Below are 56,761 nucleotides of genomic sequence, written 5' to 3'. Positions count from 1 at the left end.
AGCGAAATGATCGGCCCAGTGGTAATGACTGAACGTCAGCGCAACGGAGTTGAGGGTATCAATGGTGCCTCCAAATCCCGCAATGATGATCGGCTCATTTTCTTCTCGGTTTTCAATGTTTAAGAATTGGATGTTTGAGTATTCGATTGGTTGAGCTACGGTCACAATGCCAATATCTTCACCAGAGAAGCTGCCATCTTCGACAAAGTTTGGGTGGCCAATTCGGTTGGACGCGGGATAGTTATCGCCGGTTGAAATAGTGAAACTATCAAGCTCTGATTCTTCAAGACAGTGCGCTGCGGTTAGCACGTAGCGTCCCGCAATGATGGTGCCGCTACATAAACCTTGACGCCCAGTTTGTTGGCTGTCGAATCGAACCGTATTATTGTGTTGTGACCAGTCTATGGGAGTTCCGTTTTCAACCGCAAACGCTTGACTGGATAAAAGAGCAAAAGAGATGAATGTAAAAGTTTTGTTGAGCATAATTTATCCTAAATCGGGTTCCTTGCTTAGCCGAATTGTATCAAATTTAACCATATGAAACGATATTAACATCTTGTTTTATCTATGATCATTTGTTCTATAAAACGCATTTTTATGATCGATCGGCATACTTGATTCTTGAAAAGAAGCGCCGTTAAATTACGGCGCTTTTGAAGGCTTATTAACGGCTACTCGCACTCGTAGTATTTGGTGCGGATATCACAATCAAAGTCGCCATTTCCAACGTGTGTGCAATCTTCATAATCTTGGCTGCCATAAGAGCCTTTAGGGGTGCACTGCTGTCCTGTCGGGTCTCCCTTGAACATCATTGAAGAGTCTATGTAGTAAGGGTTTCCTGTGAATGCTGCCCAGGTTCCAAAATCCCCATTCTCTGATGCATCAGGGTCGAATTCAGCGTCGGTTAAACCTTTTGTATCTGGAGGGTTATGTACCGCTGCGTTCGCGGATTCATAAGGTTTGCTTGATTCCAGTGCGTCGTCGTAGGTGACTTTTGCGTGCACGGTGGTGCTTAAGCACAGCGCGGGGATGAGTAAATACTGCGTTTTCATATATGCTCCTTGGTTACTTACATTGGGTAAAGGCGGTAACTTCGCCAGTGTTAGCCACTTTTAAATCTCCGGTGTTTAAGTCTTTCACTCGAACTTCTAATCCGACTTGCCAATAGCTATCGGTGGTAGTCATTAGGTAGGGCTTTTGACTTCCGGTCAGTTCTAAATCGGATTCAATGTATATGTTGGCAATGCTGAGCATGATGTCGGGAGCCATACCGTCAGGGCACGACGGTTTGTCTACTCGGTCTCCGTGCTTTACCGTGATTACATTGACTAGCCCTTTACTGATGATTTTTTGAGTACCATCTGAATTTGCAATCGTGACGTCTTGGATGTTGGTGATGGAATATCTCCCGCCTACATCCCAGTCGTCAGTGAGCTGAACGCTGCCATCACGTTGTAAGAACTCATCGTAAAGCTGTGAAAGGAGCGGGTCATAAACCATGACGGTAATATCGCCGTTACTGAGTGCCTTGGCATAAGGCACCTTGAGCAGTTCGGTGGCCCATTTTGCTCGATAGATAGGTTGTATGGCGGTACTAGACAGTGGGAACGTTAACTGGGCATAAGCGATGTCTCTTAAATCCGAGCCGATGGTGACGGTTTTTCTGCCCGCCTCATACCCAATACGTAGCGAAGACCAAGGCAAGTAGTCCGGTCTGACGCAGCGTCTTGCGGCTTCATCGGCCGCGGTGCAGTTGATCCAAAACTGTTCGTCTGGGGTCACCAGATCGTTAAGGTTGGTTGGAAACTGGTCAATCACGGCGACGGGGGGCTTAATGGTCTTTTGTTGGTATTGGTACTTCTGCAAAGCTTCGACGACATGCTCAATCCGGTTACGGTAGTCTTGAGCCGCGTTTTTTTCTTTGTTGATGAGGGCCCACTTTGCGACGCCGGCATACACAAGGCCAAGCAACGCGATAGCAAATAACACATCAAGAAGACCAAGACCTCGTTGGTGTTTCATCATAAAAAGTCCTGTTGCATACAGCCGTTTTCACCATCGAAATACTGAAGTTGCAGCTGGGATTGAATGGTGGCCATCGACCGATAAAGTGTCAGGCGACGGCCTGTGATAAATACGTCTTGAGCGACCCGCATAGCGGGCGTCTTCAGTGAGTAGCCCGTCATCCCTTGTGGGAGGCTGACAGTGACTTTGATGCCGACACTGAATGTTGACCCTGGGGAGGTTTGAAGGTCGATAGCGATAGCGTAAGGGGTGGTTAATAAGTAACGGGGCGCATCGTAGTCATTGACTAATTGCGACACCGTTGGCGAGATAAGCTGGGCGCGGCAGCCAGACGCTTCCCATTGCGCACTGATGGCGTGCTCCGTATAAGTAAACACATCCGTCATGGCCGAGGAAAAATCTTCTCGTAATGCGCCTTGTCGCAATAGGCTACTGCTTAAGGCAACGGTGATAGCCAGCGCACCGCCGGCTATCGCAAACGCAAATAAAAACGAGATCACAGAGGCGCCAGTTTGGCGCTGCATTACATGGTCACAGTGATGTCAGAGCCAGAGGTTTTAATGCTCGTGCAGCTTGAGTCCGCTTTTGGACAGCGTTCTGAGCTCACCGGCGCCAGCTTGTTGGCCAGTGCCAGGATGTTTTCGGCATCGACGTTGCTGATGGTGATGTCAATGAACGATTTGTTGGCACTGGTGGTGACCGTGTACGTGCCACCAAATTGGTTCGCACTGCACCACGTCGCTTTACTGTAGCCGTAGCCTTCTTTACAGATTTCGGGCAGGCTCACGCCGGTCGTATCGGTGCCCGCGCCGACCCAAGCATCGGCGCCCTGGCGAATTTCACTCACTTCAGTGAGGGTGGTGTTGACTTTCAGTTGTCCTTTCCCAGATGACGCCATCGCAACGATACCGGCGAGCACCAAGGCCGCGAGACCCATCCAAAAAATGAAGTCCATGAGTGAGGCGCCCAATTGTTTTTTAAATGAAGGTGGCGCAGACGACGGGGTATGCGTCTGCTTTACTGTCACGGGTTCATCCGTGTTGTCCTGTGGCGTTTTTTTTCGAGAGGTTGGATTTGTGTATGTCATGCTGTTTTTTCCTTATTGAAAACTGAGGTAGAGTTGATAGGCGGCGCTGATAACGAGTGAGCCCAGCACCAAAATGGTGATGACCAATCCGGCTTTGGGAAGCCAGAGTTTCATCTTGGTGATTTGCTTATCGACATGTTGGCTATGGTTCGCGCCACTTTGACTGAGCAGTTCGGTGTAATTGACGCGCTCACCCAGTACCTTCATGGCACTGAGCTCGTCTGGAAGCAGTAACTGCGTATCGAGAATATGCCCCAAATTACTTTGTCCGATACTCTGCTCTTTCATGGCTTGAATGTGCATCTTGGCAAACGCACTGTTGCGAATTTCAGCTTGGGTGAGGGCATCGCTGAGTTTCATGCCACATTGAGTGAGGTTGGCTAAGGTTTTCAGTAACGTCGCGGCCACTGCCGCGCGATAAAGTGAAAACAGTGGCCATCGGTTTGTGATATGTCGGCTCGGGCCAGCCCAGTTTGGCAACGCAATGGCTAAGGCCACGAGTAAACACGCGGACAATATCGCGACGAATGGGCCATACCCCGCCACGAGATTGCGAACCGTTAACCCAATCCCATCGGCATGCTCTACGGCACTTAACATCTTATCGGCGATGTACACGCCGTAGAGCCCCGCGCCCACCGTTAAGCCATAAGGGAAAGCCAGCATTTGAACCAGTTTGGTGACAATGTTTTCCCCGCCTTGCAACTGCTCGATGGCGGTCTGAATGCCAACGCCTCGTTGACCGGCGCTTTCTGCCGCGCGGATGGAGCTTAACACCACGCTCGGAAACCAGCCTTCCAGCACATCGACAAAGCGTTTTCCTTGCTTTGGCGCCGCTTTTCCCGCAAGACCAATGATCTGGAAGGTTGGCGTACCATTATCGACAAGAGATTGGCAAAACTCTTTGGTGGTGAGGTTGTACTTATCGGCCTTTTGCCACTGCTGTAAAAAGGCGAGCCTTTCTTTGTCGCTAAACAGCCACTGCTCAAGGGTTCGACCAAGTAGCGTCATAGTGCCTCCTTGAGTGCGCGATAGGTGTCACTGACCGGCGTTGGAACGAGATCGTCCACTTGCTCAGAGGCAGATAAAATGTCCACTTGCCCCCGGACAATGCGAGATTTACAGTGCTGTTTGATGTCGGGCCATCCTTGACTCTGCAGATGCGCTTTCCACCCTAAATCGTCTTCTTTGACGATAAACGCTCGGTCTTTGTCATCGAGAATGATCATCTCCATGACCACTAAGCGGCCTGTTTCCCCCGTCACCGCCCCCTCTCCTGTGCAGGCATCACAGCCTTTCGGATTTAAGAGCTTGACGCTTTTTAGCTCTTCCTCACTGCAAAGCTGTTTAAGTTGGCGCACTTTCAGCGCAAGCTTGTCGCTTGCATTCGCATCGCGATAAGCACTGATCACCTCGTCGCTGTCGTGCTGGCTAAATTCAAACGCGCAGTCACACAGTTTTCTGATCAGTTTCACGTGAACAAACAGCGCCATCAGGTCGGGCGCACCAATGATGGCAGCGGGCATTTTGAGTTGTTGTATGAAGGTCTGAGGGACGCCGAGCGCACTGTTGGTGTGCAGCGTGGCCAGCGCCAAGCCGCCGGTTTCGGCTTTACGACAAAATTCGGCGGCCGTCGGGTTATTACGAATTTCACCGATGTTAGAGATGTCAACGTCATGACGCAGCGTTTCTTTACAGTAAAAGGCGTAGTCGAGCTTAACGCCGGAGCCTTCCACCGTTTCGACATCAGGTTGTACTTGGGTTTTGCTGACGAACGGCTGTGAAAACTCAACGGGGTCTTCTAAGGAATGCACGTTACGTGCAATGCGATCCACTTTTTCAAGTAGCGCATAGACCAGCGAGCTTTTCCCGGACCCCATGGGGCCAGTGATGATTATTCCGCCTTGGCGTTTGTGGATCATCGCTATCAGTGTGCTTAAATAAGGCGCGGGTAAATCCATGTCCTCCAAAGACAGCGCTTTGTCGCGTGGTGTCAGGCAGCGCAGAGTGAGCTTTGGCCCTTCTGCGGTTGGAATAAGCGCCGCTCGCCACTCAAACACGCGCAGCTCGTTATTGACCGTCAGCGTGACCTCAAAACGGTCTTGTGCGGGCATGGTGTATTTGATGTCTTGTCCGCCAAGCTCGGAGAACACATAGTCCATCAAGGAAAGCCCGACTTGGCGAGGTTGATTTTGCGCGCTTTGCTGGTTATGAAAGCGGCTGATCACGCGCCTGACGCCCACACTGCGGATCAAGAACAAGGTACTTTCTGCGGTGGTGAGCACATGGACATCGGAGCTATTTTCATTGACGGCGGTTTGGCACAGGGCCAGCAGTAACCGCTCCACCGTATTGGTCGCCTCTTGTGTCATCCCTTCCTTTCTTTGTTCGTCAGTGAAGGTAGAAAGCGTGTTATCGATGACGCTTTGAGGCACTTCTTCAATGATGACTGACTTGCCTAACATCGCTTCGCTGCCTTGCAGCAAATCAACGATGCGGCCAAGATTGGGCGCTTGCGGGTTCGCGGTTTGTATGGTGAGGTCGTCTGCGACGATGGTGTAACCATCATCGCGACACAGCGTTAATAACGTCTCTGCCTCAGCTTTGGTGAGCTTTGGTAAGTGATTCATAGTCCACCTTCTAACACTTTGGCTTGGATGCCTTGCATAAGTCGAACCCCATTGGCATTGATGTGGGTAATACGCACACCTTGAATGCTTTGCCCTTCACGGACTCGCACTGGCGCGCCGCCATCAAAGCTCAGATAGGCGCTCGCTTCTTGCTCGTCAACAAAAAGGCCACTGAGCGTGAAGCGGTCAATGGCCTTTAAGGAACGGGGTTTCGATGGCGTCCTCGGTGGGGCGTAGTCATCAATCACCGAAATGGCTGGCACGTAGCCAGCGCGCTCTTGTGACGGCTCACTGCGCGTTGCTTTGCGCGCCCTGGCTTGCTGCTCGGCGATGTTGGCATCAAGCTTGGCCAGGGCTAAGGTTTCTGAGCGGTTAATGAGTTGCTGCGCCTTCGCATCGATGACAAGCGCGGGGCTTACGCTTTTGGGTTTGGGCTTTCTTATGACGTTGTCTGGTTGTGGCGGCGGGGACGCAGGGCTTGCATTGACCCAACTTGGTTTTGTCGTTTCAATCGAACGTGGCGCCGTTGAGACGGGCGCATTTTTGGCCAGCCAAAGACTGGCAACAACGAGCCCGCCAATCACCAGAATGCCAATCTGGATATGGGATTTCGTGATTTTCATATTACTCTCCAATGTATTGAAGGCGCATGGCTGCGCGGTAAGTACCATCGGTGTTTGGGGTGAGCGTCAGCGCTTGAAGGCTCAGCGGCAACGGACGGAACAAGGTGGTTAAAGAGGGGAGCTCACTGAGCGCGACACTGTTTTTGTTCAACGTGACATCCAAGGTGCTCGCGGTAGCGGATTTGCTCTCTTTGCTGTTGCTGGTATGCCAGCCGAGTCCGGTGAGCACATCGACCAATTGAAAACCAAGTGAATAGGGCGCCAGTGCGTCTTGCCACTGGTCAAGATGCCCCTCTACCGGTTTGGTGAGCGTTAGCGCGTCAAGGGTCAAGATGGACGTCGCCGGTGAGTCGAGGCTTGCCAAGTAGTGTTTCGCGCTTGACATGAGCCCGTCGTCATCGCGCTCGATGACGGCGACCATGGTGCGGCCTTGAAGGGTTACCTTGCTTAAGTTCCAACCAGAGGGGGCGAGGGCACTCATGCTGGTGAGCAAAAGCGCGTCATTGACTCCCTCTGATGCGCTCACGGCCTGGGTCATGGTGTGGCGATAAGCTTGATACACATCCACCATTTGCGGCTGGGGTGTGCCGGGTTTAGGCGGCGCACTGGCCAGCCATATGCTCAGCGCCAGGCAAACCATCAAAAAAGCGCCACCGATAATAAAGGCCGCGCTTTTGTTGGGTTTGAGTGGGTAAGGTCGCCAATCGCGCTCTTCCAGTGGTGGCACGCTTTCGCATGGCCACGACTGCCAACGCTCCTCCTCTGCTAAGGCTGGCGTGAGATATAGCGTTTCACTGAGCGAGAGCTTGACGGGGTTGATGTCGTCTATTTTTAGCGTGGTGGCTTCTCGGACCACACCACTGCGCACTTGCATGAAGAAAACATGGTCATGGTCGTGTTTATCCATCAAACACCAATGGTCAGGCGCATGGCTGTCGAGCTTGTGCAGCCAAGCCTCCGCTATCGCAAAGCCCGCTTCTTGGCTCACATACCGGGTTAACCAATGGCCTCGTTGTACGGTCAGGCTAAACTTGCCCGGCAGCTTACGAGAAAGCTGCCATTTTGAGAGCGTGTCGGCCTTTATCACTGCGTGAGTGGGGGTGAATGTGGTCATTATTTCACTCTCCTAGGGGTCAGTAGCACTAAGGTTTCAACGGTTTCTTGGCCGCTCGCTTGGCTCCCTAATCCATCAATGCCAAAGCTTGAGGATTTATTGGCGGTTTGGGTTTGTTGCTTCACTGAGCCAATCACCACCGTTTGTCCATAGCGCAGTTTGTTGGTGAATGATAAGTCAGCGCTGCGCGTGGAAATAAAGCGCAAGGTGGCCTCGTTCACCACTTCCGTGCTGTCGCCCGCGATTTTAGTGAGCTTGCCTGCAGTGCGTATCCAGACAAAGTCACCTTTAACGTTGGTATTGACCATCATATCGATGCCTTCCACCACATTACCGCGCGTCGTACTTGTTGAGGTGGTGGTGTCGGTGATGTCGGTGGAGATATCGGAAAGGTAGGGCGTATCAACCGTTTGCGAGATACGAGCGGGTTGGGCGCTGAGCGTGAGTACGCTGATGGGGGTATCTGTTGATACCGTACCTTGTTGCTCTAGTGCTTTAATAAAAGCCGTGGTGCCATCCCACTTTCCAGAGCCTTGGAACGCTAAGCCGCTGCCTGAGCTGATAAGGCCAGAGGTGGTCGATGTCCCTGGAATGATGAAGTTTAACGTACCATCGCCGACATCTTTCACGAGATCCCAATCGATGCCTTGGTCTTTACCAAGGTTTGAGCGAAATTCCAGAACGCGAACATCGAGCAGCACTTGTTTTTCGAGCTCTTTTTGGTAAGCCGCCACCACTCGATGCACCTGCGCCATTCGACTGGGGGTGGTGCGCACGGTGATGGCGGTCAGGCCTGGCACCACCTTGACAGAGCCGACTAATTGCTCGCCGTCATCTTCGCTTTCGTCATTCAGGACCGCTTTGAGGGCATCGGCGACCTCAGACACCACATCGACCTCATTGTATCCGGTCGTGATGTACTGGCCGTCCACCTTTGTGCTTTCACCTTCTTGTGCGCTGCCACTGCTTTCGCTTTGACTGCCTTGCTGCCCCGAATAGACACCAGAAGGCAGGGTGAGCACGAAGGTTTCCGTTTGATAAAAGCCGACCGTGAGTTTCTTTTCTTCTGGCGTGAGGCCATATTGCGTCACGCTACTGAGCAGATTTAATATCGACTTTCTGGATGCCTCGCTGTTGATGGTGACGGGGCGATTCGGATCGACGTCAGGATCGAAGGAAATATCGACCTCGGTGCCGCTAAGCAGTCTCGATAACACCAGTGATAGCGGTAATCTGTCGGCCTTAACTCTGACTTTTTGCTGCAACCATGGCGGCGACGTGTCTTTTTTTATCGGCGTCGGCAGGGCGGGTGGTTTACTGAGGTATTGCACGTTACCCAGTGGCGTTGACGCCTTGTTACGTGCGGTGTCCATAGTGTTTTGAATGTGCTTCGCATTTTCCTTTCGGTCGAGATAATCTTGGCTGACGCAGCCAGTCATGACAACGGAAAACATGAGCAGGATAAAGTAAGCGGGTTTCATCATTGCCTCTCTCTGATAAAGATTTGGCGAGAGCCGGGAATAAGCTCTGCGCGAACGGGGTAGCCTTCAAGTACGGTGTCCAGCGCTAGGTCAAACGCGCCGCGCGGCGTCACAATGCCGTACTCGGCCATTAACGGGTAATCATCCTCACTCATCCAAGAGCGTCGCTCTCCTTCTTCTCGCCAATGCCACTGATAGGCGCGGGTGAGGTTGGCAATGGCTTCTTTGAGCGAACGACCATGAACCCATCGGACATCAATCATTCCAGGCTGGGTATGGATGGCCGCAATGCCACGCTGCACATCAAAGCGCAAAGGCATGTCAAGCTGCTGACCTAACGCTTCAATGGACTGCGGGAGGGTGCCAGTAAAATGAAGGTTGCTGCTGACCGGACGAAGCAGCGCGGCTTGCTCTTCTTCGCTCAGTGAAAACGCCACTTTCGTGAGCTTTTTCTTTTGCAACCAACGAGACAGGGCGCGATACGGGGCTTCATTGGCACTGATGAAGAAGGTGGTTGGCTTGGTGTGCGCCGGAGTGATGGGGGGTAAAACGGGTGGCGTTGAAGCAAGCGAACCAGTGGGTTTGCGCTTTTCGACGTTCACTCTTTGTACGGGTTTTTCTCCCACATTGACGATTTGAGGCGTAGGCGTTTGAATATCGTCTCTCACGTCGACCGCCCCCCGCCTGAGCGTGGCCGAATGGTCTTTTGCGGGAAGCGGCGCTGGTATGCCGGAGATGACCAGCTGGTTATCGTTTAAATGGCCGGAGGGCGCCGCCCAACACGCAGATGTGATGAGCCCTCCTAATATCGCGATAGGCATGGTTTTCATAAAGGTTCTCGAAGTGTCTAACGAATGGAAGAGTAAGGCGGCAAGACGATGTCTTGGCTTACCATGATGTAAAATGGCTCGGCGTTGTCGATTTCAATGGTCGGTTGGATGTTCATGTTTTTGCGAATGAGCAGGTTGCCCGTTTCGGCGTACTGCTGGGTGACCCCATCCGCCACCGATTCGGCGGTGGAGCGTGAATCGTCATCCCCATCACTAACCCCCGCTTGCGTGAGCCCTGAAATGCCGCCCAATAAGGTGGATTGTCCAAACAGGCGCCAGTAATGATTGTTCACCTCTCCGGTTAACCCGCTCATGCCGGTGACATCTAAGCTGGCCATGTTGCCGATATCAAGTTTTGTCCCGTCAGGGAAATTGACGCGTGACCACGTCACCGGAAGGCGACGTTGCCCATACGCCACTCGACTGTCGTACGTGCCGTAGAGCCGAGTGCCTTGTGGAATAAGGATGGCCGAGCCGGTGGCGCTGTCGTAGACGTGTTGACTGACTTGAGCCACCAAGTGCCCGGGGGTGTCCGAGTTGACGGCGCTGATAAGCGAGGCTGGTATCAGTGTGCCAACGGTGAGCTCGTATTCGCTGGCGGGCCGTTCACGCCGCGCATTGAGATACCCGGCTTGATGGGTGCTTGCCAAAAACGCGTCTTTGCTGGCCTGACTGGCGAGCGTGGTGTCTAAGGCGCCGCCCTGGCTAAGCGCTTGTCCGCTTGGCGTTGACATGGTTTGTCTTTTGGCGTGGTCGAGCCTTTGCTGCGCCATCGTCAGCTCGCGGTTTGGCGCCGCCGCCGTCAAAGACGTTTGCTTTAGCGCCGCATCATCAATCTGAATGTTCATCCCAGAATAGACCGCTTCGGTTAACATCGCTTGTCTGGCCTCAAACGCGGCCAGTTGACGTTTTTTCATCGCGGCGAACTCGGGGGAAACCGATGGGGTGGCGGGCGCCGTTTCAACAGGGGTTATCGGTGTGGGTTTGACCACCGATGAGGTGGGCTTTTTGGCCAAGACGGAGTCCAAAGAAGACGCCGTGGTGGCGGTGTTGACCGTGCTTGGCGCGTCGGATGGCGCCGAGGCGCTGGCACGCTGCCCTTTTTGAGCAATGACCAACACCACAAGCACCACCATGATACCCGCCAGCACCAGTCCGGCGATTTTCACGCTTTTTTTGATGTGCACCGAGCCCACACCAGAAAGCGGATTTTGCTTGAGGCTGAATTTAGTCATACGTCACCCCATAAGCCCGCGTTTTGAGCGGAATGAGGTGGTGGTTACTGACCACCCAGATGCGCGAGAGTATTCGGCCATCACTGAGCACGGCGGTGACCGCAAACTGAGTCGGATTGAGCTGCTTCACCCGATAATTGAGGCTTAAATAGTCTCTGGCATTGTCTTGTGCGACGCCAAGCCCCTGACGCCTAAGCGTCTCGATTAAGGTATTGGCAAAATCGCTGCCATCATGGTTGAGGTTCACGATTCGGCTTGCGCCTTCGGATTGACGAAGAAAGAGGGCAATGTCTTGGCTGATGGCGCGCATTTCCGTTGGGGTTAACACCACATCATTGTAATTGCCGTATTGATCCGGTTCGTAACTGGCGCAGCCGCCCAGCAGCAACATGACGATGAGACAAATCTGTTTCATGCTCCCCCCTTACGCTTGATGAGCACGGTTTGTTGATGTTTGCCTGCGCCGAGTAAGAGGGCGATTTGGTCAGGTAGGCCATCGACGACAAACTTACCATCACGGTATCGATAGTTAATGAGCTCGCGCTGGCCTGCATTGATCACCAAAAGTGAGGGCAACTTGCCGGTGGCGACACTGCGAGGCATTTCCAATATCGTTTTGACGCTGTTGTTGTACACGCGAACGGGCGCAAACTTTGCGTTGCCTTCGATGTCGTAGTCAAAATCGAGATCGTCAATATTGAGTCCATTGCCGATGGATTTGGATTGCTTCTCGCTTTGCTGGCGGTCATACAGAGAGTCCATGGCCACTTGCAATGTTTCTGGGTAGTCGAATTTCACGATGGGCATCCAGTCGTTGTGCTTGGCGGTGAGCTTGAGCAGATAGGCGCGGCGATTGGTGGCAATTTGCAAGGTGGTTTCAATATTGACATCGGTGGGCTTGACTAAAATGTGTGTCACCGCTTGGGCGCCTTGACCTGACACTGTTGGGGTGAAGTTCCATCTGACCGTATCACCGGCGTTTAAGCCGTTTTTGCTGATTTGCTCGCCAGGCTCTAACTGAATGTCACAGGTTTTGAGCGGCGCGCAGACGACGCTCGGCAAAGCGCGGCCATAAAAGTAGGTGACGGCACCATCGGGGGCGCGTATGGGCTTGTCTGTTCCGTTTATCCATCGCTTGGCTATCTCAACCCCCGCTTGCTCGGTTGGACTGAGCGGCGCGGCAAGCTCTATCAGCGAGCTGGTTGAGATGGCCGGGACGCGGCTCGCTAGGGCGCCGCTGCTCCAGAGCGCCACCCCTAACAAGGTGAGGCGCAGAAAGGGCGTATTCATATCATCCATTCCTTACTTAATTTGTATAGATTGTGTATTAACACCTGAATCATTTATGTATGGCAAAGCAAGAGCTTTCATCACTAGTGACAGCCAGCTCAGTGTCACTTCTTCCGGCTAAAGTGGGGGTTACTGAGGGCTCTTTTCTGTTAACAGAAGAAGAATGTCTCCGGCTTGTTATGCAACAATATTTGTCTCATTCTCGAACTGTAATGATGTAGAACTTAGGACAGGGATTTCAGTCACATCTTCAATGTCGAATGAGCGAGTTATTCTGAGGGCTAATATTGCCTCAATGGCGATTGGGTTAGGGAGAGCGTCCCTATTTGGGTATTGAGTTTTACTTAATGCATTCATATTCGGCTCCTTCAGGTATAAGGGGAGTGATGCCCATTATCAGTTTACTTGTACATCGTTGAACGCGTTGATCCACAGACCCAGCGGATTTTGCTTCATCTGCGTTTTGTTCTGGGGCTGTATCGTTTGGGTGTTGATGGTGGCTTTAAATCGTGGCGTATCGAGCAGTGTCCCTTGTCGGTCGGTGACGGTTTCTATCCATTCGATTTGCCACGTGCTGTCGGATAGGGGCAGTGTGCTTTGAATTTCAACCTTGACCAGCTCTCGCGCCGCTCGCTCAAATGGGTTTTCTTTTTGAAACGCTTCGGCGATTTGAGTTTGAGCGGGGGAGTTGGGGATAAGCTTGGCGTACGCGCGTCGAACGGCTTTTTCTGCCGCTTCGGTATCAGAAAGCACGCTGCGTATGTCTTCAACAAACTGCTCTAGCTCTCTGACTTTGAGGGCATCGAGCTGCGAGGTGGGCAGCTTCTCGACGCTGGCCACGCCAATGATTTCCTCATCATTTTTCACCCCAATCACGTAGGGCTTAATTTTAGACTGCGCACCGATATATCCGACGCCGCCAACGGCGAGGGCGCTCACGAGCAGGGCTAAAAACGCAAACATCTTCCAAGCGTGCGCTTCTTTCACTGCGCTGCCGATGCGCTCATCCCACTCTTCGCGGGCGCGCTGATATAAAATGGAGTAGTCATTTTTTTCTGACATCGTGGGGTTCCCTTATGTTTTTCTAGAGGGTCTGTGCTGCGAGCGCTGCTGCTGCAACCGCGCTTTCAGAGCCTGATGATTTGAGGTGGTGGTGACGGGCTGCGCCGCTTGCATCGCCGCTTGGTCTGGAGATAGTCCAGCCGAGGAGGGCGAAGTGTGCATCGCCGCGTGCATTTTTTTATGGCCGTTGGGGGGCAGCGCGCTTTTTTTGGCAAGCTCGCTGAACGCGCGTCCAACCGGGCTTTGCTGCGCCATGGCGCCTAATGCGGCTTGGCCGAGTTTGTCCGCGCCTTTGACTAAAGCGCCAGCGCCTGTGGCGGCGCCTTTTAACATCGGTGCGGTTTTGGATAGCTGCGCTACTCCTCCTTGGGCTTTTTGGCCGAGTCCCGTCTTAGCCAGTTGTTTCGCCATCATTGTGCCGCTACCTTTGAGTAACGCGGACGCGGCTAAGCCAAGGCCAGCGGTCGCCCCGGCGGCGCCTGCCGCGCTGTTGACGGCGCGTCCGGTATCAAAGACAAATCGGCCCGTCGTCAAACTCGATGCCATATTAGGCACGGTCGTGACTAAGGCCAGATAGATGATGGACATGACCACCATCATCAAGTAGTCCGCGGCGCCTTCTGACGGCGTATCAATAAAGCCGATGAACACGTCATTACCGATGATCACCAACAGTTGCATGATGAAGATTTGCACCGACATGCCGAGCACCGTGGTGAAGTAGTTGATGGCATGCTCACGGGTCCATTCACTGCCTAAAAAGCCCATCATGACGACCCCACCATTTAATATGACGTAGGCGCCGACGATAAGAATGGTCATTTGAGCGGCTATCAGTGCCAGGACCACTAAAACGATAAGGCCGCACAAGCCAATAATGATGTACTCTCCGACATCGAACCCTGAGCTCGACTCCCATATTCGCTGGGCTAACATCATGCCGACTTCAACGATGTTGGAAGGCGTCAGCGCTTGTGTGCCCCCGGATAGGCGCGTGGCGACGTCTTGAATAGAATGCATGATGGTCCAAGCCAGAGGGACGGCGTTATTGAGTAAATAAACCGAAAAACCAATGGTGATCACCCGTTCAAACATCTCAGCAACAAAATGATCGAGGCCTTTTTGGTGCATCCAGAGCAAGATGGCAGACCACGTAAAGCTGAGGGTGACCAGTAGCCAAAACAGCCCTGTCACGGCATCAATGATGATGGGCGACCAAGTGGCGGTGAGGTGGTTGAACTTATCAAGAATGGTGTCGAGTGCGTTGTTATTGGCGGCAAAAGCGGAGTGGCTAAAAAGGAGTAAAGCGGCGGTGATGCGCGTTCTCATGTGGCCTCCTGTTGGTCTTCGTATAACGTGGTGGTGTCGTAGCGCTCACCATCAAACCCATTGACTTGAAGGAGCTCTCTCACGCGGCGCTGTCCGGTGTTGTCTCTTGCCATGAACACCAGTGCGTGGACGCTATTGGCGATCAACGTCGGATTTTGATGGGGCGAAACCTCGCCGATGCATTGCTCAAAACGGGCGAGCCCTTGGCGCGCAGAATCGGCATGAATGGTGGCCAGCCCGCCAGGATGTCCGGTGTTCCATGCTTTGAGTAAATCCAGCGCTTCACCGCCTCGAACCTCGCCAACGATGATGCGGTCGGGACGATAACGCAGCGTGGTTCGCAGCAGCGTTCTCATGGTCACATCGGCCTCCACGCTCGTTCGTTTGATGACATGATTGGGGGCGCGGCATTGCAGCTCATTGGTGTCTTCTAAAATGACCAAGCGTTCATCAGGAAACTGCAGCGAGATTTGATGCAGCAGGGCGTTCACAAATGTGGTTTTTCCTGAGCCGGTGCCGCCCACGGTGACGATGTTTCGGTGCGCCGCGATGAGCGTGATGAGGTGCGTCGCGACCTCTGGCGTCATGGCGCCGGACTGGAGGTAGTCCTCAAAGGTAAAAATGTGGGTCGCTCTTTTGCGTATCACAAAACTTGGATTTTCAACCAGCGGGGGAACAAGCCCCTCAAATCGACTGCCATCTAATGGCAGTTCACATTCTAAGATGGGACGTTTTACCGTCACGGTTTGGCGATGGTAATCACTCAACGCATTAAGAATGCGGGTGGCGTCTTCGGGGGCGACGGTGCCAACGCGTGCCATCGGGCAACCTTGTTTTTCTATCCACAGCGTTTTGTCGGGATTGAGCATGAGCTCGGTGACCGCTGGATCATCGAGGTAACCCGCTAACCCGGCTTTTTCAAAGTGGTGGGCGATGCCTTGTAGTGCTCGGCTCATCGTGAAGGCTCCTCTAGGCTCACCAGCTCATGCTCGGATGTTGCCATTCTTGTGACCAGTCTTTGCCGTCAGTGGGATCCACATCGAGCGGTTGGGTGACCATTTTTTCTTGAGCGACACGTTGGCGCTCGGTGGTGTCGGCCGTCGCCGCGATGTGCGTGGCTTGCATCTGGATTTGCGCTTGCATCAAGGTTTGCAGCTTTTGCAGTTGCGTGGAGAGCTGAGCCAGCAGCTCGGCGTTGGCCTGGGCAATTTCCATGGCGCCATTGGCGCCTCTGACGTGCGACTGAATACTCGACAGCGTTTGGTGGTCGTCTATTTGATATTGACTCATTTGACTTGCCAGCGCTAAGGAGTTTTGAGCGGTGTCGCGCAGCGCATCGCCTTGCTGCTTATAGGATTCAACCGAGTTCATCGATGCAATGGATTGGCTCTCGTAGCCGTCGATGCCAATAAACAGGTGGTTCCAGCGCTCAGTGACGTCTCCCATGGCGTACGAAATCGACTGGCCGCGGGCAGCAATGGTGTTGAGGTTGCGCAGCTGCGATTGCACGTCCCCCCACTCTAAATCTTTTAGGTTTTCGAGGTTTTGAATTTGGTATTCCAAATTTTTTAACGAGTTAATGGTTTGCTGAACTTGTTCAACATACGCTTGCGCCTGCCCAAGATTTGATTGCGCCATTTGCATTACATTGGCGCAGTTGGCGCAAAAGAACGCATAGGTTTTTACTGGCAAGGCCGCGGCGCTGAGTAACGTTAAAGTGAGGGTAAGCGTTTTCATGTGTCCTCCAAAATGTGCTTTTGTTTGAGGTGGTGCAAATACCAGTTTTCCCCATGCGCACTGACGAGTTCGCGAATGCCTGCGACGTCTTTTTTGTCCGAGACGCCCACAAACGCCAGCGCCAGTTTATCGAGCGACAATTCCACTAAACGCCCTCCGACCGGTTGGCTGATGTAGTAATCTCGCTTACGAATGGCGTGCGTGAGGAGTTCGATTTGTTTGTCATTGAGGCCAAACTGATGGTAGACATCGGCAAACTGCGGCGCTTTATCGTTTGGCAAGAAAATTTGAGTCGGGCAGGATTCGACCAGGACGTCGAGTATTCCGGATTTGATGGCATCGGTGAGTGATTGTGTGGCCAGCAACACAAGGCAGTTGGCTTTGCGCAGCTCTTTTAACCACTCATACAACATGTCGCGAAAGACAGGATGTTTGAAGGCTACCCACCCCTCATCAATCACAATAAAACTGGGGTTGCCGTCGAGACTTCGCTCAATACATCGAAAGAGATAAACGAGCACCGGCACTAAATCGCGCTCACCTCGGATCATCAGTTGGTTCATCTCAAACACCGTAAAATCCGACAGCGACAAGGTACTGGTTTCCGCATCGAGTAAATCCCCGGCGCGCCCTTCGATGGTGTAATACTTCAATGCCTCCTTGATGCGAACATCTTGAACCTGAGCATGAAGCTCAGAAAGCGATTGGCGCTGGGAGCCTTTCATGTCGCTGAGCGCTTTAAAGATGGCGCTGCGCATGTCACTGGTGACGGTTTCCCCTTGCAGCACCACCAATTTTTCAACGTAGTCGCAGCACCATTCAAAATCCGTATCCAGATCGGACAAAGGCGCGAACGCCGGGGTTTCACGCGAGCCGCTGGCGCCGATATCGAGATGCAGCCCACCGAGCTGACTCAATGCGTACATGGAGTATTTTTTATCAAAGGCAAAAATCTGCGCCCCTTGATAACGCATCATTTGCGCAACCAGCATGGCCAAAAAGGTGGACTTACCGGCCCCAGTCGGACCAAACATCAAGGTGTGGCCCACGTCGCTGACGTGTAAGTTGAGCCGAAAGGGCGTGTTGCCTGCCGCGGTACAGACCATCAGTGGCGGTGAGTGCTCTGGGTAAAAGGGACAAGGACAGGTGGCTTCGCCCGTCCAAATGTTGGCCGTTGGCAGTAAATGGCACAGATTTAACGTACTCAATAAAGGGCGGCGGATGTTGTGTAAGCTGTCGCTCGGCAGCGTGCCAAGAAACGCTTCGGTGGCGTTCACCGTTTCGACTCGGCACGCTAAGCCAAGCGTATTATTGAGAATGTTCACCACGTACTCACTCATTTCACTGAGCACATCAAGGTCTTGGTGGCGCAAGATAAAGGTCGAGGTGTACTGCCCGTAATTGACGCGCCCTGCGGAGAGGTCGGTTTGCGCTTGCTTGTACTGCGCGACCATCTCTAGCGCATCCTCATCCACTTTCGGATCGGGATTTTTGAGCAGCTTATCTCTAAAAGACACCACCTTTTGGTCCCATTTTTTGCGCTCTTTTTCCAGCAAGGCGTGCGCTTCATTGGTATCAAAAAAAACAAAACGGGTGTTCCAACGAAACTCGACGTTCATCAAACTTAAATGGTGCAGCATGTTCGGGTGGCTAAAGTCAGGAAAACCATCAATGCTGATCACACTGGTATAGTGCTCACCAATTTTCGGCTGAAATCCTGGCCAGCATTCCACGCCCCCAATGTGGCTATCGACGGGAAGAGGGGTATAGGCGGCAGCAACGGGATGCCAAACGCCAGTCAGTGCAAAGCGAAGATAGGCCAGCATCTCATCGAACGCGTGGTCTTGTTTCTCTTGTAACCCTAATCGGGTCAATGAGGAAAACACGCCAGAAAGACGGCCCTGAATGTCGGCCATTTTGTCTTTAAACAGCGTCAGGTTACGTTCGGCCATGCTCGTGCGCTTGGCGCTGCCATGGTCGAACAGTAAATCGGTCACTTTAGAAAGGCGCTTTGACGTGGGGCGCCAAGTAATAAAAATGGCGCTTCGCGTGGCAAATTTATCCCCTTGTGATTCAAAAAAAAGGCGTCTTGAGTCGTCCATCATCTGCATGACTGGGTGCTGAAAATGGGACTGCTCTGGCGCGGGGTAGGAGGTGGCGAGCTCTCGATTGGTATCGACGTGCACCATGTAACCGGTGCCTAATGAGGATAACGCTTGGTTTAAGCGGTTCATCATGGCGTTGCGCTCCATGTTGGTGGCGGTATCGACGTCCATACCAGAGAACAGCCAACCTGCGGTAAATGAGCCATCTTTGCCGAGTAATATGCCGTCATCCACCAAGGCGGCCCAGTTCAATAAATCAGGCAGTCCTTTGGCTTGCTCACGATAGGTTTTCATAGACAACATAGACATGTCCTGTATCGGAAACGAAAAAGCGCACATTAGCGTGCGCTTTTTTGGTTGGGTTTATGTAGGTATTTGACGCTGTGCGCGGGGTAATAACGTTGATAGCGGGCGTAACGTTTATACACCTTGGTTAAGATGGGGTCGCTTTTGGCCATGGCTCTTGCAATAACCAGCATCGAGAACAGCACGATGACGCCAAGCGCGGCGGTATAGAGGTTTTGAAGGACCATCAAGACCAAGGCCAGTAACATCGACACCATGACAATCTCGCGCTCGCCTCCCATCACAAGGTGCGCACGGTTAAACGCGTAAATGGGGGTGAGCTGTAATTCATCGTCCATTGAGCCCTCCTTTAAGCAATGAGCGCTCCAGAGACGCCGAACAGCAGCGTCAGCAAGTTAACGGCCCCCACGATGATTGACACAATCAGTGCAATCATCATGATTTTTTGCACAAAACCGTCCATCTCCCCACCAAATATGAGCGTGAGGCCCGCGACTACAATGCCAAGCACTGAGCCACCAAAAGCGACCGGGCCCGTGATGGAGTCCACGATTTTAGAGAGTGGGTCTTCCCAGGGGAGACCGGTGCTTGAGGCGTGGGCGCTGAGCGAGCACGCCAGGGTGAAAGACGCGACGGCGAGTTGTTTGCCGCGGCGTTGGATGTTTTTAAATAAAGACATAGGTTGGGTTCTCCAAATTGAAATAACGCTGCACTCTTTGAAAAAGTGCAGCGTTATTTGTGTGTTATCGGATGAGTAGCTTGTCGTCTTTGAAAGGGTCTAGCCCCAGTTGTTTCAACTCGTGCATGATTTCAATACGGCGGCGAGCGTGGCCCTGCCTCTTGTCGTATTCCTCTTGTTGCTTTGAGCGCTTTCTGGTGTGTTTCTCCATGGCGTGATGTCCTTTTTTGCAATAAAGCTCATGGATACGCCCACTCGTGGATTGGATAGGAGCGGTTTTAGGTGGGCGGCTTGCTCTTTTTTAGCCTACTGCCAATAGACTGCGCGTCGTGTGGCGCTTACAAGGCTGATGCCCGACTGGGTAGGGGTATTTTTGAAGTGCTGGCATCACTCATCGTTTGACGATGAACAGAGTGTTTTCTATGTCGGTATCAAATGACAAAACCAATGCCGAGCAAATGGGCGTATCCATGATCCTTGCAGCGATAAAAAAGCCCCACCTAAAACTAGGCGGGGCCGCTTGAGGTGAGGCTCAGAGCCTCGTTCTTTACAAACGCAAAAAGCTCCGCCTCCATAGAGGCAGAGCTGTGCTTATACCAAGGGTATTGATGTCTCTTCATGTTGCATTAGAGAAGATAGTCGGGCTTCCCATTGCGCTTGTTGCTGCTTAGGCTTTTCAAGCCCAAGCGTTTTCAGTGAGCTCGTGCTCCAAGTTGCGCTGGTAGCACGGTCAACTTTGGTTCTTTGCGCGCGAGCACAAAGCGTTTTATTAACTTGTTTTGGTTGATAACAACGAACTTTAGCGCGCATGGCTTGCTCCTCGTTAATCTAGCCTTTCACTTTAAGCTGTTCAGGCATACAGCGCCCTACCCGTTTGCTAGACGTAGGGGGTGGTTGAGGAATATTGCGGGCTTCCCCTTCGATGGCTCTGTGCAATGCTATGTCGTTATCCAACGAGGTAGTTGCGGCGAGACGTCATCTGCCTTGGCATTGTTTGTTAAAGAGCTGTGTTACAAATCTGTTACCAGAATTTGGTTTATTAAAATTTAACAGTTTTGTTTACATATGTTCATTTTTTGGTTTTGTTTTGTGATTTACGTCCACAAAACTGTGCATTTGATAAGGAAATATTTTAAATTTTTGGTTGACTAAACTTAGAGGTGAAACCTATTGCGTAATGAGTGTCAGCAAAAAGAGGCAAATAGAGAATATTAGGAAAAACATTGACTTTGCGATAAGGCAAAGAGGTGACAGTAAAAAATCATTTTCGGAGTGCTCTGGAGTAACCAGAACAACCATATACAATATATTAAACGGTAATGTGGATAAAATTCACGATAGCACCATTGATAAAATAGCTACGTATCTTGAAACTAGTATTTATAGCCTAAAAAATGAAGACTTAGAGCAAAAGGATATAAGGAGTCATTTAATATCTGTTGATGGAAATAAAAATCCTGTAGCAGTTCCCATAATGAACGAATTAGAATTTGTTAGGAATATACACAAATATATTGGAGAAATGATAGTAAGTTATCCAGTGACATATCATTTTTCTGATGGTAAGGATATAGTTGCGGTTAGAGTGGAGGATTGCCTTTCAAAGAGATATACAAAAGGAAATATATTAATAATAAATAGAACTCCAGAGCTAAAAAAAGATGATCATAGAGATAAATTAATTCTTCAAAGTGGTTTAGTATTAAATGTTCTACCATGTTCATACATACTAGATGAGCGAGAAAGATTGCTTGGAGTCGTAGTAGAGGAAAGAGTCAGTGGCTAATGATATGTATAAATTAATAGGCTTTACCAAAGAGGGGAATCATGTAAATATCATGATTAAAGGGACAGGGAAGTGTGTTGAAATGTCACTTGAAGAAGTATTAAAAAGTAAGATATTTGAACAACTTAAGCCAAAAGAAGTTCAAGAAATTTGTAAGAAAGCATATGGCGGTAAAGACATTGAATGCTACAGAGAGGAGCATAATGAAGGATATTGGTTAGTTTACTTGCTTATATCTGCTATTCTTTGTTCTCTTTTCACTTTAAGTAATATTGTCGGTATAAAACCAATATTATTATCATTTCTTTCGTTTGAAATGATCGTACCTTCAGCAATATTTGTTTATCCTATTTCATTTATTTTAGTAGATATCTTAAATGAATTCTATGGTTTGAGATTAGCGAGGAATTCAATTTTATTATCAACGTTAGTTAATGTATTGTTTGTTTTTTTGCTTTACTTAAGCACGCTAGTACCAAGTATCGATAGCTGGATTGGACTTAATATAGAGTATGGAAATATAATTAATTCGATAACATCTGTGTTTTTTGCTTCAATAATATCTTATTATGTATCAGAAAATATAAATGCATATACGCTTAACAAAATAAAGGAATTAACAAACTCGAAATGGTTAGTTTTGAGAGTTTTAGTCAGCACAACTTTAGCAGCGATTATTGACAGTATTCTTTTTATCCTGATTGCATTTTACAGCACTTTACCTAATGAAGTGTTGTATACAATGATTGTCAGTCAAGTACTGTTTAAGTTGTTGTATGCAATTGTTGGCGTAGGTCCGATTTATCTATCCCGAAAGGCATTTAGAGCTGTTCGCTCAAAAAGTTACTACAGCGCTTAATGTTTAGTTGATTTTATCTATGAAAGCTACTAATATTGAACGTGATCAGAGTGCATTGCATAGCACGCTACCTGCATAGTTTTCTATGCAGTGTATTAAGGTCAATTGAGTGGTTGAAGGTGACACTTCAATATTTAAACATTCAACAACGAAACCAGACTTTCCTAATGGGTCTGGTTTTTTTGTATCTATCGATCTTGAACATTGATCTTTTTGATTTTTTTCTATACATTTAATGCAACTGCTCGGCCTAGTCACCCAAGCAGATCAAACATTAGGAATCAAAATATGAAGAAATCTCTTTTTCCGTGCCCTAGGTGCGATCTATCAAAGCATACTCTCAGTTCAAGCGTTCACATCGTTAGTGGGTTTATTCCATTACACCAGTGCTTGAGTTCTGTTGAGGTATGCTATGCAACTCTCTGAGCACAACACTTCTCAAGCTCTTTCTGCTCTTGCACAAGAAGCGCAAGAGCATATTCGTGCTCAACGAAAGAAGACGAGCGCAGCGTATCGAGCTGCACGGAAAGCGCGTGTTGAAGAGTGTATTGATATCCACCACGCTGCCATTGAAGCGGAAAAAGCACGTCTGGAAGCCAAAGGTAAACCAAACCCGAACTATCAAATCGGGTTTACTAAACGCCGTGTGTTACGTGACAAAGAAAATCCAAGGGTGGTAGATCTTCCGACTGAGTTTGCAATGATCCTAAAAGCGTGTGAGGAATTTATCGATAACCCTAGACGCTTTCCTGAATTGTATACGTGGGTGCCTGAAATGAATAATCGTCAGGCGCGTGAACTCGTCGCGAGGGTACTCGCTTGTCTTTTGGTTAACACGGATATTATCAGTGGCCGTGTCGGTGAACCCTCACCACAAGGTATGAAACCATTAAGTTATCACCAGTTTCATGAAGACCATGCTTTGCGGTTTGGTAAGTACATTGCGCCGAAATCCTTTAATAAGGCCATTAGTTACCTTAAACGAGCGGGTTACTACAACTCCGAGTCCATTAACATCCCAATTGGTGATGTTGAGGGTACTGTTCGTGGTGCTCCTGCGTATAAACAATTCTCTGAAGTGTTCTTCAATGATCTAAAAGTGGTTCGTTACAGAAACATTGCTGAATCCATCATCGAGACTCGTAAGCGCCAAATTAAAAATGGACTTCGTCATGCCTGGATTAGTTTTAGAGACATGGCGAACGGCGTCGTACAACGCTATTTGAATGCAAATAAGTTTGAGCTCGTAGCTGAATCAAATTTGCGGGTATTCGAGGCTTATAGTCCCCAGGTATCCCTCAATCCACACTAACTCCTATCAATGAATCCGCGCAAGCGGAGGATTCTGCACGTCTATACAAGGTTGAATGTGATCTAAGTCATAGTTTCGTGTTGGTGTTCACCCCATTTATATCGTTGTTACCACCCACTGTGAACGCAAATGGACGATTTCACCCTAAAAAATAGTATTCACCGAAAAGATACCTATAGAATATCACTGTAAATTTTACCTGTAAAAGGTCATCTAGAGACATACCGTTCTTATGAGAATAAATATGTAAACTACGTATATAAAATAAATATAAGAATAAATATTTAAGAAAAAGATATCGCTTCGCTCAAAAGAACCTCCCATCAAAAGCAATTAACATCACAGTACAACTCAGAATAAACAAATGCTTTTGACGGGCCCCAACAGCCAGCTTTAATTACTTACGACAAAACAAGACCCAGTATCTAGCTGGCTGCGCTGAACACTTCTTTTGTCATACGACAGGAAGCTTTAGAGTAACCTTAATGTCCTGAGTAGTCTTACTCGCTACGCTCGCGCATTCTGGCAAGGCGAAGGGGCAATTTTCATACCGGAACCTAATGTGAACATAAAAAACTTCCGAGTGCTCGGACAGGACGCTTCTTACTCACTGCGTGAGCGCGTTCTGTACTCGTCGCGCAGCTCCTCATGAAATAAGTGTTACACTGTCACATTGTGCAAATAAAAAAATGGCGAAATGTCATTAACACTTCGCCATTATGTTGAATAAAACTAAACGCTAGTTGATAAGTTTTGAGATCTCATCTTCGGTTAGTTCTGTTGTTTGCGCAACTAAGGCAATATCAATGCCTGCTGAAAGCATTTTTTTTGCAATGCTCAATTGGGCTTCTTGCCAACCTTGTTGTTCGCCTTCTTGTCTACCTTGTTGTAGACCTTGTTTTAAACCTTGTTCGCGGCCACGCGCTTCTAATTGTTCCGCTACTGTCATGAACCGTTCCTCATGCTCTGGCACTTGCTTCGCTAAAGTTCGCATTAAATCTTCCAGATTTGATGTTTCCCCTACTCTAAGCAAATACTCCACTAAACTATCTAACTGTTTGCTGGTTATTAAACGCTCTAATAACAGTGTAACCAGTGTGTCTGTAAAATCCAACAAATCTCTTTGTCGTACATGTTTCTGTACCAGCTCTAACAAGGCCACTCGTTTATGTCGAATTATGTCATCATCCGGTATCACGGTGACATCCACTAAAGGGAAAGGTTGGCCATAAAGCAACTGAGCTATCTCTGGTTTTTCAAATTCATCCAACCAATTCGTGCTGTATGGGTAAGGTGACGTTTTACCGTGATAAAACAACAGTGGTACGACTAAAGGTAATTTCTCATTACCTGCATCAAGGTGTTGTTGCATCGCGGCAATAGCGTACCGCATCAATCGAAAGCCCATGTGTTTGTCTGGGCTGCTTTGATGCTCTATTAAAGCGTACACATACCCTACTCCACTGTCCGTCTCCATTGAGTACAGCACATCGGAATAATACGGCACTAATTCATCTTCTAAAAATGAACCTGATTGAAGCTGGAGCGTATCGAGGTTGCAGATTTGTTTGATGTGTCCTGGTAAGTGAACATCGAGAAAGTCTCTCGCTGTCTCTGGTACGGTCAGGAACGTCTTAAACAATCCATCATGTATTGACGTTGGTGTCTTCATTTCCATTAACCTGTTTTAATTTTCCGCATTATATCAAATCTATTTCAGAAACATTGGTTTCCTGTTCACTTCCGATAATTAATCATTATTTTCCGGTTTAATGTAATACTTTTAGTATTACATTCTTGCTTTGAAAGGTTTCTTGTGGCAACCTCTAGTAATACTAAATGTATTACTAGAGGTGTTTATGTCAAAAGTTATAGCCTTGTTGAATCAGAAAGGAGGGGTCGGGAAAACAACTACCGCCATCAACTTGTCTGATATCTTGGCAAATCAAGGGTTTAATGTTCTTGGGATTGATCTTGACCCGCAGGGAAATTTTTCGAAAGTGGTTTCTGGAGGGGAAGTTCGGTTTCAAAAAAATGTAATGCAACTGTTCTTAAAAGATAGCAGTGTTGATATTTCTCAATTAGTTATAACGTCTGAGTGTAATGATAACTTTTCTTACATCCCGACAGATATTCGTTTGAGTAGAGTGATTGAATCTGGCTTAACTCTTAGTTTTCGAGAACACCGTTTAAGTAAACATCTCGAAAAAGTTAAGGAACAATATGACTTCATCGTCTTGGATTGTCCCCCTAACTTATCGTTAACTACAACAAACGCTATTGTTGCTGCTGATTTATTTTTGATGCCTGTTAATAGCGGTGTTTTTGCGTTGGATGGTCTTGAGGATCTTTTAGATGCGTTGAATGAGGTTGGTCAAGGTGCAGAGCTTAATTATTATGTTTTTCGGAATGAAGTTGCGGTAAAGAATAAAAAAATCAACTCTGCGATTGATGAAGACCTGTTAGATATTGCAAGCAGTCGAGTTCTAAAGACATCTATTCGAAGGTGTGAAGATATTGGACAGGCTTCTTTTATGTCGCTTCCACTAAGCAAATATAAGAAAGGTTCTGTTGCTATTAATGACTATAGAGCCTTAGTTAAAGAAATTTTAGAATTAATGTAATACTAATAGTATTGCATTAATCGTGGAGGGTAATACTAATAGTATTACATTGCTATGGATTTAAGTAATCGAAAGAAACGAGGCAACCGAGAAAAGGTTGCAGAGCCAATAACGACTATTACTAATGTAAGTAAAAAGCAAGCAAAGCAAAGTGCACCTACATGTTATCGCTTTAATGATTATGATAAGGCTGAAATTGCTTTAGCTGTTGCTAATGCAAAGAGTTTGGTTAATACGAAAGTTACTCCGGCAAAATTGCTTCGCGCTTTAGTTCGTTTGAACAACGCTGGCTCTATTAACCAAGAAGAGCTAGCTAAAATGATTGATTCTTTGTAATACTTTTTGTATTACAAAGGTGGAGTTTAAAAGCCTCCTAGTACTGTTTGGAAGACGGAGACTAGGAGGCTAACACTAAAACCCTAGGAGGGAATTTCAATGCAAGTGAATTGTAGCATTAACCACACTCTAAACCAAAACGCTACTGATGATGAACTCAGGTTGCTCGCTAGTCTCATCGAGCGCGACTTTTTCCAACCGGTTCAGAGAAGCGTCGTTGAATCCTTTGTCTCTCGCAAGAGTATCGAAAATTACCTAAGCGCTCATGCGAACCTAGAAGGGGAGAGTGGCGGACATTTTTAAAACTAATGTAAAAAACATTTACCGCATTGCACTCTGTTGTTGTTGGCGCAAGTTTAAGATGTCACATTTCACCAACTTAGAAATGTCACATTAAGTGTAGAATCCGCACCTTAGGATTTTTTGCTTAAGGTGCTGGAATGCTACTGACTATGAGCCCTAGAGAACTATCAAAGCTCGAACTTATTCAACACGTTTGCGACAAACGCATTCGCCAAATTGACGCGGCTCAAACTCTCAATTTGAGCCGCCGTCAAATCCAAAGACTGGTTAACCTTTTCCGTGAGTCTGGTCCTCAAGGGCTCGTTTCTAAGAAGCGAACCCGACCAGGGAATCATCAATACTGCTCGCTCCTTAAATCCCAAGTTCTGGAGCTAATCCAAACTCATTACCATGATTTTGGTCCCACTCTAATCTCTGAAAAACTCAGTGAAGTTCACAACATTACTCTGTCGAATGAAACCGTCCGACAATGGATGATTGCCAGTAACCTTTGGACACCAAAGCAGAAAAAGCGGAGGAAAGTGTACCAGCCACGCACACGACGTGATTGTTTGGGAGAGCTAATACAAGTCGATGGGTCACCTCATGATTGGTTTGAAGGACGAGCTGATGAATGCACGTTATTAGTGTTCATCGATGATGCAACAAGTGCAATCATGCACATGTACTTCTGCGAATCAGAGTCAACGTTGTCCTACATGACGGCAACGAGACAGTATATCGATAAGCACGGAAAACCAGTGGCGTTTTACACCGATAAACACGGTGTATTCCGCGTGAACCACACTAGCAATGAAGACAAAACCAAGCTAACCCAATATGGCCGAGCATTGAAGGAGTTGAACATAGAGTTGATTTGTGCAAACACTCCGCAAGCTAAGGGGCGAGTAGAACGAGCAAATAAAACGCTTCAAGACCGTCTAACTAAAGAGATGAGACTGGCTGGCATAACGGGTATTGATGAGGCAAACAAGTGGTTAGGTGGGTTCATAGAGGACTACAACAGACGTTTTGCGAAGCCGGCGAAACGTCATCAGAATGTACACAGACCCATCTACGAAACCCAGAATGAATTGTACGATATTTTCTCCTGGCAGTTAACAAGACAAGTAACCAAGTCCCTAACGCTTCAATATGACCGAGTGAAATACATGCTCAACAACACGCCTGACAATGAGCATTTAACGGGTAAGAACGTGATGATTTATGACTACCCAGACGGTAATATCGACATCAAATACCTAGGAAGGTCTCTAGAGTTTGCTGCCTTTGACCACCTTGAAGTCGTACGTCAAGGTGAGGTTGTGGAGAATAAGCGTCTTCGGGAAGTTTTAAAGCTTGCCATGACAGAGCAAGAGCGCCTAGATGATGAAGGGTATAGAGAGCGAAGAGCAGACTCACCGAGACGGCAAGAACAACAAAGACAAGCACGCATGAACTTAGCAGTTTTAAACTCAATGAAAAAGGAAATGGTCACATAGCAATGTGACATTTCTAACTTGCGGTACTATGTGACATTTTAAAATTGTTGCAACAAACGCATTTCATTCTGTGGTGTTGATTAGATGTAATATGTTAAATAGCTAAATTTAGAGTGACTTTTGCCTGTTTCGACGCAACAATCACCAGAGAGTAGCAAAAGTCATTTTTCCCGTTGACGTCTTAAACGTTTGTTATGTATGTGCTCACGATAACCATGAAACTATTGAATCCCAACCCGTAGCTAATGAGCTTAACAAAGCAAGTACCGAAAGAACTAACGACAAAATGGTATGCCAAGTAATCTTCCTACTACGATGTAACGATATTTCTGTTAGCACAATCTCCCTCAAATTTTCAGCTAGATAAGGAGATAGGAGTTCCTCTTCCAGCTGTTCTAGGTTCATTTTTTTATATTGCGCAATCAATTGATTTTTAATCATTTTTACTGCTTATTCTTCAAAATACATAACGCCGCATTAAGGTGTGAGCAACGCTACCACCTAACCTAAACAATGCCACCGTAAACACAAAACCCAACGATGGAATGAAAAATACCAAGCGTTGGGAATCATTCTTAAATGCTTTGTTAGAACGCAGTTTTACACATCATCTTCCGACAACATTTGACGACAATTACGAACTGTTAGTACGCGGATTTCATGACTTAAGCTGTAGATAATACGATAGTGACCAAAAATAATTTCACGATAATTCGTATGAGGCATTTCAGGAACAAAGCGCCCCATCTCAGGCATACTTCCAAGTAGTTCAGTTTTATCAAAAACTTCGTTTACCCACTTTTCTGCCGCAGATGGATTATCCCAAGAAATGAACTCCGCTGCATCGCCTAACTTTTGAAGCGCTAATGGAGACCAAACTACTTTCATTTTTTAATGCGCCCCAAAACTTGAGCACGCGCATCAGTATTGGAAACGCCAAGACCTGAAGCTAATTGAGCTTCCGCTGTCCGCATTTCTTCCAGTAATTCGATTTTCTCTTGCATTGCTTCATACTCAGCAACGTCAAGGACAACAGCAACACCTTTGCCACGTTGAGTAATTACCAATGGACGGCGAGTCTCATTGATTTGTTTGATGTAAGAAGCTACACCTGCGCGAAACTCAGACAACGGCTGAATGTCTTGATCGAAATGAATACGACTCATATTGAACTCCAACTGGTACAAAATAACGTACAAATAATAGTTCAACTAACAGTTATGAGCAAGAAGTTGATTCTGCGTTATAACGCTCTGTTAAGGGGTGAGCAACGCAATACCGAAGCCACCGCACTCCATCTTAATCACTAAAATCAACGCATAGTAAAAATGCCACGCGTTGCGAATCCCTCTTGAACAGTTTGTTATGTTTTTTTGCTGCTAATGTCAGAGAGTAACCTTGAAATACTCTGGGCTGTCATATAATGGCGTAGGCTTTAATGATTCATCCAAGTATAGTCGAAGGTCAATGCGGCTTGAGTTCTCCCAGTATATTTCAAAATTGGCAGACTTATAGAATGCTGCGAGATCCTCCTTGGTTATATCACTGTCTCCATCAGGTTTTGCAGAGATCTCGATACACGCTTTAGGATATTCAGATTCAATATGTTGAATAGCTGCATTTAGTAGGTTTCGACCCATGCCTTGACCACGAAGTTCAGGTAATACATCTAAACGTTCAATAGAATACACTCCATTCATAACGTCACTTTTGCGCCACATACAGCAACAATCACTAGGGTGCTCTTCAAGATAAACATAGAAATCACCATGCTCTTCTTTATACATAATTGTCATATTTTCTCTCTTAAAGTTACGAACATGCACCGAAAAATAGTCCTATCGGTTCTATTGAGACACCTCACAAACATAACGCCTTGCTAAGGTGTGAGTAACGCCATACAAAAGCTACCGCACGGCGCCTTAATCACATAAGCCACCGCAAAGTAAAAATGCCACGCGTTACGAATCACTCTTAAGCAATTTGTTAGTACATGCGCTACTTCTATTTATGCGCTCCAAGATATTGAAAATTTAGATGATATGAAAGGCTTTGAACACCGAAGTGAGACGGGCAGCTACAAAACTTAAACTCGGTTAAGAGGCGAAAGTTGGCTAGAAGAAAAACGCACTGAACTGACCTACTTTTACTGGCTTCAAATTAGAAAAGGATTCGTTCCTCGCACTTCAACAGCAACACCAAAAGTCACTAAGGTTCTCTCAAAAGCCACCACAAAAATGAAGAAGCACCAAAGAAATAGGCTAAGAGTTAGAAACCGTAAACGGTGAAATCAAAGCGCACACTCCGCATATAGTGCCACCGGAAAGAACGTGAAAGGTACAAACGAAAAGGTGTAAAGACGAGCGCCAAAACAGATAAACACCAAAACTTATGACCTTTGATGTAAAACCCGTACTAACGCTTTCTTACGGGATTTTGACCGTATTTTCGACATTAGAATGCCACCTTTGTTACAGTTAAACAAATGCTTACTCATTAATATCAATTGGTTACGAAGCCTTTCTGAAAGTTAGACGGCGCGTCTGCGGTTAATTTCTTTACTGCCGCAATCGTTGAGCGACTGCATCCCAATAGTTCTTGTATTTGCGACCAGCTCTTGCCCTCTGTAAGTAAAAGCTGGATGTTTTCTCTCAGTTTTAAGTCTGGCTTTCGACCCTGGTATTTACCTAATGCTTTGGCTTTTTCTATCCCTTGAGCTTGGCGTTTTCGCCGAGTCTCATAATCGTCTCTGGCCATCGCTGCGGCTAAGTCGATCATAAACTCTGTTAGCACTCGTGAAATCATGGATGTTTGTTGATCGCTATGGCTGAGAACAGCGTGTGTCATTGGTTGATCGAGTACAACAATATTAATACCGGCTTCTACTAACTTTTGTTTGAGTTCCTTCCATTGTTCAAAGGGGAGGCGAGATAGGCGATCTACTTTTTCGATGAGTAAAACGTCACCTCGATGCGAATCTTCAATCAAACGCTCTAATTCAGCTCTTTCTAATTTAGCACCTGATAATTGTTCAGTGTAAAAACTGGCAATACGTAAGTTGTGTTCGTGAACAAAAGCTTGCAGTTCATTTCTTGCTCGATCGGCATCTTGGCCTGCGGTGGAGGCGCGTAAATAGGCTCTTATAAACATGGTTGCTTATCACCGGTTCGATTTGAGTATGGTGTTTGATTTTGGTATGTATAGGGTTATAAATCAATAATTATCGAACCAAATTACAGTGTCTTTTTAATGGTTCGCATAAGGTATACAAGGGGATATGTGCATCGTCCGTCCCGTCCAGTGTAAAGAAAATGCACATTGTAAACGTTACAGGGTATTGTTGTCGGTAGGGGGAGCCACAATACGATCTGTCGGTTTCTAAGAAACTTTTGGACAGAAGCTTCTTAGGAAGTTTGTACAGCTTAGGTTAGTTGATATTAGAAAAATTAGGGCGATGTTTGATTTTTAAACCATCCCCCTTATGATATTGGCAATGTTTTCTTATATCAGATATGTAATATTAGCATGATCTAATTCAACACATTGGATAAATGTTATTTGAGAAAGACCAACAGCATTAAACAACCAAATTCAACATCTTCCTATAATCTTTTGCCTATTAATATCAGCCTTTCACTAAACATTGGAATAGCCATAATCAATGCAGAGATATAAAGTGAATACTGTACGTTAAATATATCTGTTATCTGACCAAAAAAGAAAGATCCTATTGTCATCGCTAAGTACATAAAAGTGTATGATATTGATATAGTTAACCCTATGTTGTTTCTTTCTCTACCCATACGTTGAATTTCTCGGTTTATAATAGTCACCTTTATTGACCATAAAAAGCCAAAGATAGCAATAAAAAAGGATGCGATTATAGTTGAATAGCTGATAGAAAAGTTAGTTATTAAGAGCGTTAATGATAGGGTTATCGTGACTGATTTATATGTAAAACTATTAATTTTAATCGATGATATTCTCTCCCTGATCAGGAATGCGGGTACTGCCCCAAGAATCATTAGAGACATTAGTAGTGATTGGAATGATTGATTTAAACCTAATTCATGTGATGAGATATAAGGCATTAATGACCATAATGAACTGCCACTCAAAAAGAGAATAACAGAATCAAATAAACATTTCTTATATTCTTGGTTCATGGAAATACTATTGTAAAAACTTTGCTTTGGCTCTTTTTTTCTTACTCTTTCTACTTTGTAGTTAACTGATTTAATTGATATTGGTATGGTTATCACCATTAAAATAGCAATTATTAACAATGACTCAAAAAAGCCTAAAAGAGAATATAAGTAACCCGATGTTAAGGTTCCTAATATTCTTACAAAAGCAAGAGAAATGCTATTTATACTTGCTGAGGTGTTAAGCTGACTAACATCGATAACGCTGGCGATATATGATTGCATTGCAATTACTCTTACTGCTGCTATCGAAGAAATGAAAAAAGTTATTATTAAAATATATTGTATCGATTGAAAAAATAGCATTAAAAAACAAAAGAAACGATAGAGAGATTTGATATGAGAATTATATTTTCTTTATCATATTTATCGCTAATTATCCCTGAAGCAATGCTAAATAAGGCGATTGGAGCGTTAATAGATATAAATGCCATCACGCCAATTGAAGCGGAGTTTGAATACTCAACAAGTAATAGCATTATTGAAGTATTAAAAAACCATATTGAAAAGTTACCAATTATATTATTGCAAATGGCCAGCTTATATTTTTTATTATGTTGTAAAGGTGTAATTAATAAACAATCATTCATTTGGTATTCCTTGAACACTGATTTGTTACGAAGCCCTAGAGTTTATGCTGAAGGTACTTTCTCAGTGAGCAGGCTTACCTAAATTCACTCAGAAATAGCTACCCCCAGCCAAATATGGGATGACTGATGGTTGCTATGAGATGAGACTAAATTAAAAATTATCATAGAAAATATATACCTTTTTGGTATGCCTTCGTCAACATTTAAATGATGCATTAATAAACAGTAAATGAAGCTAATCTAAATTCATGTAAATAGGATATTAATGAGTAAAAGGTCTAACTCAAAACGGGGCAGAAATGATTCAGAGCAGAAGTTTGGATTGTGTTTTTCCCAAGACAACCCCATTGTCCCCAGAATCTAAATCAACCTAAACCGTTCACTTCCCACTCTAGCGCTGCCGAAGACGTTTGCACTTCCAAGATGAATTTGACTACAACCATTGTCCAGTAAACAGATAGCCAAACAAGTAGTGTATTTTTTTTATCGATACATTTTTCTTTTCTTTGTATTTAAAATCAGATACAAAAACCTTTATAATGTATGCGAAATTAGATACTATTGGGATTGTGGTGTATTTAATTAGAGATACAGAGTTATGAAAAAATCCGGTGTCTATACCGTTGTACTCAAGCAAGTCAAAGCAAAAATCAGCGCTTTACTCGATTTATCTGTGCCTAAACCGCCGAAAAATGGTTGGGTGCGCAGTATCCGTGAGGCCTTGGGGATGTCGGGCGCGCAATTAGGTGAACGTCTTAATCTCTCTCGTAATCAAGTCTCCATATTGGAGCGTAAAGAAGCCGATGAAACCATCACACTTAAACAACTTAAACATCTGGCGAGCGGGCTCGATGCCGAACTGGTTTATGCGATTGTTCCGCGTCAGTCGATTGATGACATGATAGAAGCGCGCGCTATGGAGTTGGCCAAGCAGCGTTTGGCCATGAGCCACCAATCGATGTTTTTAGAAGCGCAGCAGTTAACCTCAGAGCAACAACAGCAAGCGCTGCTTCAATTAGCCAATGAGATTAAAACGGGCAGCACCCGAGATTTGTGGAAAGTCAGTTTGCAGGAGAAATACCAATGAGTCTGTTTGTTGAACCAGAGGGCGCAACCGAACTAAATGCCGATGATGTTGCCGGGCTAAAATTTGATCACATCACGATTCGCGAAGAGCTTAATGAGCTTGAAAATGCCAACATACTGCAAGGGTTGAGTTGGTTAGCCACGACGCCTAAAACCAGCATGGATGACATTCTTTCTATGGCGTTTGTGGAAGAGTTGCATCAACGTTTGTTTGGTGATGTGTGGGAATGGGCCGGCAGCTATCGTCACCGAGAGTTGAACATTGGTGTCGATCCGCTGAATATCCGGCCAGATTTACACAACTTACTGGAAGACATCAAATGTTGGATTGAGTTTAAACACTATGACAGCCTAGAACTCTCGGCCCGGATACAGCACAGGTTAGTTAAAATTCACCCTTTTCCTAACGGCAACGGACGTCACTCGCGCGTGATGACGGACTACATACGAATGGTACTACTCGAACAAAAGCCTTTAGTTTGGTCCAATACAGATTTGGATAAACAAAGCCAAGAGCGGGGTGAGTACATTGCGAGCTTACGCCAAGCTGATGCCGGCGATTATGCGCCTTTAATTCAATATCTTCAGGCGAAAGGGAATGTGACTTAAACCAAGCGTTAAGAACTAAATACAAATTACAGTGTAGATAGTTACACCTTAATATTTGTTATGCTTAACGTAAATTTTGTTGAGTAGCAAAGCCTCTATTGCGGCGTACCGAGTGCTGTCTAAGGGTAAATGTGCTCGGCTCCAGCTTTTATCCAGCGTGCCCACATCGCTTCTCGATTCTTGCGATGTTCTTCTGAATGCGGTGGCTCATCGAAGAACTGACACTCTGAGTCTGGAAGGTTCCGTTGTTCGGCAAGTTCTGGCCCACCATGGATGATATATCTTGGGATTGGATGGCCGTTAACGTCTAGGTCTCCTGGTTTTTTGCTTTGAGCTGGTTTCTTATTCATAGCTATATCTCAATGAGTTTTCTTTGGTTAATTTTTCAGATGCTGGAGCGTGATGTGAGAGCATTACGGTTTCCGATACCTAACACGACATAGTAAACTAGGTACATAGTTTACCATTAGCCAAAGTAGGTCAACTAATAACAACAGTATCGAGTCAAGATTCTTGAACTAAACAGTTTTGGGGCAATTCAAATTTAGAAAGTACCAGTTTCACCAGATGGGGGGCGTGGTTTATTCTCTTTTGTCACTGCCATTTTTAAGGCGCGATATATCGTTGCTTCTCCAAGCTCAAATTCTTTCGCAAGTTGACCGATCGTGGCTCCTTCGGCTCGGCGAGAATGTATTGCATCACACATATGCTCGTTGAGTTTGGCTGGCCGCCCAAATTTCACGCCGTTCTCTTTTGCTTTGGCAATACCTTCCGCTTGTCGTTCTGTGCGTAAGTCATTTTCAAATTCAGCAATGGATGCCAGCATGTTAAACATTAATCGACCAGTTGATGTACTTGTATCGATATTTTGGTCGATGACGATTAAGTTGATTTTCTCTTTTTCAAATCGCTTGGCAAGTTGTGCAAGATGGACAACCGAACGAGCAAGGCGATCTAAACGGGTAATAACTAAGGTATCGCCCTCTCGAAGATAATTCATACAGGATTGAAACTCTGGACGATTTGAGGTTCGACCACTTCGTTTTTCTTGGTAAATCCGTTGACAACCAGCCTGATTTAATTTTCCTAGCTGAATGTCCAAACTTTGACCAGTTGAACTGACCCGAGCGTATCCGACTTTCTCCATAATCTATCAATATCTCTAAGGTGTTTTGATTTGCTAGTTATAATAGTACTTTTGATAGATGATTTCACTGTCTATCAAAAAGTATACAAAATGATAGGCTATGTGATTGTAGAATTGTTGTTTAAAAAATAACCTGATATTGATTTTTAGGCATTAACTATTAATGGTGGGTTTTTAATAGGTAATGAATATCAAATATTCGCGATAGGATTTTAAGTGATTGATTGCATATCGGGCTTGGTTCGCATGAGGCATACTCAATTCGAATTGAGAGTGTTTAAATATATATGTTTATATAGACAGTGTTGCAAAACGGAGTACTTATGTATTATTCAACGCAGTCTTTTTCATTTGCGTTTATAGATAGGAACTTCAATCCTAGCTATCAAGCTTAACTGAAAGATTGTACGTTATTTGAGTGGGGCTCTATTGTACTTATGAGGGAATAAGTAACCATTTCGGACCTTGTGCTTTAACCCATAGCCTTTGATGTAACTGTGTCTTCGTTCTATTAGTGCTTCTAGAGAGTTTGTCCGGGCTATCTTTTCTCGATATACACGCCATACGCATGATTTACTCATCTTCTTTCCATCGAGCTCGTGATAAATGTTAATGAGTACCACTAACGTGCTAATGTTGAAAGGGCATCATCCATATTCGGATATAATAATATCGGGGTGCAATCAGAGTTGTGAGAGGAGTGTAGTAGGCATGATGTTAAGAAAGTAAGTCTGATAACGGAGATTGCGTGAATGGAAACTATGTTTTTTCGAATGATATTTTTGATGTACCACTAATTGCACTGTGCTCATTTTTGCTTAGATTTGTTTCTGAGTGAAAATTATATGGTTAGGATTTTCAATCCTAACCATCAAGTCGCTGAATCGGCGAGGTCTATCCCGTAGGCATCTAAGTAAATGAGTTGAAGTGCATTTATTTGCACTTTTGATGAATTATCTTACAGAGTTTTTACTCTATCTTGTTTTTTTAGTTTCTTTCTGTTAGTACATTATTGCACCAAATTTATTATTGAACAGTGTTTTTATGATTAAGAAATTACTAGAAATGATAATGGACTATGTCAAAGAAGAGGGCTTTATGGTCAGTGGCACACGCTTTGTCGGAAAGCAGTGCTATTATGACCTCACCGTGACGCAACGTCATATCTCTATTTATCGCAATGGTGGAAGGCAGCCTTTCTATCGGATTGAGACGATGAAAGATGCGGTCAACTTTTGTCAGGTCATTTCTTCTCTTACTCACACTCAGCAACTGTGTGCGTTAATTCGTTAAGCCTCCGTTTGCCAATAACATTGGCAGCAACGATGACGCTGTCCCTATTCCATTCGGCGTCTCTTCAAGCTTCAAAAATCTTTACTACAATACAATCAATATGGTAAGAGAGCTAAAACTCGTGAGCGCAAGGTGAGCTTATATTAAGGCTCATTCTTGAACCTTTGTCATGCAGCTATCAAAATCTTGACGGCTGCATGACAAAGGCGCTGTGTCGCTTTCTATCATTGCCGATTTGCTTATTTAGAGAATGCTTATGAAATACAAATTGTTGGCGTCGCTGATGCCCATGGCACTGAGTATGCCTATCCTAGCGCAGGATGCTCCTGAGCCGAAAGAGAAGGAAGCAGAATCTCTCCCTCTCCTTCAGTCTCCTCATTTTTATCTGGGTGGACGCCTAGGGTGGGGCTACTTTCAAGATGCGTGTGACAGCAATTCAGAAGCCTGTCATGACGATACCTTTGGTGGTGGTGTCTATGCAGGCTACCAATTTAATGATTGGTTTGCGTTAGAAGGGGGCGCGACCGATTACGGCAAGCCTGACGCTAGATATACCGCGGGCAGTGTGAGCGCTGATACGTATGGCGCGGAGCTGTCTGCCAAACTCTCCTATCGTCTTTCTTCTGAATGGGCGTTGTTTAGTCGCGTAGGGGCGGCTTATCAAGACATAGAGAAACAGTCGGATTGGGACGGTAAGCAAACGAGCCAAGATTGGAATACGCTGGTTGCGGTAGGTGTGGACTATCGATTAAGTCAGCGTTGGTCTTTACGAGGAGAATATCAATTTATCGATGGGATAGGTGATGGCGAGGTGCTTCAGTCTGATTTGCACTTTACCTCGCTTGGTCTGACTTATCACTTCGGTCAAGAAAACCCACCGGTCGTTGTCGCGCGAGTGATTGAGTCAGAGCCTCAGTACGTCACTACGACTCAGACGGTCTCGTTGAGTGCCGAGGCCTTATTTGGCTTCGACTCCTCTAAGCTGGCATATAACGCTGACTTGGCGTACTTAGCCGAGCAGTTAACGCGATACTCAGAAGATAAGATTCAAATTGTGGGTTACACCGACAATACCGGACCTGAAGCGTACAACCAGCGCTTGTCGGAGCGTCGCGCTCAAGCGGTTGCGAATTACTTGAAACGTATGGGCATTGCTGAAAATCGTCTTTCTGTCGAAGGGGGGGGGGAAAGCCATCCCGTCGCGAGTAATGACTCCGTAGAAGGACGTGCTCAAAACCGCCGAGTTAAGGTGATGTTTGATACCTCGGTGGAAGAAACAAAAGCAGTGACCGAATAACAAAACAGGATAACAACGATGAAAAAATTATTGTTTTATACCATCACGTTATTGAGCTTGCTATTAGCGGGCTGTAATAACGGCGATGATGAACTCTTAGGCCCCCCTTCGGATGTGGCTTTATTGGTAGTGACTCCAGAAAATGCGTCAATACCTGTTGGACTTACTCAACAGTTGAAAGCTGAATTGGTTGACTCAGAACAGAATATTTTAACATTTGATAAGTTGGAATGGCAAAGTCTAAATGAGTCAGTCGCGACGGTAGATAGCAACGGGTTGGTGATTGGACAAAATATAGGTGAAGTGAAAATATTAGCCACAGCAACTCGAGAAGGTATTGAATATACAAACTCTTCTATTATTAAAGTCACTCCTTTGGAACTATCTGTATCTCCAAAAGAAAGTACGATTGCAATTGGATTAAATCAACAATTAAACGCGGAATTACGCACCACCGATGGAGATGTTTTAACATCTGATAAGCCACCAGTATGGGAAAGTTCAGATGAGTCAGTAGCAACGGTCGATAGTAACGGATTAGTTTTAGGGGAAAGTGTAGGTGAGACTCAAGTATCAGCCACGGTAACAAAAAATGGTATTGAGTATATTGACACAGCTACTGTCTATGTATCTTCTGCGATAGTAACAGGACTTTCAGTTTCACCTAAAATAAGCACAGTGCCTGTTGGAATGACTCAAGAATATACGGCAACAGCTTCATTTTCAGATGACTCTAGCAGAATAGTAACAGATAATTCATTAATACAATGGGATGTGAAAAATGTAACTGGTGCCGCCACTTTAAGCAATATAAGCACTGTTGATGAAAAAGTTCAAGTTAAAGGAGAAAGCGTTGGAGACGTTATAATAACAGCATCTGGAAGCATTGATGGAAAAACGTTCTCAGATTCGGCAGAGTTATCGGTTATAGATGCGATTATTAAAGGTTTGCAAGTTAAACCAAATAGTTCGACAATTTCAGTTGGTGAAAGTCAAGCATTTATAGCTGAAGCGATATTATCTAATAATTCTACGTATCCAATGCAATCTAAAAATTTAATATGGTCAATTGTTGGTGATAAGGAGGTAGCAACAATTGAGGCTAACGGAACCGCAAAAGGGCTCTCACCTGGTAAGGTTGAAGTTCAAGCTCAGGACCGTTCTAATTTGAGTATCAGTGATACTGCTGATTTAATTGTAAAGCAGAAAATTGATACAAATGTTGCTCCTGAAGCTAGAAATGTTCATGTGTTTAATAATGGAACGACAACCATTACGCTGGCATTTGATTACTACGATGCCGATGGCGATCTAGCTGCTGATAATCAGAAATATGAATGGAAGAGAAACGGAGAGTTGATACCCGATGCAACATCTAATACTTATACCCCAAATAGAGAAGATGTAATTTCAGATGGAAAACCTGCTCAATTTGAAGGGTGTGTAATACCAATAGCACAAACGGGTGTCCTTGAGGGGGAGGAAGTATGTTCTAATGCCGAAATAACTCTGAACCCTGATGGAGTAACTCCTCCAAGTGCAGCACCTAAAATAACAGGAATACCGAAAGTAGGAAACACAATTCAATCATCATATACATACGTGCCATCATCACCAAATATTGGCGGGGAAGAGTCAAGCAATTCGAAGTTTTTTTGGTTAGTTCATAACAAAGATGCTCCTGATGCTCCTAGTCTTCATCCGTGTACATCTGGTGCAGGTGTGAATTGTGATTATATTATTGATTCAGCAGAACAAGATATTCAAGCTTGTGTTCTCCCTATAAGTAAGGAAGGAGGAAAAGGTGAGTTATCATGTGTGGAGGTTGGCAGTTTTGATATCAATATTGCTGGTCAACTGGAATACGGAGAGAAATTAACGGTTTCAGTCAAAGGTTTAGACAGTAGCTCATATTCTCTAGAATGGCGGATGAACCTTGACGACATTGGCGGACCATCTAATGATATAGGATCTAATAGAAAGGCTATTCCTGTAGAGCAAGGAGGGTCTACTAGCACTTCTTATAAAATCGGAACATTAGATATAGCATTTGCGGATGGTGCGGATGGTGCGGATGGTTCTGTACCAGATGGTGTTATTACAGATAATGAATGGGATATTATATACCCTGATACTGATTGGTTAAAAGCTTTACCTACTGGAGGTGACACGGTTAAACCTGCTGCTTTCTTTATTGGAAAGGATGTTACTGTTTGTTTAATTAGTGATGAATACGGAGATGTCTGCGAAAATGCTTCATCGTTTCAATCTAAAGACGGACAGTATTGTAAGAATAAAGATGAATGTGTTGTTGGTGGGATTTATTTCAATGCGGATGAACCAAGTATCTATTATCGAGGTGTTAGCCCTAGAAATGAGATTGAAGTTAATGGGGTTACGTTTTATCGCCCTTTAAGTAAAGCTGAATTGCTTTTAAATAGTGCAATTGGTATTACTGGATTAGATGAATTCTATGATGATTTTAAAGATAGTGGTAAAGCAAAGAACTATGTATGGGCTAATAATATCACGTATGCATGGTTTTCGACTTACAGTACTAGTGAAATTAGTAGTTATGAGGACGTTGCTATTAAAAACTGGCCTGATGATATAAACCCTAATGTTCAGTACTGTATAAGGCAAAATAAATCTATCCCCGTTTCTGGTTTTACACTTCCGCCAAAAGAGGAAAATGAATTTATCAGTGGGTATGGCGATATCGATGTTGAGGGAGATACAATACTACGAAATGATTACATGTCGAATAATACGATAGAATCTATAGATTATAGCGTATATAGTCTTTTTTCTAATGTATTCGATTTCAATAATTGGTTTACTTCTTTTGGCCATGAACTACAAACATCTACGATAACAGAATATAAATCTTATCCTTCTCCTACTACAGGATGGTTCCCTAGAAATTATATTATGACAGCAAGTAGAGTTTATGGTTCGACCATAACATCAAATCCTAATGCATTATTTTATCACTCATTTAATCGAATCCCTGATGATTTTCCTAATGATACTGCGGGGAAATTAGATGTAATGTCTCAATTGACACTTCATCCAACAGTAGTCTGTGTAGATAAGTAATAAGAAAATTATTCATTACGATTTCAAAACTCAAGATTTCTAGTCTATCCGCCGGTTATCTTTCACATCAACCGGCGTTAGGTTGCTACCTTTGAAAGAGCGAGCTAAATCGAAGGTGATTCAATCATTTGTTATTAGTTTGTGGTAGTGGTGTGTCTAAATGAGATGGATGGTGTTGCAGGAATGTTGGCATGGTCTAATTTGCTCAAATTGCAGATAAACTTATCCACAGAAAGGTACTAAGCTGACCTCAATTGGCCTTCCAAAACCGTCTGTCTTATCAATTCTTCGCGGCTTTCTCCCGCTCTAAAACTGACAAACTCTAACCTGTCTCTGCAGAATAGGCATTCGTACGGATCAACCTTCGCGTATTTCTTTAGCATGCTGGCATAGCAAGGCAGCGCTGGCGCGTCCTTGCTTTCCATCTCTAATGCATCGTAGACTTTTGGCAGCATTTCACCACGGCGACGATTCGACAGAAAACCGTAGTAGCGGATCATCTTAAAGTGCTTATCGGGAATGTGTTCGATGAGCCTCACCCGCGCCCCTCACCATCAAAATACAACAGGGCTTAAAAGACCTTCTAAACTCAACATAAGTAACAAACAGTCAATGTAGTGTTAATATTGTCACTTACATTTATCTAACCAACAAAACTATGCTAGGCTAAATTATGGACATAACCTGAGAAAACATAAGAAAAACGTGCCACAACAGAGAGATAAGAATGGAAACAGGACTCCCCCCCCCAAAAAAAAGCAACCCTCTCTACCTGGGGTATGTTTTATTCTTCTTAATGTCATCAATTACTATTTCAATAGCAATAATAAGAGCAGAGCTAAAAAATATGGGAGACCTCTATATAACAAAAATAGACAAAGTAATTAGAAATGTAGAAAGGGAAACTACTCTAGCTATAAAAAACATAGATGACTGCCAAACGATTGAAGATAACCTCATTTATTCGAATGATATTAGAGAGTTAGTCGTAATAGATAGCTACCACGTAACCTGTTCATCAAAAAGAGGAAAGATAAAAGAAAACATCGATGTTAAAAATAGATTCGATAACCTAAGTCACCATCTTGTTTTTTGGGATATAGACGAAAAGCCGTCAGAAAGAACAATAGCATTTATAAGCCCAGCATTGAATAAAGAAGGTAGAATCATCATATCAATAATTGATAGAAATCATTTAATTGGAGGGTTGTTTGATATAAATGAAACTAATATCTCTAAGATGATGGTTGATATTGCAGGGAAAAGTTATCCCGCACGTACCAAGTTTCGCTCAGACTATATACATAACATTTCAAGCTCAAACAAGTATAAATATAGAATTCTAATAGAGGTAAAAAGAAGCTTTGTTTACACTTCTATCACCCATGCTGCATTAATAAGCATTATTATCACGCTGATAATATTCTCAATATTACAGGTGGCATTAAATAAAACAAAACAAAGAGGAAATATATTTTTAGATTTCCAGGAAGGGTTAAGAAGAGCCGAGTTTTATCTAGAATATCAGCCCATCGTTGATGCTTGTAGTTGCAAAGTAAAGAGTTTAGAGGCCCTTGTGCGTTGGAATCATCCAACATTAGGCTTAATCCGACCGGATACTTTTATTCCTCTTGCTGAAGAGAAAGGCTTGATAAATGAGCTCACGGACTATATTTTAAAATGGGCACTAAAAGAACTCGCCTTATCCAAAAAGGCTGGCAACATATCCCTCAGTGTAAACATACCTCCAACGTATCTTGCTTGTAATAAAAACCTACTCAAGTTAACTTATTATCAAAGACAGTTTTCAAAGTTAGACATTGAGCTAGTAGCCGAAATAACTGAAAGACAACTACTTGATAAATCGGGAATACAGACTCTCAATGAGCTAAAAAAAAGTGGATTAAAAATAGCAATAGATGACTTCGGTACAGGCCATACATCTTTATCAGTCATTCAAGAACTTAACTTTGATTACCTAAAGATAGATAAGTGCTTTACCGATACGATAGGAATAAACACAGTAAACTCTACAGTTTTAGATACAATCATAGAGTTAGGGCATCGATTAGATGTGAAAATAGTTGCTGAAGGGGTTGAAACAAAAGAGCAATTTGACCATCTGAAATGTAACGGAGTGCAAAAAATGCAAGGCTATTACTTTTCTAAACCTGTTCCTTTAAGTGATATGAAACTAAATTAGTTATTATGCTTACCAAAGGATAATACTAAAGCTAATAAAGACATGGAGTTTGTAATGATAACGTTCAATTTGGAATATTTTTTAAAGCTGTTACATGCTTTATACACTCACAATAATAAAGATGAAAGATTTAGTAAATTAATGACATTTGACGACTTCAGAAGGATTGGTTTAAGTACTAACTCAAATGGAAATATTCAAGATTACTTCGTCTATCATCTTCAAATGCTACAGAATGAAAATTTGGTTTGTACTTTCAGGCAAGATAGAGAAACAAGAGCAAAAAAAATTCACTTTGGCCTAACTGAAAAAGGATATGCTATGTGCGATGCCCTTTTTGAAAAAGGCGCTATGGAGTTTTTACTAAAATTAGGAACGAATGTTAACTTTGCTGTTTGCCAGAAAGCATGTTTCGCGATCGGCAGTGATATTATTTTTTCTGACACGAAAAGTGCCCTCTAGCAGGATACTTATCACTGGGCTTTGTTGCGTAATTCGATGGAACTAAATCAAGAAGCTACGATCTGATCGGCTACACCAATCAAACGTCGTAGCCTCATGCCAAAGCCCCGTTACAAAACAACTAACTGGAAGCAGTACAATAAAGCCTTAATCAACCGTGGTTCTCTGACCTTTTGGGTTGATGAGGAAGCGATAGCCGAATGGAAGCAAAACAAACAAGGCAAGCGTGGTAGACCTCGCCGATTCAGTGACTTAGCCATTACTACCGCACTGATGGTGAAACGTGTTTTTTCTATGCCATTGAGAGCGCTGCAAGGTTTTCTAGACTCAGTATTTAGGCTGGCTAACATCCCGCTTGTTTGTCCGCACTACACCTGTATAAGCCGCCGAGCCAAGGAAGTTGAGGTTTCATTTAAAACCAAAACCAGAGGTGCAATACAACATCTGGCCATTGATGCCATTGGCCTCAAGGTTTATGGCGAAGGTGAATGGAAGGTCAAGAAGCATGGTACTGATGGGAAGCGCAGAGTCTGGCGTAAGCTACATATCGCAGTAGATACAAGCACCCACGAAATAGTCGCAGCAGAGTTGAGTTTATCTAACGTAACCGATGCCGAAGTGTTCCCAACTTACTCAAGCAGACACGCCGTAAAATCATTGAGATATCAGGTGATGGCGCTTATGACACAAGGAATTGCCATGATGCTATACGGAGCAAGCGAGCGGTTCCGCTAATCCCGCCACGAGAAGGTGCTGCCTTCTGGGAGCGAGAACACCCTCGCAATTTAGCAGTAGGTTGTCAGAAGCTCTACGGCTCGAACAAGAAATGGAAAAAGCGGTATGGCTATCATAAGCGCTCGCTATCAGAGACAGCAATGTATCGGGTGAAACAGTTGTTAGGTGGAAGTTTAAGCCTGAGAAACTACAACGCTCAGGTTGGCGAGACTTACGCCATGATCAAAGCACTGAACAAACTTACAGGGCTTGGTATGCCTGAAACTCAGTATGTTGTATAAAAGTCGCTCAACTTTAGGAGGTTTGGTTTCTCGTCTGAATTACGCAACAAAGCCTTATCACTGTTAAAAATTAATCAGTTAGGGTGTAAGTAGAATTCATTTGTCTCGTTATTCTCCAGAAAGAAAAGAAGCCGCAGTGTCTAGTAATAAAACATCATTGAACCGGCGACATAGCCGCCTGAGCGAGCTACGCTCGAAAGCAAAGAGACTTTACAGTGTGCTGACAATTCTGCGTTACCCTACTGGTCATGCACTTACGATCACTCAGACTACTTTTATCTCGGAATGGCATCTGGGCGATCTATCTCAGTAAACACATCTCTGAAATCAGAGATGTCGTTGTTGATAACGTCACCCGAATGATGGCTTGTGGCTCAGCGAGCATGGGGTCACGGCTCTATAAGTGCAAAAATTCTGGTTGTACCTACACCAAAAACCTCAATCAAAGCTGTAAGTCTCGTGCTTACAGCCGTTGTGGCGTCAAATCCACGAAAGGTGGATACGCCAACAGCATGTGCTGCCAGATTGCGAATGACACACATCACCTTCACCATGCCGAGTACTCTCTGGCCTATCTTTCGTCATCATCGCTGGTTGCTTAATCGATTATTCCAATGCGCAGCCGACATTTTAACGACTTGGGCGAAATGGCAAGGCTTAGAAATAGGTGTTTTCTGTGCGCTTCATACCTACATTGGAATTGCCATGTTCACGCTTCAGCGACACGGGGAGGAATTTGTCAACGAACGGGACTATGGAAGCCGATTTATTTCAAAGCCAAAGTGACCGAAGCATGTTGGCGAGCTGCGATCACGCAGCTCTTGAGCGCGCATTACTCAGAGCTTGATTTAAGTGCAGCTGATTGCCTGTTCATACGTCATGAAAAGAATTGGTTCGCCTTTCTACGTAGTCAATATCGTTGGCGTTGGAAACTGCATTTTGGTAAGAAAACGGACCAACAGTATAAGACGGTCAATTACCTAGGACGTTATTTGAAGCAGGCTCCAATTTCAGGCTCTCGCTGCACCACTACAGCAAAGGCGCTCAGCTGACGTTTGAATACCTTAGCCATCGTACTGGGGAAAAGGAAATGCTGATTTTTGCCGCTAAGGATTTGATTTGCCGGCTCATCGAACATATCCCCGATAAGTACTTTAAGATGATCCGCTACAGCGGTTTCCTGTCGAATCGTCGTCGTGGTGAAATGCTGCCAAAAGTCTACGATGCGTTAGAGATGGAAAGCAAGGACGCGCCAGCGCTGCCTTGCTATGTCAGAATGCTGAAGAAGCTTGCTAACGTCGATCCGTATGAATGCTTACTCTGCAAAGAGGGGCTAGAGATTTGATTGCACAGGCTGTTTAAGCTGAGCTTCAACAGCTACTTGACCAACATCAGAACGTAATGGTTGACGACGGGATTGACATTCATTAAAAATGGAACATAAACTAACATATAGCTCACAATTTCAAATAGGTAAGTAAAAAATACAGATCGGAAAATGCCAACAAGTAACTAATGGCAACTATCTTGAAAAACGCCGAAGGTTGGCATTTTGATATTTATTTAAACTTTTAGGTAGTACTATGGACTTTGGTAGTATATTCAAAGAGCTTCGTATTAAAAATAAAATGACTCAAAAAAGCATAGTGAAAAAGTTTCATGAGTTAGATAATTATAACTCTGAGTTATCCTCTATAGATGTGGTTTCAATTAGCCGATGGGAAAGAGGAGTAACAATACCAATTAAATCAAAAATGATCTTAGCATTAAGAGCTCTTGATGGTGATATTTATAGTTTATATAAAGAATTGAAACTTAGAAATACAGAGAGCGAAAGTAGAGAATATATATCTTTTTGTAAAATTGTAGGAAGCACTGGAAATCTCACATACATGGCAATCAAACGACAGTTTGAGACCTCTGAATATAAAGACGTTGCATACTCACCATCAAACCCATTAACAAAAAAAAAGGAAATTGAGCTTATCGCCGAGTATTTTTTCGGTAAAAGAGGGGATAGGAAAATTTCATTAAACATGGATGAATTAATAAGTCAGCAAATTAATGGTGATGTTAGATATTTGTGTAGATACGATAAAAATATGAATATTGTGGCTCATTCTTTTTGGGCTAAGTATTCTAATTGTCAGAAAGTTTCATTCATCGAAGCTTTCAAAAATGCGCAGCGAATTCAGCCTTATCAAAAAGAAAATGAGTCATTTTTATACATTCCAGACTTTACTTGGCATAACAAAGATTGGTTTTTTTTTGTCATTGACCAGTTAATTGTAGAGTTATTAAAAGACAATAATATATTGAAAGTTTATATTGGTTATCACTTGGATGTTAGCTTATCTATATTGAGTAAGTTAGGGTTTAAGGTCACATCGTTAAGGAAAACGGGCTGTGACAAAAAAATTGAAATTAAGTTGGCTGAGATTGATTCCCACATATTACTTTCTAACGTTGATTTGATGAACAGAGTTATAAAACTGGCGACATAGCCGCCGGTTCTGCTGAAGTTCGCCGAGCTTATTAGTTGAGAAATGGTTCCGCTGGAGCGAGAACCATTGCTGATATAGTAACAGCGAGGGGCATTTCACTTAGTCGCTACCGAGTGAGTCAGTTCATGAGGCTTTGTTGCGTAATTCAGACGAGAAACCAAACCTCCTAAAGTTGAGCGACTTTTATACAACATACTGAGTTTCAGGCATACCAAGCCCTGTAAGTTTGTTCAGTGCTTTGATCATGGCGTAAGTCTCGCCAACCTGAGCGTTGTAGTTTCTCAGGCTTAAACTTCCACCTAACAACTGTTTCACCCGATACATTGCTGTCTCTGATAGCGAGCGCTTATGATAGCCATACCGCTTTTTCCATTTCTTGTTCGAGCCGTAGAGCTTCTGACAACCTACTGCTAAATTGCGAGGGTGTTCTCGCTCCCAGAAGGCAGCACCTTCTCGTGGCGGGATTAGCGGAACCGCTCGCTTGCTCCGTATAGCATCATGGCAATTCCTTGTGTCATAAGCGCCATCACCTGATATCTCAATGATTTTACGGCGTGTCTGCTTGAGTAAGTTGGGGAACACTTCGGCATCGGTTACGTTAGATAAACTCAACTCTGCTGCGACTATTTCGTGGGTGCTTGTATCTACTGCGATATGTAGCTTACGCCAGACTCTGCGCTTCCCATCAGTACCATGCTTCTTGACCTTCCATTCACCTTCGCCATAAACCTTGAGGCCAATGGCATCAATGGCCAGATGTTGTATTGCACCTCTGGTTTTGGTTTTAAATGAAACCTCAACTTCCTTGGCTCGGCGGCTTATACAGGTGTAGTGCGGACAAACAAGCGGGATGTTAGCCAGCCTAAATACTGAGTCTAGAAAACCTTGCAGCGCTCTCAATGGCATAGAAAAAACACGTTTCACCATCAGTGCGGTAGTAATGGCTAAGTCACTGAATCGGCGAGGTCTACCACGCTTGCCTTGTTTGTTTTGCTTCCATTCGGCTATCGCTTCCTCATCAACCCAAAAGGTCAGAGAACCACGGTTGATTAAGGCTTTATTGTACTGCTTCCAGTTAGTTGTTTTGTAACGGGGCTTTGGCATGAGGCTACGACGTTTGATTGGTGTAGCCGATCAGATCGTAGCTTCTTGATTTAGTTCCATCGAATTACGCAACAAAGCCTAGAGAACACAACATTCGCTGTTCAATAGAGTCAACTGAAGGTTCAATTTACAACGTCAATACTATCCGTGCAGGTGAGCTAGATTTTGGTATCGTGCAATCAGATTGGCAGTACCATGGCTACAACGGCACGAGCAAATTTGCCAAGCAAGGTCCGTACAAAAAACTGCGTACCATGTTCTCTCTTCATACCGAACCTTTTAACATCATCGCACGTGCCGATTCTGGCATCGAGAACCTACAAGACCTTAAAGGAAAACGTGTCAACATCGGTAACCCTGGCTCTGGTGACCGTGCGACAATGGAGGTAGTGATGGATGCGATGGGCTGGACGAACGACAGCTTCAAACGTGCATCTGAGCAACAAGACTCTGAGCGCTCACAAGCGCTATGTGACAACAAAATCGACGCGTTCATTTACGTGGTTGGTCACCCAAACGGCTCAATCAAAGCAGTAACAACGTCTTGTGATGCGAAACTCGTTTCTGCAACCGGACCAGAGATCAACGAGATTGTTGTTGGCAACTCTTATTACACATCCAGTGTAGTACCTGCTGGTCTGTACCGTGGAACAGACCAGAACGTAGACAGCTTTGGCGTTGCAGCAACCATGGTAACAACTTCTGATGTTTCAGATGATGTGGCTTACAACGTTGCAAAAGCGGTATTCGAAAACTTCGACACGTTCAAACGCCTACACCCTGCATTTGCAAGCTTGAAGAAAGAAGATATGGTAAAGGCGGGCCTTTCGACCCCTCTTCACCCGGGTGCAGAGAAATACTACAAAGAAGTAGGCCTGCTTAAGTAACTGCTGACTTCAAGCTCAGTCAAAAAACGAACCGAGCAAACTCGTACTGTAGATAGCTTACGGCTTAGTTTGAGGTCTAAGTCAGGGCTTTCTGTAGAAATGCCCCCTTAAAGCTGTGACCAGTTTTACTTGACCACTTCAGGTGAACTATGGTGGGTAACCATCAACAAGAAAGGTTTTTATTCCCTTTTATTAAATATCGGATATTCAGTACGTCATGCTCGATTACTGTTCCTGAATACTCAAAAATTTACTGAGGGCAATTTCTTGATTTACTTTGCTAGTTTGATAGCGTTCAAGAAATTCTCGCCATAGTTTCATCTGTGATTGGCTGTCTCCAAGCAACTGTCGGTTAACCCATAGTCCATAGTTGTTAAAGCTAAGGATTTGCTGTTCGAAATGCAAAGGAGTAGCTAAAGAAATATCGTTAACTTGAATATCAAGGAGGTAGGTATGATGTGGTGCGTGGTGGTACTCTAAGAGCATGTGGACATCGCCATCCTCTAAAAGTTGATATGCTAACCTCAACCTGTCCATAGGTACACCTTGCTCTATTAACAAAAAGTATTTAGCTATAGCTACATCTTCACAGTCTCCCTGAGCTTTATCTAACAATTCAGCTGGCGTTGCCCAGTACTCACTTTCTCCCCATAACTCGAGATCTGATTTGTAATCGATAGACTGAAATGCTTTTTGACTCCGTTTAAGTAGCGTTACCGGTACTTCTTGCTCTAGCCAAAGCAAACTCAAAAGAATAAGCTCCATTGTAGCTTCCCTCTTTGTTACCTCACCTATCAAGTATAGGATCGTTTTTATATTTTTTGACAGTAGCTTGATGTCTCCAGCCGCAACTAAGAGCGTTGCGGCGTTCTTCAATATTGTTGTCACTAGTTGCTTGCCAAAGCACTTCTATGCTTAGAGAACATTATTGTTTCGCCAAATAAAGGTAACGTGCGTATTACCTATCTCGAACATAACTTACTTAATACAATATATGTTGAAGGGAATTCTTGTCGTTACAATATTGGTCCTTCAAACACTCAATACCATCGAAGGAAAAGTCTTGTTAAGTCCAAACAGTCAGTGTTAGAGCTTACTCGTTAAGGTGCCTGTTTTTCGTCCTGCATAATAATGCTCTGTGTCTACAGAGCGAAACGGTACTCAGTCATTTACTATGTGGTGATGAATGATACCGAGATAGCCCTTTATCTGAAGCTTGCGAGGGCTCTTTTTAAGGAGAGTAAATGGTTAGTATTGAACAGGTTAATACGACGCTGTTGAGTTCAGGTTATGCGGAAGTCACGCCACATGAATGGTTGTTCATTGATACTATGAACCGGGCAGATGTCAGTTTGGGTTTTATCGTTAGGTGGGTTATATCCAAGCGCAATATGGTCACCACGCTATCACGCTGATTTATCTTGGGGTTGCAAAGAATGATTCAGTTGATGATTAAGTTCGGTAAAAAACGTTTCACGCTTACGTTCAATAAGCTGCTCAATATAAGCTTCTTTTGCTTTTTGACCTGCTCGTGATGCTTCTTGCATGGAGAGTTCTACTTCTTCGGGAGTCAGGCGGTATACCTTATTGTTGAGGTATTTCAGCGCTTCTCTTTTAATCAACCCTTGTTTGCCTAAAAGTTTTATCACCAGCGAGTCGATAGGGTGCAGACGTCGCGTTTGTCTTTGAGTTGAGGCTTGAGGTAGTGAAGCAGCAGCTCATAAGAAACGGCGGTACATGTCAACACGAACACAAAAAAAGGCCACTGCGTACCACAGTGGCCATCAGAAAGTTATGCTTTGCAATATGAGTTACATAGGAAGTATAGCACCCATTTATCCTATACCGCTCATAACTCATGCAATTTTGCCAGGGCTTTTTGCTCAAGAAGCTCTTCAATACGCTTACGAGCTTTACCCACTTTAAGCTGTTCTTTGCTCGGTTGCGTGGTTTTCTTATTGCGATAAGCCAGGCGCTTTACCGTCATGGGGAGTGGCATCATTGCATCGCGATCGCTTATGGGTTTACGGCTTCTTTCAGCGCTTTGCCTGCTTTAAAGGCGGGCACGTTAGCTGCAGAAATCTGGATCTCTTCGCCAGTTTTCGGGTTACGGCCTGTACGCGCGGCGCGCTGATTGACTTTGAAGGTACCAAAACCAATCAATGCCACTTCATCCCCACTCGATAGCGTGTCTGAAATGCCTTCAATTATTGCGTTCAGCGCGGCATCTGCTTTTGCTTTCGAGATGTCTGCCGTTTGGGCAATATGTTCAACCAGTTGCGATTTATTCATACGGTTATGTTCCTTATTAAATAGGCCATGGCTTTAAAACAGTGCCGATCATGCGATTAAGTGACGTCTTCATCGTCAAAATGGCGACAAAACGATGTCAATATCCTACAAGTGCCACCAAGACAGGTTGCGAGAAAGAGGAAAGTGGACTGTCCCCTTTACTGGCTAAGTGGCTGATCAATAGCTTGGCACAAAATGCACAACGGTGCTTTCTTAACGTTAAAAATCAATGGAATATCACAAAAAAACTCAGCAACGAGGTTGCTGAGTGATTGGCGTTTGCCTATCTAGGAGAGAACGCGTCAGGGAGGTCTGCCTGACGTTTATAAGTAATCTTGTCGATAGTGAGTCAAACGTTGACTAACGATCAAATAAAAACCCTCTGGCTAGGGGAGCAGAGGGTTTAGGTATGAACCTAATCAAGGATGATAAAGCCAAGCGGGGTCGTGCCTGACTTACACACTTTGAGTATAGACGAGTTTTTTGTGTTTGTGACTGTAATGGCTAAGTCGCTGAATCGGCGAGGTCTACCACGCTTGCCTTGTTTGTTTTGCTTCCACTCGGCAGTCGCTTCCTCATCAACCCAAAAGGTCAGAGAGCCACGGTTTATTACGGCTTTATTGAACAGCTTCTATTCGGTTGTTTTGTAAAGAAATTTAGGCATGAAGCCACGACGGTTGAGATCGTGGCTTCTTGATTTCGTTCCATCGATTTAAGCAACAAGGGGCTTTGTTGCGTAATTCAGACGAGAAACCAAACCTCCTAAAGTTGAGCGACTTTTATACAACATACTGAGTTTCAGGCATACCAAGCCCTGTAAGTTTGTTCAGTGCTTTGATCATGGCGTAAGTCTCGCCAACCTGAGCGTTGTAGTTTCTCAGGCTTAAACTTCCACCTAACAACTGTTTCACCCGATACATTGCTGTCTCTGATAGCGAGCGCTTATGATAGCCATACCGCTTTTTCCATTTCTTGTTCGAGCCGTAGAGCTTCTGACAACCTACTGCTAAATTGCGAGGGTGTTCTCGCTCCCAGAAGGCAGCACCTTCTCGTGGCGGGATTAGCGGAACCGCTCGCTTGCTCCGTATAGCATCATGGCAATTCCTTGTGTCATAAGCGCCATCACCTGATATCTCAATGATTTTACGGCGTGTCTGCTTGAGTAAGTTGGGGAACACTTCGGCATCGGTTACGTTAGATAAACTCAACTCTGCTGCGACTATTTCGTGGGTGCTTGTATCTACTGCGATATGTAGCTTACGCCAGACTCTGCGCTTCCCATCAGTACCATGCTTCTTGACCTTCCATTCACCTTCGCCATAAACCTTGAGGCCAGTGGCATCAATGGCCAGATGTTGTATTGCACCTCTGGTTTTGGTTTTAAATGAAACCTCAACTTCCTTGGCTCGGCGGCTTATACAGGTGTAGTGCGGACAAACAAGCGGGATGTTAGCCAGCCTAAATACTGAGTCTAGAAAACCTTGCAGCGCTCTCAATGGCATAGAAAAAACACGTTTCACCATCAGTGCGGTAGTAATGGCTAAGTCACTGAATCGGCGAGGTCTACCACGCTTGCCTTGTTTGTTTTGCTTCCATTCGGCTATCGCTTCCTCATCAACCCAAAAGGTCAGAGAACCACGGTTGATTAAGGCTTTATTGTACTGCTTCCAGTTAGTTGTTTTGTAACGGGGCTTTGGCATGAGGCTACGACGTTTGATTGGTGTAGCCGATCAGATCGTAGCTTCTTGATTTAGTTCCATCGAATTACGCAACAAAGCCTTGCATCGCGGCAATAGCGTACCGCATCAATCGAAAGCCCATGTGTTTGTCTGGGCTGCTTTGATGCTCTATCAAAGCGTACACATACCCTACCCCACAGTCCGTCTCCATTGAATACAGCACATCGGAATAATACGGCACTAACTCATCTTCCAAAAATGAACCTGATTGAAGCTGGAGCGTATCGAGGTTGCAGATTTGTTTGATGTGTCCTGGTAAGTGAATATCGAGAAAGTCTTTTGCTGTCTCTGGCACAGTCAAGAACGACTTAAACAATCCATCATGTATTGACGTTGGTGTCTTCATTCTGCTTATCCCCATTTCATCTGTCGATACTATACCAACTACTTTCATTCGTATATACCGTACTATTTTACACTTATGTATTAATTGTTTGACTGACTAAAGGCTAGTGCAGAAAGGGCCTCCTGTTGAAATGTGTCTTTTGTATTTACAATTGCGTAAATACAAAAATGACTTTACAATTTGGATTATCTTGCTATTGTGTATGTACATTCACGTAAATACATAAGTGTGCATACATATGAAGTATATAATTTACTATTCATCAAAAGGTGGAGTAGGGAAGTCTACTCATGCAAAATTGGCTCATTTAGTTTTAGGGAATAACAACCAGAAAAAGGTAGCGGGAGACGATATGGATCCGCAACAACACTATGCGGATTGGATGGCAAATAATCCAGAGTTAGTTTCTAAAGAAGAAGAAGCTGATTTCTTTATCTATGATACTCAAGGCGCTCATACTGATAAAAATGTAGAGTTACTTACAGCGGCGAAAGAGGTCGATTCAATAATTCTAGTTCCTGTTCGCCCATCAAAAGATGATATGAAGGAAGTTAGCCGGATGGTGCAGCGACTAGATAAAGTTGGTGTATTAGATAAGGTTGTCTTTTTTCTAAATGGTTGCGTAGCTAATTCTAATTACAAACCATATCGAGATGAGCTCTCGAAATATGGGCGTGTCGCGAAAAAGCAAATAAACACCCGTATTGCTTTTTCTGATGCACCTAGAAATCGAGAAATTAATGATATATCCGCATTGCTATTAGAGGTGTTGTTGTAATGGCTTTAGTTAAAAATGACGCCAAGAATCTAGCCGATGAAGATCTTGGGCTTAACGTAAATACAGATTCGTATTTACGTTCTTGTATTAACGTTACGTCGATGTCTTGGAAAGATGCGAAGAGTTCCGTAGATGGTATGAATGGAGACGAGTTAGATTCTTTCATTTCTGCTATTTCAAATTTAGAGTTATCTAAATCAGGAAGTATGACTTTTAGACTTAGTATTAAAGACTATGCGATGTTAAAGCTGGTTGCTGGTAAAAATGGAATGACTGTGACTGCGGTTATAGAAACGGCTGTTCAGAAAATGAAGACTGGGAACGAGTAAATACAAAGTTGTATGTTCCTTTTTGTATTTACATTAATGTATTTACTAAATTGTATTGCCTAATTTGTAAATGCAATATCGTATTTACGTGATGTGTTATATAAAAGGTAAGGAAAGTCAAAGTTTCCTTACCTTTGAAAGAGCGAGCTAAATCGAAGGTAATTCAATTGGTTGTGATTGGTTTGTGGTAATAATATTTCTGAGTGGTATGGGTGATGTAGCGGAAATGTTGCCATGATCAAGTTTGCTCAAATTGCAGATAAACTTATCCACAGAAAGGAACTAAGCTGACCTCAATTGGCCTTCCAAAACTGTCTGTCTTATCAATTCTTCACGGCTTTCTTCCGCTCTAAAGCTGACAAACTCTAACCTGTCTCTGCAGAATAGGCATTCGTACGGATCAACCTTCGCGTATTTCTTTAGCATGCTGGCATAGCAAGGCAGCGCTGGCGCGTCCTTGCTTTCCATCTCTAACGCATCGTAGACTTTTGGCAGCATTTCACCACGGCGACGATTCGACAGAAAACCGTAGTAGCGGATCATCTTAAAGTGCTTATCGGGAATGTGTTCGATGAGCCGGCAAATCAAATCCTCAGCGGCTAAAGTCAGCATTTCCTTTTCCCCAGTACGATGGTTAAGGTATTCAAACGTCAGCTGACCGCCTTTGCTGTAGTGGTGCAAGCGAGAGCCTGAAATTGGAGGCCGCTTCAAATAACGACCTAGGTAATTGACCGTCTTATGCTGTTGGTCCGTTTTCTTACCAAAATGCAGTTTCCAACGACGGCGATATTGACTACGTAGAAAGGCGAACCAATCCTTTTCATGACGTATGAACGGGCAATCAGCTGCACTTAAATCAAGCTCTGAGTAATACGTGCTTAACAGCTGCGTGATCGCAGCTCGCCAACATGCTTCGGTCACTTTGGCTTTGAAATAAATCGGCTTCCACAGTCCCGTTCGTTGGCAAATTCCTCCCCGTGTTGCTGAAGCATGAACATGGCAATTCCAATTGAGCTTTCGGCCGTAGGTATGAAGCGCACAAAAAACGCCTATTTCTAAGCCTTGCCGTTTGGCCCAAGTCGTTAAAATGTCGGCTGCGCATTTGAATAATCGATTAAGCAACCAGCGATTATGACGAAAGATAGGCCAGAGAGTGCTTGGCATGGTGAAGGTGATGTGTTGCCATTCGCAATCAGGCAACACATGCCGTTGTTGGCGTATCCACCTTTCGGTGGATTTGACGCCACAACTGCTGCAAGCACGAGACTTACAGGTTTGATTGAGGTTTTTGGTGTAGGTACAGCCAGAATTTTTGCATTTATAGAGCCGTGACCCCATGCACGATGAGCTACAAGCCATCATTCGGGTGACGTTATCGACAACGACCTCTCTGATTTCAGAGATGTGTTTACTGAGGTAGATGGCCCAGGTGCCATTCCGAGAGAAAAGTTGTCTGAGTGATCGCAAGTGCATGACCACTAGGGTAATGCAGAATTGTCAGCACACTGTGAAGGTTAAGTCTCTTTGCTTTCGAGCGTAGC

At 44.8% G+C, this 56,761-nt stretch carries 56 protein-coding genes and 5 pseudogenes (1 of these 61 cut by a window edge); 20 read left to right on the top strand and 41 right to left on the bottom strand.

The features are described 5' to 3' along the window. From ITG12_RS27320 to ITG12_RS27210, 23 genes are all read right to left on the bottom strand, one after another. On the bottom strand, positions 1 to 483 hold the start of the coding sequence (locus ITG12_RS27320; RefSeq protein ID WP_248875152.1) for a trypsin-like serine protease. The gene continues 549 nt to the left of window position 1, outside the view; the window shows 483 of its 1,032 coding nt (coding positions 1-483); the start codon lies at positions 481 to 483; its stop codon lies off the left edge, out of view. A 188-nt stretch (positions 484 to 671) separates the two neighbouring features. After that, positions 672 to 1,052 carry a hypothetical protein gene (locus ITG12_RS27315; protein WP_248875150.1) on the bottom strand — a complete coding sequence of 127 codons (381 nt, stop codon included), beginning with the start codon at positions 1,050 to 1,052 and terminating at the stop codon, positions 672 to 674. A 13-nt stretch (positions 1,053 to 1,065) separates the two neighbouring features. After that, the gene (locus ITG12_RS27310) at positions 1,066 to 2,025 is read right to left on the bottom strand and encodes a type II secretion system protein (RefSeq protein ID WP_248875148.1); all 960 of its coding nucleotides are present in this window, start codon (positions 2,023 to 2,025) and stop codon (positions 1,066 to 1,068) included. Then, a complete protein-coding gene (locus ITG12_RS27305; protein ID WP_248875146.1) occupies positions 2,022 to 2,549 on the bottom strand; it encodes a hypothetical protein in 528 nt (175 codons plus the stop codon). The genes ITG12_RS27310 and ITG12_RS27305 overlap by 4 nt, the downstream gene beginning before the upstream one ends. Further along, positions 2,549 to 3,112: a hypothetical protein gene (locus tag ITG12_RS27300; protein ID WP_248875144.1), complete on the bottom strand. Its 564-nt coding sequence runs from the start codon at positions 3,110 to 3,112 to the stop codon at positions 2,549 to 2,551. Before ITG12_RS27300 ends, ITG12_RS27305 begins: the two co-directional genes overlap by 1 nt. A 12-nt stretch (positions 3,113 to 3,124) precedes the next feature. Continuing rightward, positions 3,125 to 4,123, bottom strand: a complete 999-nt coding sequence (locus tag ITG12_RS27295; protein WP_248875142.1) for a hypothetical protein — start codon at positions 4,121 to 4,123, stop codon at positions 3,125 to 3,127. Beyond that, positions 4,120 to 5,742, bottom strand: coding sequence for an ATPase, T2SS/T4P/T4SS family (locus tag ITG12_RS27290; protein WP_248875139.1), 1,623 nt, complete (start codon positions 5,740 to 5,742; stop codon positions 4,120 to 4,122). The genes ITG12_RS27295 and ITG12_RS27290 overlap by 4 nt, the downstream gene beginning before the upstream one ends. Continuing rightward, positions 5,739 to 6,365: a hypothetical protein gene (locus tag ITG12_RS27285; protein WP_248875137.1), complete on the bottom strand. Its 627-nt coding sequence runs from the start codon at positions 6,363 to 6,365 to the stop codon at positions 5,739 to 5,741. The genes ITG12_RS27290 and ITG12_RS27285 overlap by 4 nt, the downstream gene beginning before the upstream one ends. A 1-nt stretch (position 6,366) precedes the next feature. Next, positions 6,367 to 7,479 (bottom strand): hypothetical protein, encoded by a 1,113-nt coding sequence (locus ITG12_RS27280; protein WP_248875135.1) that lies wholly within the window; start codon positions 7,477 to 7,479, stop codon positions 6,367 to 6,369. Beyond that, the gene (locus ITG12_RS27275; protein ID WP_349292942.1) at positions 7,479 to 8,963 is read right to left on the bottom strand and encodes a type II and III secretion system protein; all 1,485 of its coding nucleotides are present in this window, start codon (positions 8,961 to 8,963) and stop codon (positions 7,479 to 7,481) included. The genes ITG12_RS27280 and ITG12_RS27275 overlap by 1 nt, the downstream gene beginning before the upstream one ends. Then, positions 8,960 to 9,628, bottom strand: coding sequence for a hypothetical protein (locus tag ITG12_RS27270; protein WP_248875133.1), 669 nt, complete (start codon positions 9,626 to 9,628; stop codon positions 8,960 to 8,962). The genes ITG12_RS27275 and ITG12_RS27270 overlap by 4 nt, the downstream gene beginning before the upstream one ends. 179 nt (positions 9,629 to 9,807) lie before the next feature. Continuing rightward, positions 9,808 to 11,025 (bottom strand): TrbI/VirB10 family protein, encoded by a 1,218-nt coding sequence (locus ITG12_RS27265; protein ID WP_248875262.1) that lies wholly within the window; start codon positions 11,023 to 11,025, stop codon positions 9,808 to 9,810. Further along, complete coding sequence (locus tag ITG12_RS27260; protein WP_045402107.1) at positions 11,018 to 11,440, bottom strand: hypothetical protein; 423 nt, start codon at positions 11,438 to 11,440, stop codon at positions 11,018 to 11,020. The genes ITG12_RS27265 and ITG12_RS27260 overlap by 8 nt, the downstream gene beginning before the upstream one ends. Further along, entirely contained in the window at positions 11,437 to 12,315 is an 879-nt protein-coding gene (trbG, locus tag ITG12_RS27255) for a P-type conjugative transfer protein TrbG (protein ID WP_080637468.1), read from the bottom strand. Before trbG ends, ITG12_RS27260 begins: the two co-directional genes overlap by 4 nt. Positions 12,316 to 12,711: 396 nt before the next feature. Beyond that, positions 12,712 to 13,377, bottom strand: a complete 666-nt coding sequence (locus tag ITG12_RS27250) for a VirB8/TrbF family protein (protein ID WP_248875260.1) — start codon at positions 13,375 to 13,377, stop codon at positions 12,712 to 12,714. A gap of 12 nt (positions 13,378 to 13,389) precedes the next feature. Further along, on the bottom strand, positions 13,390 to 14,706 hold the full coding sequence (gene trbL / locus ITG12_RS27245; protein ID WP_248875258.1) for a P-type conjugative transfer protein TrbL: 1,317 nt from the start codon (positions 14,704 to 14,706) through the stop codon (positions 13,390 to 13,392). Then, positions 14,703 to 15,662 carry a P-type conjugative transfer ATPase TrbB gene (gene trbB, locus ITG12_RS27240; protein ID WP_248875256.1) on the bottom strand — a complete coding sequence of 320 codons (960 nt, stop codon included), beginning with the start codon at positions 15,660 to 15,662 and terminating at the stop codon, positions 14,703 to 14,705. The genes trbL and trbB overlap by 4 nt, the downstream gene beginning before the upstream one ends. A gap of 19 nt (positions 15,663 to 15,681) precedes the next feature. Next, complete coding sequence (gene trbJ, locus ITG12_RS27235) at positions 15,682 to 16,443, bottom strand: P-type conjugative transfer protein TrbJ (protein ID WP_248875254.1); 762 nt, start codon at positions 16,441 to 16,443, stop codon at positions 15,682 to 15,684. After that, positions 16,440 to 18,851, bottom strand: coding sequence for a conjugal transfer protein TrbE (locus tag ITG12_RS27230; RefSeq protein WP_248875252.1), 2,412 nt, complete (start codon positions 18,849 to 18,851; stop codon positions 16,440 to 16,442). Before ITG12_RS27230 ends, trbJ begins: the two co-directional genes overlap by 4 nt. Before the next feature lie 35 nt (positions 18,852 to 18,886). Continuing rightward, complete coding sequence (gene trbD / locus ITG12_RS27225; RefSeq protein ID WP_045417669.1) at positions 18,887 to 19,192, bottom strand: conjugal transfer protein TrbD; 306 nt, start codon at positions 19,190 to 19,192, stop codon at positions 18,887 to 18,889. 11 nt (positions 19,193 to 19,203) lie between these two features. After that, entirely contained in the window at positions 19,204 to 19,533 is a 330-nt protein-coding gene (locus ITG12_RS27220; protein ID WP_038888783.1) for a TrbC/VirB2 family protein, read from the bottom strand. 64 nt (positions 19,534 to 19,597) lie between these two features. Beyond that, on the bottom strand, positions 19,598 to 19,744 hold the full coding sequence (locus ITG12_RS27215) for a hypothetical protein (protein ID WP_155398296.1): 147 nt from the start codon (positions 19,742 to 19,744) through the stop codon (positions 19,598 to 19,600). A gap of 380 nt (positions 19,745 to 20,124) precedes the next feature. Further along, complete coding sequence (locus tag ITG12_RS27210; protein WP_038888781.1) at positions 20,125 to 20,343, bottom strand: hypothetical protein; 219 nt, start codon at positions 20,341 to 20,343, stop codon at positions 20,125 to 20,127. A 367-nt stretch (positions 20,344 to 20,710) separates the two neighbouring features. Here ITG12_RS27210 and ITG12_RS27205 point away from each other — a divergent pair, with 367 nt between their 5' ends. The 3 genes from ITG12_RS27205 to ITG12_RS27195 all read left to right on the top strand — a co-directional run bounded on the left by ITG12_RS27205 (position 20,711) and on the right by ITG12_RS27195 (position 23,490). Then, on the top strand, positions 20,711 to 21,319 hold the full coding sequence (locus ITG12_RS27205; protein ID WP_045382809.1) for a helix-turn-helix transcriptional regulator: 609 nt from the start codon (positions 20,711 to 20,713) through the stop codon (positions 21,317 to 21,319). Next, entirely contained in the window at positions 21,312 to 22,178 is an 867-nt protein-coding gene (locus ITG12_RS27200) for a queuosine precursor transporter (protein WP_248875250.1), read from the top strand. Before ITG12_RS27205 ends, ITG12_RS27200 begins: the two co-directional genes overlap by 8 nt. A gap of 412 nt (positions 22,179 to 22,590) precedes the next feature. Then, complete coding sequence (locus tag ITG12_RS27195) at positions 22,591 to 23,490, top strand: hypothetical protein (RefSeq protein ID WP_080637466.1); 900 nt, start codon at positions 22,591 to 22,593, stop codon at positions 23,488 to 23,490. 739 nt (positions 23,491 to 24,229) lie between these two features. Here the strand turns inward: ITG12_RS27195 and ITG12_RS27190 are convergent. Beyond that, on the bottom strand, positions 24,230 to 25,168 hold the full coding sequence (locus ITG12_RS27190) for an Rpn family recombination-promoting nuclease/putative transposase (RefSeq protein WP_248875248.1): 939 nt from the start codon (positions 25,166 to 25,168) through the stop codon (positions 24,230 to 24,232). Positions 25,169 to 25,349: 181 nt separating this feature from the next. Between ITG12_RS27190 and ITG12_RS27185 the strand changes: the two genes are divergently transcribed. From ITG12_RS27185 to ITG12_RS27175, 3 genes are all read left to right on the top strand, one after another. After that, entirely contained in the window at positions 25,350 to 26,114 is a 765-nt protein-coding gene (locus ITG12_RS27185; protein ID WP_248875246.1) for a ParA family protein, read from the top strand. A 54-nt stretch (positions 26,115 to 26,168) separates the two neighbouring features. Next, positions 26,169 to 26,450, top strand: a complete 282-nt coding sequence (locus ITG12_RS27180; protein WP_248875244.1) for a hypothetical protein — start codon at positions 26,169 to 26,171, stop codon at positions 26,448 to 26,450. Between the two features lie 440 nt (positions 26,451 to 26,890). Continuing rightward, positions 26,891 to 28,234 carry an ISNCY family transposase gene (locus ITG12_RS27175; RefSeq protein WP_248875242.1) on the top strand — a complete coding sequence of 448 codons (1,344 nt, stop codon included), beginning with the start codon at positions 26,891 to 26,893 and terminating at the stop codon, positions 28,232 to 28,234. Positions 28,235 to 28,834: 600 nt separating this feature from the next. Here the strand turns inward: ITG12_RS27175 and ITG12_RS27170 are convergent. From ITG12_RS27170 to ITG12_RS27140, 5 genes are all read right to left on the bottom strand, one after another. Beyond that, complete coding sequence (locus ITG12_RS27170) at positions 28,835 to 29,122, bottom strand: type II toxin-antitoxin system RelE/ParE family toxin (protein WP_248875240.1); 288 nt, start codon at positions 29,120 to 29,122, stop codon at positions 28,835 to 28,837. Further along, a complete protein-coding gene (locus ITG12_RS27165; RefSeq protein WP_248875238.1) occupies positions 29,119 to 29,400 on the bottom strand; it encodes a type II toxin-antitoxin system Phd/YefM family antitoxin in 282 nt (93 codons plus the stop codon). The genes ITG12_RS27170 and ITG12_RS27165 overlap by 4 nt, the downstream gene beginning before the upstream one ends. Before the next feature lie 219 nt (positions 29,401 to 29,619). Next, positions 29,620 to 30,030 carry a GNAT family N-acetyltransferase gene (locus ITG12_RS27155; protein ID WP_248875236.1) on the bottom strand — a complete coding sequence of 137 codons (411 nt, stop codon included), beginning with the start codon at positions 30,028 to 30,030 and terminating at the stop codon, positions 29,620 to 29,622. Positions 30,031 to 30,736: 706 nt separating this feature from the next. Beyond that, positions 30,737 to 31,384 (bottom strand): recombinase family protein, encoded by a 648-nt coding sequence (locus tag ITG12_RS27145; protein WP_248875234.1) that lies wholly within the window; start codon positions 31,382 to 31,384, stop codon positions 30,737 to 30,739. 452 nt (positions 31,385 to 31,836) lie between these two features. Then, positions 31,837 to 32,745: an MFS transporter gene (locus ITG12_RS27140; protein WP_283102976.1), complete on the bottom strand. Its 909-nt coding sequence runs from the start codon at positions 32,743 to 32,745 to the stop codon at positions 31,837 to 31,839. 33 nt (positions 32,746 to 32,778) lie between these two features. On the opposite strand from ITG12_RS27140, the gene ITG12_RS27760 reads away from it, so the two are divergent. The 3 genes from ITG12_RS27760 to ITG12_RS27130 all read left to right on the top strand — a co-directional run bounded on the left by ITG12_RS27760 (position 32,779) and on the right by ITG12_RS27130 (position 34,724). Then, complete coding sequence (locus ITG12_RS27760; RefSeq protein WP_283102975.1) at positions 32,779 to 33,111, top strand: hypothetical protein; 333 nt, start codon at positions 32,779 to 32,781, stop codon at positions 33,109 to 33,111. 516 nt (positions 33,112 to 33,627) lie between these two features. Next, positions 33,628 to 34,116, top strand: a complete 489-nt coding sequence (locus ITG12_RS27135; protein WP_248875232.1) for a mobile mystery protein A — start codon at positions 33,628 to 33,630, stop codon at positions 34,114 to 34,116. After that, the gene (locus ITG12_RS27130; protein WP_248875230.1) at positions 34,113 to 34,724 is read left to right on the top strand and encodes a mobile mystery protein B; all 612 of its coding nucleotides are present in this window, start codon (positions 34,113 to 34,115) and stop codon (positions 34,722 to 34,724) included. The genes ITG12_RS27135 and ITG12_RS27130 overlap by 4 nt, the downstream gene beginning before the upstream one ends. A gap of 119 nt (positions 34,725 to 34,843) precedes the next feature. Here ITG12_RS27130 and ITG12_RS27125 read toward each other — a convergent pair whose 3' ends face one another. Both ITG12_RS27125 and ITG12_RS27120 read right to left on the bottom strand, forming a co-directional pair. Beyond that, complete coding sequence (locus tag ITG12_RS27125) at positions 34,844 to 35,074, bottom strand: hypothetical protein (protein WP_248875228.1); 231 nt, start codon at positions 35,072 to 35,074, stop codon at positions 34,844 to 34,846. A 194-nt stretch (positions 35,075 to 35,268) separates the two neighbouring features. After that, entirely contained in the window at positions 35,269 to 35,871 is a 603-nt protein-coding gene (locus ITG12_RS27120; RefSeq protein ID WP_045382851.1) for a recombinase family protein, read from the bottom strand. A 1,044-nt stretch (positions 35,872 to 36,915) separates the two neighbouring features. Between ITG12_RS27120 and ITG12_RS27115 the strand changes: the two genes are divergently transcribed. From ITG12_RS27115 to ITG12_RS27105, 3 genes are all read left to right on the top strand, one after another. Then, entirely contained in the window at positions 36,916 to 37,164 is a 249-nt protein-coding gene (locus ITG12_RS27115) for a hypothetical protein (RefSeq protein WP_104038396.1), read from the top strand. Positions 37,165 to 37,420: 256 nt separating this feature from the next. Continuing rightward, the gene (locus ITG12_RS27110) at positions 37,421 to 38,461 is read left to right on the top strand and encodes an OmpA family protein (protein ID WP_248875226.1); all 1,041 of its coding nucleotides are present in this window, start codon (positions 37,421 to 37,423) and stop codon (positions 38,459 to 38,461) included. 18 nt (positions 38,462 to 38,479) lie between these two features. After that, positions 38,480 to 41,560 carry an Ig-like domain-containing protein gene (locus tag ITG12_RS27105; protein ID WP_248875224.1) on the top strand — a complete coding sequence of 1,027 codons (3,081 nt, stop codon included), beginning with the start codon at positions 38,480 to 38,482 and terminating at the stop codon, positions 41,558 to 41,560. A 239-nt stretch (positions 41,561 to 41,799) separates the two neighbouring features. Here the strand turns inward: ITG12_RS27105 and ITG12_RS27820 are convergent. Continuing rightward, positions 41,800 to 42,096 (bottom strand): annotated as a pseudogene (locus ITG12_RS27820) (transposase); the annotation flags it as partial. 191 nt (positions 42,097 to 42,287) lie between these two features. On the opposite strand from ITG12_RS27820, the gene ITG12_RS27095 reads away from it, so the two are divergent. The 5 genes and pseudogenes from ITG12_RS27095 (at position 42,288) to ITG12_RS27075 (ending at position 47,745) form a co-directional block, all read left to right on the top strand. Next, a complete protein-coding gene (locus ITG12_RS27095) occupies positions 42,288 to 43,763 on the top strand; it encodes an EAL domain-containing protein (RefSeq protein ID WP_248875222.1) in 1,476 nt (491 codons plus the stop codon). A gap of 54 nt (positions 43,764 to 43,817) precedes the next feature. Continuing rightward, a complete protein-coding gene (locus tag ITG12_RS27090; protein WP_248875220.1) occupies positions 43,818 to 44,225 on the top strand; it encodes a hypothetical protein in 408 nt (135 codons plus the stop codon). Between the two features lie 96 nt (positions 44,226 to 44,321). Beyond that, positions 44,322 to 45,241: pseudogene (locus ITG12_RS27085) on the top strand (IS5 family transposase). Between the two features lie 1,159 nt (positions 45,242 to 46,400). After that, positions 46,401 to 46,586 (top strand): hypothetical protein, encoded by a 186-nt coding sequence (locus tag ITG12_RS27080; protein ID WP_248875218.1) that lies wholly within the window; start codon positions 46,401 to 46,403, stop codon positions 46,584 to 46,586. Positions 46,587 to 46,824: 238 nt separating this feature from the next. Beyond that, positions 46,825 to 47,745 carry a helix-turn-helix transcriptional regulator gene (locus ITG12_RS27075; RefSeq protein WP_248875217.1) on the top strand — a complete coding sequence of 307 codons (921 nt, stop codon included), beginning with the start codon at positions 46,825 to 46,827 and terminating at the stop codon, positions 47,743 to 47,745. A 183-nt stretch (positions 47,746 to 47,928) separates the two neighbouring features. Here ITG12_RS27075 and ITG12_RS27070 read toward each other — a convergent pair whose 3' ends face one another. Further along, positions 47,929 to 48,849, bottom strand: a complete 921-nt coding sequence (locus tag ITG12_RS27070; protein ID WP_248875053.1) for an IS5 family transposase — start codon at positions 48,847 to 48,849, stop codon at positions 47,929 to 47,931. Positions 48,850 to 48,929: 80 nt separating this feature from the next. On the opposite strand from ITG12_RS27070, the pseudogene ITG12_RS27065 reads away from it, so the two are divergent. After that, positions 48,930 to 49,736 (top strand): annotated as a pseudogene (locus ITG12_RS27065) (TAXI family TRAP transporter solute-binding subunit); the annotation flags it as partial. 225 nt (positions 49,737 to 49,961) lie between these two features. Here the strand turns inward: ITG12_RS27065 and ITG12_RS27060 are convergent. From ITG12_RS27060 to ITG12_RS27030, 7 genes and pseudogenes are all read right to left on the bottom strand, one after another. Further along, positions 49,962 to 50,501 (bottom strand): transglutaminase-like cysteine peptidase, encoded by a 540-nt coding sequence (locus ITG12_RS27060; protein WP_248875215.1) that lies wholly within the window; start codon positions 50,499 to 50,501, stop codon positions 49,962 to 49,964. Between the two features lie 641 nt (positions 50,502 to 51,142). Further along, on the bottom strand, positions 51,143 to 51,385 hold the full coding sequence (locus ITG12_RS27055; RefSeq protein WP_248875213.1) for a hypothetical protein: 243 nt from the start codon (positions 51,383 to 51,385) through the stop codon (positions 51,143 to 51,145). Positions 51,386 to 51,585: 200 nt separating this feature from the next. Next, entirely contained in the window at positions 51,586 to 51,723 is a 138-nt protein-coding gene (locus tag ITG12_RS27050; protein WP_248875211.1) for a hypothetical protein, read from the bottom strand. Positions 51,724 to 51,752: 29 nt separating this feature from the next. Further along, a complete protein-coding gene (locus tag ITG12_RS27045) occupies positions 51,753 to 52,028 on the bottom strand; it encodes an HU family DNA-binding protein (RefSeq protein WP_039978003.1) in 276 nt (91 codons plus the stop codon). Positions 52,029 to 52,524: 496 nt separating this feature from the next. Continuing rightward, positions 52,525 to 52,656, bottom strand: a pseudogene (locus ITG12_RS27040) (transposase); the annotation flags it as partial. Positions 52,657 to 52,807: 151 nt separating this feature from the next. After that, positions 52,808 to 53,728, bottom strand: a complete 921-nt coding sequence (locus ITG12_RS27035) for an IS5 family transposase (protein ID WP_233969805.1) — start codon at positions 53,726 to 53,728, stop codon at positions 52,808 to 52,810. A 67-nt stretch (positions 53,729 to 53,795) separates the two neighbouring features. Beyond that, positions 53,796 to 54,128 (bottom strand): annotated as a pseudogene (locus ITG12_RS27030) (Rpn family recombination-promoting nuclease/putative transposase); the annotation flags it as partial. A 223-nt stretch (positions 54,129 to 54,351) separates the two neighbouring features. On the opposite strand from ITG12_RS27030, the gene ITG12_RS27025 reads away from it, so the two are divergent. Next, positions 54,352 to 54,891 (top strand): ParA family protein, encoded by a 540-nt coding sequence (locus ITG12_RS27025; protein WP_045499084.1) that lies wholly within the window; start codon positions 54,352 to 54,354, stop codon positions 54,889 to 54,891. Continuing rightward, complete coding sequence (locus ITG12_RS27020) at positions 54,891 to 55,220, top strand: hypothetical protein (RefSeq protein WP_045499081.1); 330 nt, start codon at positions 54,891 to 54,893, stop codon at positions 55,218 to 55,220. Before ITG12_RS27025 ends, ITG12_RS27020 begins: the two co-directional genes overlap by 1 nt. Before the next feature lie 282 nt (positions 55,221 to 55,502). On the opposite strand, the gene ITG12_RS27015 is transcribed toward ITG12_RS27020, so the two are convergent. After that, complete coding sequence (locus tag ITG12_RS27015) at positions 55,503 to 56,693, bottom strand: IS91 family transposase (protein WP_248875209.1); 1,191 nt, start codon at positions 56,691 to 56,693, stop codon at positions 55,503 to 55,505. Between the last annotated feature and the right edge of the window lie 68 nt (positions 56,694 to 56,761).

Source organism: Vibrio sp. ED002 (genome assembly GCF_023277445.1).
GTDB lineage: Bacteria > Pseudomonadota > Gammaproteobacteria > Enterobacterales > Vibrionaceae > Vibrio > Vibrio jasicida.
This window is presented reverse-complemented; position numbering and strand designations above follow the sequence as displayed.

Bases quoted from the DNA above. Each gene is read 5' to 3' on its own strand.
- ITG12_RS27050 (WP_248875211.1), bottom strand. From the start codon at position 51,723: ATGACGGTAAAGCGCCTGGCTTATCGCAATAAGAAAACCACGCAACCG.
- ITG12_RS27220 (WP_038888783.1), bottom strand. From the start codon at position 19,533: ATGTCTTTATTTAAAAACATCCAACGCCGCGGCAAACAACTCGCCGTC.
- ITG12_RS27165 (WP_248875238.1), bottom strand. From the start codon at position 29,400: ATGAGTCGTATTCATTTCGATCAAGACATTCAGCCGTTGTCTGAGTTT.
- trbJ (WP_248875254.1), bottom strand. From the start codon at position 16,443: ATGAAAACGCTTACCCTCACTTTAACGTTACTCAGCGCCGCGGCCTTG.
- ITG12_RS27020 (WP_045499081.1), top strand. From the start codon at position 54,891: ATGGCTTTAGTTAAAAATGACGCCAAGAATCTAGCCGATGAAGATCTT.
- trbB (WP_248875256.1), bottom strand. From the start codon at position 15,662: ATGAGCCGAGCACTACAAGGCATCGCCCACCACTTTGAAAAAGCCGGG.
- ITG12_RS27125 (WP_248875228.1), bottom strand. From the start codon at position 35,074: ATGAATAAGAAACCAGCTCAAAGCAAAAAACCAGGAGACCTAGACGTT.
- ITG12_RS27305 (WP_248875146.1), bottom strand. From the start codon at position 2,549: ATGCAGCGCCAAACTGGCGCCTCTGTGATCTCGTTTTTATTTGCGTTT.
- trbG (WP_080637468.1), bottom strand. From the start codon at position 12,315: ATGAATACGCCCTTTCTGCGCCTCACCTTGTTAGGGGTGGCGCTCTGG.
- ITG12_RS27190 (WP_248875248.1), bottom strand. From the start codon at position 25,168: ATGGAAATGAAGACACCAACGTCAATACATGATGGATTGTTTAAGACG.
- ITG12_RS27315 (WP_248875150.1), bottom strand. From the start codon at position 1,052: ATGAAAACGCAGTATTTACTCATCCCCGCGCTGTGCTTAAGCACCACC.
- ITG12_RS27120 (WP_045382851.1), bottom strand. From the start codon at position 35,871: ATGGAGAAAGTCGGATACGCTCGGGTCAGTTCAACTGGTCAAAGTTTG.
- ITG12_RS27250 (WP_248875260.1), bottom strand. From the start codon at position 13,377: ATGTCAGAAAAAAATGACTACTCCATTTTATATCAGCGCGCCCGCGAA.
- trbD (WP_045417669.1), bottom strand. From the start codon at position 19,192: ATGGACGATGAATTACAGCTCACCCCCATTTACGCGTTTAACCGTGCG.
- ITG12_RS27175 (WP_248875242.1), top strand. From the start codon at position 26,891: ATGCTACTGACTATGAGCCCTAGAGAACTATCAAAGCTCGAACTTATT.
- ITG12_RS27140 (WP_283102976.1), bottom strand. From the start codon at position 32,745: ATGCTATTTTTTCAATCGATACAATATATTTTAATAATAACTTTTTTC.
- ITG12_RS27275 (WP_349292942.1), bottom strand. From the start codon at position 8,963: ATGATGAAACCCGCTTACTTTATCCTGCTCATGTTTTCCGTTGTCATG.
- ITG12_RS27045 (WP_039978003.1), bottom strand. From the start codon at position 52,028: ATGAATAAATCGCAACTGGTTGAACATATTGCCCAAACGGCAGACATC.
- ITG12_RS27060 (WP_248875215.1), bottom strand. From the start codon at position 50,501: ATGGAGCTTATTCTTTTGAGTTTGCTTTGGCTAGAGCAAGAAGTACCG.
- ITG12_RS27230 (WP_248875252.1), bottom strand. From the start codon at position 18,851: ATGTTGTCTATGAAAACCTATCGTGAGCAAGCCAAAGGACTGCCTGAT.
- ITG12_RS27290 (WP_248875139.1), bottom strand. From the start codon at position 5,742: ATGAATCACTTACCAAAGCTCACCAAAGCTGAGGCAGAGACGTTATTA.
- ITG12_RS27145 (WP_248875234.1), bottom strand. From the start codon at position 31,384: ATGTTTATAAGAGCCTATTTACGCGCCTCCACCGCAGGCCAAGATGCC.
- ITG12_RS27015 (WP_248875209.1), bottom strand. From the start codon at position 56,693: ATGCACTTGCGATCACTCAGACAACTTTTCTCTCGGAATGGCACCTGG.
- ITG12_RS27260 (WP_045402107.1), bottom strand. From the start codon at position 11,440: ATGAAACAGATTTGTCTCATCGTCATGTTGCTGCTGGGCGGCTGCGCC.
- ITG12_RS27035 (WP_233969805.1), bottom strand. From the start codon at position 53,728: ATGCCAAAGCCCCGTTACAAAACAACTAACTGGAAGCAGTACAATAAA.
- ITG12_RS27130 (WP_248875230.1), top strand. From the start codon at position 34,113: ATGAGTCTGTTTGTTGAACCAGAGGGCGCAACCGAACTAAATGCCGAT.
- ITG12_RS27265 (WP_248875262.1), bottom strand. From the start codon at position 11,025: ATGACTAAATTCAGCCTCAAGCAAAATCCGCTTTCTGGTGTGGGCTCG.
- ITG12_RS27295 (WP_248875142.1), bottom strand. From the start codon at position 4,123: ATGACGCTACTTGGTCGAACCCTTGAGCAGTGGCTGTTTAGCGACAAA.
- ITG12_RS27195 (WP_080637466.1), top strand. From the start codon at position 22,591: ATGCAACTCTCTGAGCACAACACTTCTCAAGCTCTTTCTGCTCTTGCA.
- ITG12_RS27170 (WP_248875240.1), bottom strand. From the start codon at position 29,122: ATGAAAGTAGTTTGGTCTCCATTAGCGCTTCAAAAGTTAGGCGATGCA.
- ITG12_RS27025 (WP_045499084.1), top strand. From the start codon at position 54,352: ATGAAGTATATAATTTACTATTCATCAAAAGGTGGAGTAGGGAAGTCT.
- ITG12_RS27300 (WP_248875144.1), bottom strand. From the start codon at position 3,112: ATGACATACACAAATCCAACCTCTCGAAAAAAAACGCCACAGGACAAC.
- ITG12_RS27210 (WP_038888781.1), bottom strand. From the start codon at position 20,343: ATGCGCGCTAAAGTTCGTTGTTATCAACCAAAACAAGTTAATAAAACG.
- ITG12_RS27215 (WP_155398296.1), bottom strand. From the start codon at position 19,744: ATGGAGAAACACACCAGAAAGCGCTCAAAGCAACAAGAGGAATACGAC.
- ITG12_RS27155 (WP_248875236.1), bottom strand. From the start codon at position 30,030: ATGACAATTATGTATAAAGAAGAGCATGGTGATTTCTATGTTTATCTT.
- ITG12_RS27115 (WP_104038396.1), top strand. From the start codon at position 36,916: ATGATTAAGAAATTACTAGAAATGATAATGGACTATGTCAAAGAAGAG.
- ITG12_RS27135 (WP_248875232.1), top strand. From the start codon at position 33,628: ATGAAAAAATCCGGTGTCTATACCGTTGTACTCAAGCAAGTCAAAGCA.
- ITG12_RS27075 (WP_248875217.1), top strand. From the start codon at position 46,825: ATGGACTTTGGTAGTATATTCAAAGAGCTTCGTATTAAAAATAAAATG.
- trbL (WP_248875258.1), bottom strand. From the start codon at position 14,706: ATGAGAACGCGCATCACCGCCGCTTTACTCCTTTTTAGCCACTCCGCT.
- ITG12_RS27110 (WP_248875226.1), top strand. From the start codon at position 37,421: ATGAAATACAAATTGTTGGCGTCGCTGATGCCCATGGCACTGAGTATG.
- ITG12_RS27310 (WP_248875148.1), bottom strand. From the start codon at position 2,025: ATGATGAAACACCAACGAGGTCTTGGTCTTCTTGATGTGTTATTTGCT.
- ITG12_RS27280 (WP_248875135.1), bottom strand. From the start codon at position 7,479: ATGACCACATTCACCCCCACTCACGCAGTGATAAAGGCCGACACGCTC.
- ITG12_RS27090 (WP_248875220.1), top strand. From the start codon at position 43,818: ATGATAACGTTCAATTTGGAATATTTTTTAAAGCTGTTACATGCTTTA.
- ITG12_RS27105 (WP_248875224.1), top strand. From the start codon at position 38,480: ATGAAAAAATTATTGTTTTATACCATCACGTTATTGAGCTTGCTATTA.
- ITG12_RS27070 (WP_248875053.1), bottom strand. From the start codon at position 48,849: ATGCCAAAGCCCCGTTACAAAACAACTAACTGGAAGCAGTACAATAAA.
- ITG12_RS27095 (WP_248875222.1), top strand. From the start codon at position 42,288: ATGGAAACAGGACTCCCCCCCCCAAAAAAAAGCAACCCTCTCTACCTG.
- ITG12_RS27080 (WP_248875218.1), top strand. From the start codon at position 46,401: ATGATCCGCTACAGCGGTTTCCTGTCGAATCGTCGTCGTGGTGAAATG.
- ITG12_RS27760 (WP_283102975.1), top strand. From the start codon at position 32,779: ATGAGAATTATATTTTCTTTATCATATTTATCGCTAATTATCCCTGAA.
- ITG12_RS27285 (WP_248875137.1), bottom strand. From the start codon at position 6,365: ATGAAAATCACGAAATCCCATATCCAGATTGGCATTCTGGTGATTGGC.
- ITG12_RS27185 (WP_248875246.1), top strand. From the start codon at position 25,350: ATGTCAAAAGTTATAGCCTTGTTGAATCAGAAAGGAGGGGTCGGGAAA.
- ITG12_RS27205 (WP_045382809.1), top strand. From the start codon at position 20,711: ATGAGTGTCAGCAAAAAGAGGCAAATAGAGAATATTAGGAAAAACATT.
- ITG12_RS27180 (WP_248875244.1), top strand. From the start codon at position 26,169: ATGGATTTAAGTAATCGAAAGAAACGAGGCAACCGAGAAAAGGTTGCA.